Annotated in this window: 50 protein-coding genes and 1 pseudogene (2 of these 51 running past the window's edge); 31 read left to right on the top strand and 20 right to left on the bottom strand. The window is 54.7% G+C overall.

Annotated elements, in window-relative coordinates; all coding sequences use genetic code 11:
- Positions 1–569: the 5' portion of a DNA utilization protein GntX gene (gntX, locus tag EPYR_RS17095; RefSeq protein WP_014539714.1), read on the bottom strand. It extends 115 nt beyond the left edge of the window; only the first 569 of its 684 coding nucleotides appear in the window; the start codon lies at positions 567–569; the stop codon falls past the left edge of the window.
- A 34-nt stretch (positions 570–603) separates the two neighbouring features.
- Between gntX and bioH the strand changes: the two genes are divergently transcribed.
- On the top strand, positions 604–1,380 hold the full coding sequence (bioH, locus tag EPYR_RS17090; protein ID WP_015899115.1) for a pimeloyl-ACP methyl ester esterase BioH: 777 nt from the start codon (positions 604–606) through the stop codon (positions 1,378–1,380).
- Between the two features lie 457 nt (positions 1,381–1,837).
- On the opposite strand, the gene EPYR_RS17085 is transcribed toward bioH, so the two are convergent.
- From EPYR_RS17085 to greB, 4 genes and pseudogenes are all read right to left on the bottom strand, one after another.
- A complete protein-coding gene (locus EPYR_RS17085) occupies positions 1,838–6,667 on the bottom strand; it encodes a hypothetical protein (protein WP_014539712.1) in 4,830 nt (1,609 codons plus the stop codon).
- Positions 6,668–6,857: 190 nt separating this feature from the next.
- A pseudogene (locus EPYR_RS17080) lies at positions 6,858–7,888 on the bottom strand (IS630 family transposase).
- Positions 7,889–8,717: 829 nt separating this feature from the next.
- Complete coding sequence (locus tag EPYR_RS17075) at positions 8,718–11,045, bottom strand: Tex family protein (RefSeq protein ID WP_014539707.1); 2,328 nt, start codon at positions 11,043–11,045, stop codon at positions 8,718–8,720.
- Between the two features lie 124 nt (positions 11,046–11,169).
- Positions 11,170–11,649 (bottom strand): transcription elongation factor GreB, encoded by a 480-nt coding sequence (gene greB / locus EPYR_RS17070; protein ID WP_015899111.1) that lies wholly within the window; start codon positions 11,647–11,649, stop codon positions 11,170–11,172.
- A 289-nt stretch (positions 11,650–11,938) separates the two neighbouring features.
- On the opposite strand from greB, the gene ompR reads away from it, so the two are divergent.
- The gene (gene ompR, locus EPYR_RS17065) at positions 11,939–12,658 is read left to right on the top strand and encodes an osmolarity response regulator transcription factor OmpR (RefSeq protein ID WP_001157751.1); all 720 of its coding nucleotides are present in this window, start codon (positions 11,939–11,941) and stop codon (positions 12,656–12,658) included.
- Positions 12,655–14,004 carry a two-component system sensor histidine kinase EnvZ gene (gene envZ / locus EPYR_RS17060; RefSeq protein ID WP_014542638.1) on the top strand — a complete coding sequence of 450 codons (1,350 nt, stop codon included), beginning with the start codon at positions 12,655–12,657 and terminating at the stop codon, positions 14,002–14,004. Before ompR ends, envZ begins: the two co-directional genes overlap by 4 nt.
- A 45-nt stretch (positions 14,005–14,049) precedes the next feature.
- On the opposite strand, the gene pckA is transcribed toward envZ, so the two are convergent.
- The 4 genes from pckA to EPYR_RS17040 form a co-directional block, all read right to left on the bottom strand.
- The gene (pckA, locus tag EPYR_RS17055) at positions 14,050–15,669 is read right to left on the bottom strand and encodes a phosphoenolpyruvate carboxykinase (ATP) (protein ID WP_014539704.1); all 1,620 of its coding nucleotides are present in this window, start codon (positions 15,667–15,669) and stop codon (positions 14,050–14,052) included.
- A 382-nt stretch (positions 15,670–16,051) separates the two neighbouring features.
- The gene (hslO, locus tag EPYR_RS17050) at positions 16,052–16,930 is read right to left on the bottom strand and encodes an Hsp33 family molecular chaperone HslO (RefSeq protein WP_014539702.1); all 879 of its coding nucleotides are present in this window, start codon (positions 16,928–16,930) and stop codon (positions 16,052–16,054) included.
- A 22-nt stretch (positions 16,931–16,952) separates the two neighbouring features.
- A complete protein-coding gene (hslR, locus tag EPYR_RS17045) occupies positions 16,953–17,354 on the bottom strand; it encodes a ribosome-associated heat shock protein Hsp15 (protein WP_014542637.1) in 402 nt (133 codons plus the stop codon).
- 153 nt (positions 17,355–17,507) lie between these two features.
- Positions 17,508–19,646 carry an IgaA/UmoB family intracellular growth attenuator gene (locus EPYR_RS17040; RefSeq protein ID WP_014539700.1) on the bottom strand — a complete coding sequence of 713 codons (2,139 nt, stop codon included), beginning with the start codon at positions 19,644–19,646 and terminating at the stop codon, positions 17,508–17,510.
- 435 nt (positions 19,647–20,081) lie between these two features.
- Here EPYR_RS17040 and nudE point away from each other — a divergent pair, with 435 nt between their 5' ends.
- Complete coding sequence (gene nudE / locus EPYR_RS17035) at positions 20,082–20,648, top strand: ADP compounds hydrolase NudE (protein ID WP_015899110.1); 567 nt, start codon at positions 20,082–20,084, stop codon at positions 20,646–20,648.
- Positions 20,649–20,764: 116 nt separating this feature from the next.
- Here nudE and mrcA read toward each other — a convergent pair whose 3' ends face one another.
- Complete coding sequence (gene mrcA / locus EPYR_RS17030) at positions 20,765–23,311, bottom strand: peptidoglycan glycosyltransferase/peptidoglycan DD-transpeptidase MrcA (protein WP_014539698.1); 2,547 nt, start codon at positions 23,309–23,311, stop codon at positions 20,765–20,767.
- Positions 23,312–23,426: 115 nt separating this feature from the next.
- Between mrcA and pilM the strand changes: the two genes are divergently transcribed.
- The 12 genes from pilM (at position 23,427) to trpS (ending at position 33,313) form a co-directional block, all read left to right on the top strand.
- Positions 23,427–24,254 carry a type IV pilus biogenesis protein PilM gene (gene pilM / locus EPYR_RS17025; protein WP_014539697.1) on the top strand — a complete coding sequence of 276 codons (828 nt, stop codon included), beginning with the start codon at positions 23,427–23,429 and terminating at the stop codon, positions 24,252–24,254.
- Positions 24,254–24,802: a PilN domain-containing protein gene (locus tag EPYR_RS17020; RefSeq protein ID WP_014539696.1), complete on the top strand. Its 549-nt coding sequence runs from the start codon at positions 24,254–24,256 to the stop codon at positions 24,800–24,802. The genes pilM and EPYR_RS17020 overlap by 1 nt, the downstream gene beginning before the upstream one ends.
- Positions 24,795–25,295, top strand: a complete 501-nt coding sequence (locus tag EPYR_RS17015) for a HofO family protein (RefSeq protein WP_015899109.1) — start codon at positions 24,795–24,797, stop codon at positions 25,293–25,295. Before EPYR_RS17020 ends, EPYR_RS17015 begins: the two co-directional genes overlap by 8 nt.
- Entirely contained in the window at positions 25,285–25,647 is a 363-nt protein-coding gene (locus EPYR_RS17010; RefSeq protein WP_014539694.1) for a HofP DNA utilization family protein, read from the top strand. The genes EPYR_RS17015 and EPYR_RS17010 overlap by 11 nt, the downstream gene beginning before the upstream one ends.
- Positions 25,610–26,854 (top strand): DNA uptake porin HofQ, encoded by a 1,245-nt coding sequence (gene hofQ / locus EPYR_RS17005; protein WP_014539693.1) that lies wholly within the window; start codon positions 25,610–25,612, stop codon positions 26,852–26,854. Before EPYR_RS17010 ends, hofQ begins: the two co-directional genes overlap by 38 nt.
- A gap of 391 nt (positions 26,855–27,245) precedes the next feature.
- Positions 27,246–27,767, top strand: coding sequence for a shikimate kinase AroK (aroK, locus tag EPYR_RS17000; RefSeq protein ID WP_014539692.1), 522 nt, complete (start codon positions 27,246–27,248; stop codon positions 27,765–27,767).
- A 53-nt stretch (positions 27,768–27,820) separates the two neighbouring features.
- Positions 27,821–28,909, top strand: coding sequence for a 3-dehydroquinate synthase (gene aroB, locus EPYR_RS16995; RefSeq protein ID WP_014539691.1), 1,089 nt, complete (start codon positions 27,821–27,823; stop codon positions 28,907–28,909).
- 91 nt (positions 28,910–29,000) lie between these two features.
- On the top strand, positions 29,001–29,966 hold the full coding sequence (locus tag EPYR_RS16990; protein WP_014539690.1) for an SPOR domain-containing protein: 966 nt from the start codon (positions 29,001–29,003) through the stop codon (positions 29,964–29,966).
- Positions 29,967–30,085: 119 nt separating this feature from the next.
- Positions 30,086–30,907 carry an adenine-specific DNA-methyltransferase gene (dam, locus tag EPYR_RS16985; RefSeq protein ID WP_014539689.1) on the top strand — a complete coding sequence of 274 codons (822 nt, stop codon included), beginning with the start codon at positions 30,086–30,088 and terminating at the stop codon, positions 30,905–30,907.
- A gap of 37 nt (positions 30,908–30,944) precedes the next feature.
- Positions 30,945–31,631 (top strand): ribulose-phosphate 3-epimerase, encoded by a 687-nt coding sequence (gene rpe, locus EPYR_RS16980; RefSeq protein ID WP_014542627.1) that lies wholly within the window; start codon positions 30,945–30,947, stop codon positions 31,629–31,631.
- Positions 31,615–32,316, top strand: coding sequence for a phosphoglycolate phosphatase (locus EPYR_RS16975; protein ID WP_015899107.1), 702 nt, complete (start codon positions 31,615–31,617; stop codon positions 32,314–32,316). Before rpe ends, EPYR_RS16975 begins: the two co-directional genes overlap by 17 nt.
- Positions 32,309–33,313 carry a tryptophan--tRNA ligase gene (trpS, locus tag EPYR_RS16970; protein WP_014539686.1) on the top strand — a complete coding sequence of 335 codons (1,005 nt, stop codon included), beginning with the start codon at positions 32,309–32,311 and terminating at the stop codon, positions 33,311–33,313. Before EPYR_RS16975 ends, trpS begins: the two co-directional genes overlap by 8 nt.
- Before the next feature lie 45 nt (positions 33,314–33,358).
- Here the strand turns inward: trpS and EPYR_RS16965 are convergent, their stop codons facing one another.
- Entirely contained in the window at positions 33,359–33,832 is a 474-nt protein-coding gene (locus tag EPYR_RS16965) for a hypothetical protein (protein ID WP_049774205.1), read from the bottom strand.
- A gap of 105 nt (positions 33,833–33,937) precedes the next feature.
- Here EPYR_RS16965 and EPYR_RS16960 point away from each other — a divergent pair, with 105 nt between their 5' ends.
- Positions 33,938–35,215, top strand: a complete 1,278-nt coding sequence (locus EPYR_RS16960) for a cytosine deaminase (RefSeq protein WP_015899105.1) — start codon at positions 33,938–33,940, stop codon at positions 35,213–35,215.
- 412 nt (positions 35,216–35,627) lie between these two features.
- Here the strand turns inward: EPYR_RS16960 and EPYR_RS16955 are convergent, their stop codons facing one another.
- Together EPYR_RS16955 and tsgA are read right to left on the bottom strand one after the other, a co-directional pair.
- Positions 35,628–36,146 (bottom strand): hypothetical protein, encoded by a 519-nt coding sequence (locus tag EPYR_RS16955; RefSeq protein WP_015899104.1) that lies wholly within the window; start codon positions 36,144–36,146, stop codon positions 35,628–35,630.
- Between the two features lie 365 nt (positions 36,147–36,511).
- Positions 36,512–37,693, bottom strand: a complete 1,182-nt coding sequence (gene tsgA / locus EPYR_RS16950) for an MFS transporter TsgA (protein ID WP_014539683.1) — start codon at positions 37,691–37,693, stop codon at positions 36,512–36,514.
- A 275-nt stretch (positions 37,694–37,968) separates the two neighbouring features.
- Here tsgA and ppiA point away from each other — a divergent pair, with 275 nt between their 5' ends.
- From ppiA to argD, 3 genes are all read left to right on the top strand, one after another.
- On the top strand, positions 37,969–38,541 hold the full coding sequence (gene ppiA, locus EPYR_RS16940; protein ID WP_014539681.1) for a peptidylprolyl isomerase A: 573 nt from the start codon (positions 37,969–37,971) through the stop codon (positions 38,539–38,541).
- A gap of 57 nt (positions 38,542–38,598) precedes the next feature.
- The gene (locus tag EPYR_RS16935) at positions 38,599–39,177 is read left to right on the top strand and encodes an aminodeoxychorismate synthase component II (protein WP_014539680.1); all 579 of its coding nucleotides are present in this window, start codon (positions 38,599–38,601) and stop codon (positions 39,175–39,177) included.
- Between the two features lie 86 nt (positions 39,178–39,263).
- Entirely contained in the window at positions 39,264–40,481 is a 1,218-nt protein-coding gene (gene argD / locus EPYR_RS16930) for a bifunctional acetylornithine/succinyldiaminopimelate transaminase (RefSeq protein ID WP_014539679.1), read from the top strand.
- A 45-nt stretch (positions 40,482–40,526) separates the two neighbouring features.
- Here the strand turns inward: argD and EPYR_RS16925 are convergent, their stop codons facing one another.
- Complete coding sequence (locus tag EPYR_RS16925) at positions 40,527–42,605, bottom strand: YccS/YhfK family putative transporter (protein ID WP_015899103.1); 2,079 nt, start codon at positions 42,603–42,605, stop codon at positions 40,527–40,529.
- 60 nt (positions 42,606–42,665) lie between these two features.
- A complete protein-coding gene (gene crp / locus EPYR_RS16920; RefSeq protein WP_014539677.1) occupies positions 42,666–43,298 on the bottom strand; it encodes a cAMP-activated global transcriptional regulator CRP in 633 nt (210 codons plus the stop codon).
- Positions 43,299–43,663: 365 nt separating this feature from the next.
- On the opposite strand from crp, the gene EPYR_RS16915 reads away from it, so the two are divergent.
- Positions 43,664–44,071: an OsmC family protein gene (locus EPYR_RS16915; protein WP_015899102.1), complete on the top strand. Its 408-nt coding sequence runs from the start codon at positions 43,664–43,666 to the stop codon at positions 44,069–44,071.
- Positions 44,072–44,107: 36 nt separating this feature from the next.
- On the opposite strand, the gene EPYR_RS16910 is transcribed toward EPYR_RS16915, so the two are convergent.
- From EPYR_RS16910 to EPYR_RS16900, 3 genes are all read right to left on the bottom strand, one after another.
- Complete coding sequence (locus EPYR_RS16910) at positions 44,108–44,977, bottom strand: phosphoribulokinase (protein ID WP_014542616.1); 870 nt, start codon at positions 44,975–44,977, stop codon at positions 44,108–44,110.
- A gap of 107 nt (positions 44,978–45,084) precedes the next feature.
- Positions 45,085–45,303 (bottom strand): YheU family protein, encoded by a 219-nt coding sequence (locus EPYR_RS16905; RefSeq protein WP_015899101.1) that lies wholly within the window; start codon positions 45,301–45,303, stop codon positions 45,085–45,087.
- A complete protein-coding gene (locus EPYR_RS16900; RefSeq protein ID WP_014539672.1) occupies positions 45,303–46,319 on the bottom strand; it encodes a hydrolase in 1,017 nt (338 codons plus the stop codon). The genes EPYR_RS16905 and EPYR_RS16900 overlap by 1 nt, the downstream gene beginning before the upstream one ends.
- A 61-nt stretch (positions 46,320–46,380) precedes the next feature.
- Here EPYR_RS16900 and EPYR_RS16895 point away from each other — a divergent pair, with 61 nt between their 5' ends.
- The 5 genes from EPYR_RS16895 to tauD all read left to right on the top strand — a co-directional run bounded on the left by EPYR_RS16895 (position 46,381) and on the right by tauD (position 50,602).
- Positions 46,381–46,983, top strand: coding sequence for a LysE family translocator (locus EPYR_RS16895; protein WP_015899100.1), 603 nt, complete (start codon positions 46,381–46,383; stop codon positions 46,981–46,983).
- A 199-nt stretch (positions 46,984–47,182) separates the two neighbouring features.
- Positions 47,183–48,160 carry a taurine ABC transporter substrate-binding protein gene (gene tauA / locus EPYR_RS16890; protein ID WP_014539669.1) on the top strand — a complete coding sequence of 326 codons (978 nt, stop codon included), beginning with the start codon at positions 47,183–47,185 and terminating at the stop codon, positions 48,158–48,160.
- Between the two features lie 14 nt (positions 48,161–48,174).
- A complete protein-coding gene (gene tauB, locus EPYR_RS16885) occupies positions 48,175–48,942 on the top strand; it encodes a taurine ABC transporter ATP-binding subunit (RefSeq protein WP_014539668.1) in 768 nt (255 codons plus the stop codon).
- Complete coding sequence (tauC, locus tag EPYR_RS16880) at positions 48,939–49,766, top strand: taurine ABC transporter permease TauC (RefSeq protein ID WP_014539667.1); 828 nt, start codon at positions 48,939–48,941, stop codon at positions 49,764–49,766. The genes tauB and tauC overlap by 4 nt, the downstream gene beginning before the upstream one ends.
- Positions 49,763–50,602 carry a taurine dioxygenase gene (gene tauD, locus EPYR_RS16875; RefSeq protein WP_014539666.1) on the top strand — a complete coding sequence of 280 codons (840 nt, stop codon included), beginning with the start codon at positions 49,763–49,765 and terminating at the stop codon, positions 50,600–50,602. The genes tauC and tauD overlap by 4 nt, the downstream gene beginning before the upstream one ends.
- A 197-nt stretch (positions 50,603–50,799) precedes the next feature.
- Here tauD and EPYR_RS16870 read toward each other — a convergent pair whose 3' ends face one another.
- A complete protein-coding gene (locus EPYR_RS16870) occupies positions 50,800–52,701 on the bottom strand; it encodes an ABC transporter ATP-binding protein (RefSeq protein WP_014539665.1) in 1,902 nt (633 codons plus the stop codon).
- 126 nt (positions 52,702–52,827) lie between these two features.
- Here EPYR_RS16870 and kefG point away from each other — a divergent pair, with 126 nt between their 5' ends.
- From kefG to slyD, 4 genes are all read left to right on the top strand, one after another.
- The gene (gene kefG, locus EPYR_RS16865; RefSeq protein WP_014539664.1) at positions 52,828–53,379 is read left to right on the top strand and encodes a glutathione-regulated potassium-efflux system ancillary protein KefG; all 552 of its coding nucleotides are present in this window, start codon (positions 52,828–52,830) and stop codon (positions 53,377–53,379) included.
- Entirely contained in the window at positions 53,380–55,185 is a 1,806-nt protein-coding gene (gene kefB, locus EPYR_RS16860; RefSeq protein ID WP_014539663.1) for a glutathione-regulated potassium-efflux system protein KefB, read from the top strand. It begins immediately after the preceding gene.
- A gap of 56 nt (positions 55,186–55,241) precedes the next feature.
- Complete coding sequence (locus EPYR_RS16855) at positions 55,242–55,436, top strand: YheV family putative zinc ribbon protein (RefSeq protein ID WP_014539662.1); 195 nt, start codon at positions 55,242–55,244, stop codon at positions 55,434–55,436.
- A gap of 139 nt (positions 55,437–55,575) precedes the next feature.
- A complete protein-coding gene (slyD, locus tag EPYR_RS16850) occupies positions 55,576–56,118 on the top strand; it encodes a peptidylprolyl isomerase (RefSeq protein WP_014539661.1) in 543 nt (180 codons plus the stop codon).
- A gap of 223 nt (positions 56,119–56,341) precedes the next feature.
- On the opposite strand, the gene EPYR_RS16845 is transcribed toward slyD, so the two are convergent.
- Complete coding sequence (locus tag EPYR_RS16845) at positions 56,342–56,560, bottom strand: protein SlyX (protein WP_015899099.1); 219 nt, start codon at positions 56,558–56,560, stop codon at positions 56,342–56,344.
- Positions 56,561–56,851: 291 nt separating this feature from the next.
- Between EPYR_RS16845 and fkpA the strand changes: the two genes are divergently transcribed.
- Positions 56,852–57,165 carry the start of an FKBP-type peptidyl-prolyl cis-trans isomerase gene (gene fkpA, locus EPYR_RS16840; RefSeq protein ID WP_015899098.1) on the top strand. 529 nt of this gene lie beyond the right edge of the window, so the window shows 314 of its 843 coding nt (coding positions 1–314); its start codon is at positions 56,852–56,854; the stop codon falls past the right edge of the window.

Below are 57,165 nucleotides of genomic sequence, written 5' to 3'. Positions count from 1 at the left end.
ATATGGCATCCGCGCACCGCTGTTTCAAGACGAAAAGCCCCGCGCAAGTTTTTACGCCGCGCCAGCGCACCCAGCCGGTGCTGAATTTTTGCCGCACGTATCCGCGTAATGGCCTGTGGCGAATAGCGGCATGGCACCCAGCGAGCGAGACGCCGTGCGATGTCCTCTAACTGATTATAGCCACGTTGCCACGCCCGGTAATGATGCAGTGGCACCGTGAGTAGCACATCGGGACGTCGCAGCCCGCTTTCACGGCGCTGTTGTAGCCAGCGTAGCAGTAATAACCGTGCCAGCATCACCGCAAGTGCGGTGGCGCGGTAAAACTTCAGTCGGTTAACCAGCTGGCTGAGCGGGGGGTGCCACGCCGATACGGCAATCAGCCGCTGCCACGGCGGCGGACGGCGCAGACAGCGGCCGCATTCATGCCTGCTGCCCCCGGCCGGTAAACCACAGCGCGGGCAGCAGGCGGGCTGCACCAGCAGCTGACGCAGACAGACGCTGCACAGTCCGTGGATGGCGAAAGTCAGCGGCATCGCGCATAGCCAACAGCCTGCAGGTATTGATAGCATAGAGACCTCACTGGATAAAACAGGACTCTACCCCATGACGGGACTTCATTGGGAGACTATTGGGCAAGGCGATCGTCATCTTGTGCTGCTGCACGGATGGGGACTGAATGCGGCGGTTTGGCATTGCATCAGCGAACGACTTGGCGCACATTTTTGTCTGCACCTGGTGGATCTACCCGGCTACGGTCGCAGCCAGGGATACCCGGCGATGACATTAGATGACATGGTGGCCGCCATTTTGCCGCAGGCTCCGGAGCGGGCCATCTGGCTGGGATGGTCGCTGGGTGGCTTGGTGGCCAGCCAGCTGGCTCTCAGCCATCCGCAGCGGGTGAGTGGGCTGATTAGCGTGGCTTCCTCGCCTTGCTTCAGCGCGCAGCCGGGATGGCCGGGGATCAAAGCGGAAACCTTAAGCGGCTTTCAGCAGCAGCTGCGTGAGGATTTCCAGCGCACCGTTGAGCGTTTTCTCGCGCTGCAAACGCTGGGAAGCGACAGCGCCCGGCAGGATGCACGCATGCTGAAAAGCGTGGTGCTGGATCAACCCATGCCGGCGGCAGAGGTGCTCAACGGCGGTCTGGAAATCTTACGTACCGCTGATTTGCGTCAGGCGATGCAGGAACTACAGATGCCGCTGCTGCGCCTGTACGGCGCGCTGGACGGGCTGGTGCCGCGCAGCATCGCCGCGTTGCTGGACGTAAGCTGGCCCACCAGCCGCAGCCATATTATCGCCAGGGCTGCCCACGCGCCGTTTATCTCCCACCCGGAGGCGTTCTCTGAGCAGGTTATCGCGTTTAGCGACAGGCTGCTTGCGTAAATCTGCGCCGTCATCGCAATTGAATCCTCGCTGCTTGCCGCAACGGTAATCGCGGCAGAAGCTACCCTGGCCGGGCTAAGTCATATTGCCCAACTCGTTAACCCTATCCGTCAGCCTATTGCCATGTTGAAAGACGGCTCGTGTGGCGGCATGGTTACAGCGGCACGGGAAAATTGCCGCGTCGTTGGCAGAAAATGCACGCGCGCTTTAAGAGAACAGTTTCGCATGACAGCAGCGCAACGCTAAAGGCCAACAGGTTCAGCACTTCTGCCGCTCACTCGCATCAGGCCATAAAAACGTAACGGGCCGCGCTCAGCTGCGAGCGCTTAACGTTTCTTTATCATCGATCATCCATAATTAGCCAGTCTGCGTTGGGGAGAGTACACCATAAAAAACGGTCAATGACACATTTTAACCTCCAGGCATCACAGGATGCTGGGCCGTATTTTCTTGCGTTCTAATTATTTGGTAAGGAAGGGAAATCGACTAAACTTTGGGGATCAAGGAAAAGGTCATCGACGTTAACCCGGACATTCCGTCCTGATGCATGAACAAACCTCTGAAGAAAGTCAGCTAATGTGTCGGCATTTGCTACCGCCAGGTCAGCTACCTCAACATTGTTCAACAACAGTGCCTGCCTGATACCCAGAGCTTTTGCCTGACCTGTATCTACAGGAGGTCCAAATTTTCGCACAAAATCCGGACCCACGACCATATTTTCCAGAGGATCTGGCTCAAGCTTTCCGGCAATAAAGTTGTTATATTGAGTAGATACATCAACATTTGCTCGTCTACTATCCTCTATGATTGATGTACTTGGGTAAGGAGGATAATACCAAAAATCTCCTGTATTCGCCCCCCCATGTGAACATTCATGCATAAAGATTTTTTCTGCATGAGCCGGGTTCTTGAGGTTAAAAAGAACGTTACTCACATACATCGCTTGGGCATTATGATCAAATGCAGCGGTCGTATGTGGGATTGAAGGACAGCTCATAATAAAGATATGGGTTGGGCTAGTGGCCCAAAAGAATCTGACAGCATTAATCATTTTTGACAGATTTTCTCTCAATGTAATGAGTTGTTGATCGGTGGTTATTGAGATTCTTGTATACATCTTAAAAGCGATTTTCAAATCATAGTAGCTCATATTTTTTATAAGCTTATCAGCAGCTTCGACTGTTCTATAGACATTATCAAGGCAAGTTTGAATTATCTCATAACGAACCGGATTGATAACTTTTAAGATAGATAATCTGGATATCAAAGCAGGGCCCTCAGTTAATCTCACTATCCAACTGTTTATGTTTTTATCAACTTGTTCATAGGGTCTTGAATTACACAGTTCATCAATGCCTCGTTTGATACGCTTTGGGCAGGAGGCAGAGAGAGCCGCTTCTTTAACAGGGTCTCCCCCGGGTGCGGTTTGCTTTTTTACATCCGATGGATGCACCTTTTTCACTGTCTTAATATCAGTTTTATCTTTCCGTTTACGTGGTTTTTTAAAAACTGGTTTTAGCTTCCCCTTTTTAATAGTATAAACCCATTCCAGAGCTTCCTTCGTGTCAGGGTCAACGATCGTATAGAGTTTCTTACGGCCTTCTTTTCGCACATATTGGACTGGAACTTTGATGTTTTCTGCATCCGGGAGATATGCCATATCGCGAGGTAAATTTTTACGAGGTAGCACCGTTTCAATCACACCGGATTTCTTTATTTTATGAAGAATTTCTCTCATATTTTTAATATCTAAAGCGCTCATACCCTTCATAAGTTGTGTAAAAATGGCGCTTAGCCCCGATCCAGAATATTTGGTCGTGAGACTTAACAGTTCGAACCCCGGATCCAGCCCCTGGATGGCAGTTTTACTCAATGAGGCCAGTTCTTTTACTGTCGGTAGGCTAATTTTTTTCACAGCCTCGGTTACGGCCGTTTTTGCCGTATTCCGCGACAGATCCCTCAAGACTAAAACGAACGTTCCGGACTTTATCGCTGCGTACAGGCTTTTGCTAAACTTCCCTCCCAGGCTTATGGCCTCGCCTACAAAAGGCACAAGACCCAGAATATCAAAGAAGCAGGAGACGACATTACTGGGAAATTCGTCAGTGGCGCAATCATAGAAAGGAATAAAGTGTTTAACCACATCCCATGTTTTATCCGCTGATGTTTTTGTGTACCCTTCAGACCATAAATGACGATAAAAATCGTTTTTGTGCTTAGATTTATAATATAACACTACCTTATGCGAAGGCACTCCCTCTTCTTTAAGCGTATTTTCACGATTATTAAAAATCAGGGTATAACTCTCAGAATTCGTGCATGTGAAGTCGTCATATACTAAGATGGAATTATCATTTAATACCTCTATGATCCCTTTTGCCTTAAAGTCAAAAAGGTCATGCTTGATATATTCACCGACTTCTCTGTCAACGCGAACAATTTGATATCCGTTGTTTATTTTTTCAATTACAGCATATATTCGCTCTTCTTTACCGACGACGACTGAGTAAACATCTGTTTTTTTAAGTTCTTTTATTGCCCTTTCCCAATGTTGCTTTATCACTGAATTGATAAGTTGTGGTGATACCTCTTTTATAACGGCACCGTCTGAGTTAATAAAGTTCAGTTCGCTTTCATATAACTCAGCCATTGCCACGGCCAGCAAGTATTCATCCACCGCCGAAAATGTATCTGCCAGCCGCATGGTTTGCGATGCAAATTCACTGGTGACATCAGCTGGCTTACATTTCAAAGGAGTTATACCATTGAGATAGGCTTGCCTGACAGCGTCTTTGCCAGCGTTAATCTCTTTATCAGGTGTAAAATGCTCCAGTGATTGCATTGAGGGACCAATCTCTCCTATGGGATAGTTTGCACTCTTCAGGGATATACGTCCCAATAACCTAAGAATGTCCTCCGGACATTGCTCAGCATATTTATCTGCTATTTTTCCACGGGTTTTCCATTCCTTTATTGCCTGCGTGAATGCGTCGACCTTCGAACGGAAGTCAGCATAAACCGGAGCCGTGTCTTTGAGGTAATCAGCATACACCTTCACTGCCATTACGCGGTTTATATATTGACTACTCTCAGGGCCGGATGCATTTGCCGGTTGGCTTATCGCCCCAAACAGCATGGCGGGCAGGATGAAATATCTCAGATAACTACTAGGTATATCGCCGGAGTCCGCCATCACCCACAGTGCCTTACCGACCATCTGATAATCTTCGGCACTGAGATCGTCCAGCTGCACACCCATATCTTTCAACAACAGCGTGCCGGAAGAGAGCCAGACAAACCCCTCATCCATGGCATTCATGGATTTCAACGCGTCCGTTTTAAGGACATTCCTGAAGGGAACCGTGTTATCCAGCGCATAATTCCAGAATGCTTCAAACTGCCCCTGTTGCCAGTGGGTGAGAGCCTCCACATTGAGCACTTTGGCCGAGCAGAGCGCTTTCAGTTCCAGCATGGCTCTCATGGCGTCGGCGCTAAACTGTTCAGGGTACTTTGAACCTGCCAGCTTTCCTGCAAGCCAGGATTCGACGGGCATGTTCAGCACGTTATCAAACAGCCAGTTCCTCACCACCATCCCGGCCCGGGCAAAGCTGATTTCTTCATTCGAACGACCGCCATAAAAATTCTGTGCCCGCAGGATTATTTTTGCCACCACCTCCAGCCTCTTATCAAACTCGGTCACGCCATATATATCAGCAGGATATGGAGAAAAAAGAGTCATGCCGACTGCCGCGATGATCTCCTCCAGGCGAAGGGTGTGGAACGCTTGGTATTTATCAAGCATGCCTGCTTTTATCATTTTCTTTGCCAGCCGACGGTTAACTTTTTGCTTAACGGTCAAGATATGTTGCCTGTGGGGCAAGGCTTCCGCTGGTAAGGATAAATTATCCTTTTCGTCCGGCGCGGAAAGAACCTTATCAAGCAGCTTTTTCAACCGTTCGCTGGCAAAGTGGGTCAGAGCGATGGCAATACCGGCAACCGTGCCCAGTCCGGCAGCAGTAGCGGCAACAACCATTGTTTTGCTTTTCAGCGCAGTAGTGTAGGTGGTCGTTGCCGCAACAATAGGCACAACGGGAAGCAGGGGGTAAGCACAGGGCCTGGTTGCTGGCGAGCGCGCCACCGTTTCCTGCTCCATAGTATGCTCATGAATATCGTCAGCGCCTTGATGCAAAGGTGCCGGAAACTGTATGGCTTCGCACTGCGTGTTGAAATACGTATAGGTTAATTCCCGCCCGTCCAGCTGTTGACTCGTTTCCGTTTTACGGATTGTGCAATAAAAGATGTCGGACAGCCTGCTCTCTCTCATCAGCTGCTGAATCGCCCAAGCATTTGCTTTCTCAGCCAGGTTGACGACGACTCCAGGCGTCTTCGTCCTCTGGTTTTCCACCGTTGCCTTAGTATAAGCTGCAGCGGTTGCAGTTGAGTTCGATGTTAATCCGGTGATGACCCTTTTCGGTTCGCCACCGGCCAGGGTAAAGCCTTCCGCTTCGCCGGCGTATGAAGTCGTTTCAATGCTGCTGTCCACCTCGAAGGCGGGCAGGCGGGCCGTCTCCTCCGGGAGGATAACTTTTTGCACCATAGCGCCCAGCGCTTTCCAATAATAGCGGGCGCGCAGCAGCAAATTGGCCGTAAAGACAGGTATTCGCAATACAGCACGCTGTGGAGCACCCGGATCGGTTATAAAATAGCTGGTTACTACAGCTGCTACGGCCAGCGCCATATACAGATGATCCTGATGGTCTTCATTCCCGTCCCGGCTGTCACGCAAAAACGATGCACCCGTCCAGTTGATTATCGTCTCTCTGATAAAGGCGGCCAGCTTGGAAATGATATTGATATCTTCCGGAAGGTACCAGGATACCAGAGAAAGGGTTTGCAGCACGAGGCTGTCGATATGCTTTTTATTGATAATAGCGTCACACAGGTCGTTAACGGCCATAAGAATGTTGAAAGGAATACCGGGAAATAATTCTGCAAACAGCTGAGAAAACAGTTCGCTTTGCTTAAAATTGGCAAAAATAATGATGATTTTTTTTGCGCAACGGTAAAGGTCTTCCGAGATGGGAACCCGAGTGTCGGCATATTCCATTGCGGAAATATTTTCATCCGGGAATCTGTCTTTCGCATCAAACCAGAAATCCCCCGTGTATACATAATCAAGAGAGTCGAACCAGATCTCATGTTCTTCGGGGGCCGGTATCGCTGGGGAATTGAGTTTTCCGGTGAATGAACGGGATAAAAATGATAGTGTTGAGGCGAAGTTTGGCATTATTTGCTTCCTGGGTTAAAAATAAGCCTTTAATAATAAAAGTCATCCGGGTTAGCGCTGTTTTTCATTTTAATCAGAGAGTTAGGTAGCCCTGACGAATCCTGGTGGGTGCTTTTAGCACCGGTTTTTTCTACCGCTGTTTATAGCTTTATTATTTATTTCTTCAGCTAAATAACTGATCCTAATACCGCTACACTTTAGCCAGTCCATGTTTTCCACCGGGGAATGGGCTTACCGTTTCCATAAAGTGACGAACCTTTTTCAACAGTTGCCACATTGAACGGCACTGGTGATTTCGGGTTATTGTCTCATGAAGCGCCTGCCACAACCGTTCGACATGATTGACCCACGGCGAGTAAACCGGCTGNTAAATCACCCTGAACTTTGGGTTTGCTTTCAGCCAACGCAACGTTTCACAGCTTTTGTGGATGATGTAGTTATCGACAATAAGCGTAATCGTTTTTGCCCGCCGGTATGTCGCCTTCAGGTGTTTTAACAGTCTGATAAATAAGGATGAACCTTACTGTTTCCACCAACGTAGCGGACTTTACCCGTACCACTGTGCAGCGCACCGGCAAGATAGTACTTTTCATTCTGGCCCGGCGTGACAACGCGCTTTTGCTGCCCGCGTAACTGCCAGTCAGCGCCGATTTTGGGATTGAGGTGGATATCTACTTCATCTTCGTAAAAAACCGGGTGTTCTGTGCTACAACTGGCTAACGCCACATTAATCGCTGCCATTTTTTCTTCCTTATACGGGTCCCTGATATGCAGTGTTGGTGCTGCTCTGCGCCATACCAGTCCGGCTGCAGGTAACCATCGCCGGATAGTTGAAGCATGTAGCGAACAACCGGTGACATCACGGATTTTTATCGCCAGCAGTTCGGTACTCCAGCGNGAACGCTGATAACCAAAATCGCCGGGAGAATGCTTAACAAGCTCACGCAGCAATGCGCAAATATGCTCGAACGGCCAGCGCCTCCCACGTCCTGACGGCAATGACTTCAGTCCTTCAGCGCCAGACAGCGTGAACCAGTTAATCCAGCGACCAATCGACGAACGGGCACAGCAGAGCGTTCTGGCAACATGACTGACGGTGTCACCACGATGCAGCATCAGCATGGCGGTGAGCCGCCGGGCGTGGTTTTTGTCCTTTGTTTTATGGATCGTTTTCTGCATGAAGCGTCGTTCAGTTCTGGGTATTGGTGCTATGATCGGCATTGCTCAGTCCGGNTGGTGATTTGAGATATTCAGCGATTGATCAGATCGCATAATCCGGACTGAGTTCCCCATAAGTGATCTACTATTCCGAACAGTTATTTAGCAGAATTCCGTTGAATAACGAATATAAAGGTAGTAAGGAGTTAATCAATAACATAAATAGCGCTCCTTCTTTATTGTGAGGTTTTTTATAAAAAATCCCGATCCTCAAATAAAAAACAAGGTGTAATTCACAAAACTTATTAATTAAAATATCTTTATTAGTGAAGGGGTGTTTGCACTTCATCGGCTAAAAAAGCGCAATAGCGCATCACCCAACAGGTTACGTGTTAATTAAACTGAATTATTGTCAGGCTTGGCTTTTAATCGCCTTAAAGAATCTTTCTCTGATATGAAAATAACTTTATTCCCCTGCAGGGGTAGCAAGAGCAGAAATATTTTTCTGCTTTTTTTATTCTGATGGCGTCACTATGACGCAGGAATTATTATTCTTCATCAGGGCTGTTCGTGGATCGACGGGTAAGCGCGTTGTGAGAGAGGGAAAAGGCCGGATACCTGCACCCCTTCTTCCATCCAGGCCGCGTTCTGGTGAGTCATATTATGCTGATAGCGTCTTCCTGTTCAGCACTGGCGGCATTAGTCTGGGTAGTCAATGACGATACGCTTTGCTCCCTGTGGTCAGGATGACCGCAGGAGAACATCCGGAGGTGTAGATGCAGATGACAAAATCATAACCTGGTCATACCGGCAGGGCTGGAGAGTAAAGTCGCGATGACTGGTACAGAGGCATGGGTGAAAAAGGGCGGGCCGACAGGCTCGCCCGGTGAGATTAGCTTTTCTTACCAAAGGCGGCCGCCAGCGCGTCGCCCATTGCGCTGTTTCCCGCACCTTGAGCGGCCGGGCGCTTGTTAACGGCTTTGGCCGGCCGGGAACGCGCGTTAGCCGAGCTATTAGCCCCGCCGCGACGGGCGTTGGTTTCACCAGGCTGCTCGTCAAGGCGCATGGTCAGGGCAATGCGTTTACGTTGCAGGTCGACTTCCAGCACCTTTACTTTGACGACATCTCCCGCTTTCACCACCTTGTGCGGGTCATCGACAAATTTATCGGCCAGCGAGGAGATGTGCACCAGGCCGTCCTGATGCACGCCGATATCAACGAAAGCACCGAAGTTGGTGACGTTGGTCACCGATCCTTCCAGCACCATGCCCGGCAGCAGGTCGTTCATGGTGTCGATGCCGTCAGCAAACTGCGCGGTTTTAAACTCAGGGCGCGGGTCGCGACCCGGTTTTTCCAGCTCTTTGATAATGTCGCTGACGGTCGGCACGCCGAAGCGCTCGTCGGTGAAATCCACGGCTTTCAGGTCGCGTAACGCAGCGGGGTTACCCATCAGCTCATTCAGCGCCTGCTCGGTAGCGGCCAGAATGCGTTCAACCACCGGATAGGCTTCCGGGTGCACCGTTGAGGTGTCCAGCGGGTTATCGCCCTGGCTGATACGCAGGAAGCCGGCACACTGCTCAAAGGCTTTCGGCCCGAGGCGGCCGACCTTCAGCAGCTGCTGGCGGTTCTGGAAACGGCCATTCTCATCGCGCCAGCGAACAATGTTCTGGGCGATCATTTTGCTTAAGCCCGCCACGCGGGTCAGCAGCGGCACCGAGGCGGTGTTGAGATCGACGCCGACCCCGTTAACGCAGTCTTCCACTACCGCATCGAGCTTTTTCGCCAGCTGGCTTTGGCTGACATCATGCTGATACTGGCCAACGCCAATCGATTTCGGGTCGATCTTTACCAGCTCGGAGAGCGGATCCTGCAAGCGACGGGCGATGGACACCGCGCCACGTAGCGACACGTCGAGGTCAGGGAACTCCAGCGCGGCCAGCTCGGAAGCGGAATAGACCGATGCGCCCGCCTCACTGACGATCACCTTTTGCCCCTGCACCTGTGGGAACTGTTTCTGCACGTCGAGATAGAAACGTTCGGTCTCGCGTGAGGCGGTGCCGTTGCCGATGGCCACCAGTTCAACATGATGTCGGGTGCACAGCGCAGCCACAGCAGCAGCCGCTTTCGCTGTCTGGCCGGTATGCGGATAAATGGTATCGGTGGCCACCAGTTTGCCGGTTGCGTCCACCACCGCGACTTTCACCCCGGTACGCAGACCCGGATCGAGACCCATGGTGGCACGCATCCCGGCCGGAGCCGCCATCAGCAGGTCGTGCAGGTTGCGGGCAAAGACGTTAATCGCTTCATCTTCCGCACGTTCGCGCACGCTGCCCATCAGCTCGGTTTCAAGATGCAGCAGCACCTTGATGCGCCAGGTCCAGCTCACTACCGCCTTGCGCCAGCTATCCGCCGGGGCATTGTTCAGACGCAGGTTGAGGTGTTCGCTGACGATCTGTTCACCGTGGCTTTCACGCGGCGGCTCCTCGAACTGCGGGTCGGCATTCAGCGCCAGCTGGAGGATGCCTTCGTTACGGCCACGGAACATCGCCAGCGCGCGGTGAGAAGGCACCGTTGACAACGCTTCGTGATGGTCAAAGTAGTCGCGGAATTTTGCCCCTTCCTCTTCTTTCCCTTCAACGACCCGGGAGACCAGATGGGCGTTTTTCCACAGATAGTCGCGCACTTTAGCCAGCAGGCCGGCATCTTCTGCGAAGCGCTCCATCAGAATATAGCGCGCCCCGTCGAGGGCAGATTTACTGTCGGCAACGCCTTTATCCGCGTTGATATACTCTGCTGCCAGCTGTTCCGGCTGGTTCTCCGGCTGTTGCCACAGCGTTTCCGCCAGCGGTTGCAGGCCGGCCTCGATGGCAATCTGTCCACGCGTACGGCGCTTCTGTTTGTACGGCAGATAGAGGTCTTCCAGTTCGGTTTTACTCAGCGTGGCATTGATGGCGGCGGCCAGATCGTCGGTCAGTTTGCCCTGATCGGCAATCGATTTCAGAATCGACTGGCGGCGATCGGACAGTTCGCGCAGATAACTCAGGCGGGTTTCAAGCTGGCGCAGCTGGGTATCATCTAACCCCCCGGTCACTTCCTTACGATAACGTGCGATAAACGGCACGGTATTTCCTTCGTCCAGCAGGCGAACAGCGGCTTCAACCTGTTCTTCCCGGGCCTGCAACTCATTTGCAATCAGGCGACTTAGCGAATCTTTCATCATGGTTGGATACTTTATGGCTTAAGAAATTGGCACCAGTTATACGGATTGCCGCCGCATAATGCCAGACGCCCTTTATCTTTCAGGCGGCGCGTTGGCAGACGATAGGGCAGGCTGTTCTACAAAATCAGATCTCTGTCACATAGCTGATGTCGTTGATGTACCACAGCGCTTCACCCGCCGGGGTAAATACGGTGGCGGCATCGCCGACCTCTTTTTTCAGCAGCGCGCGCGCCATCGGCGAGTCGATAGAGATATAGTCGTTACGGCCAAAAATCTCATCGTAGCCGACAATGCGAAAACGTTTGATGTCGCCGTCATCGTTTTCTACTTCGACCCAGGCACCGAAGAACACTTTGCCATCCTGCTGTGGTGAGTAGTCGACAATACGCAGCTGTTCGAGACACTTGGTCAGATAGCGCACCCGGCGATCGATCTCACGCAGGCGCTTTTTGTTGTACTGATAGTCAGCATTTTCACTGCGGTCACCGAGGCTGGCCGCCCAGGTCACCTTTTTGGTCACTTCCGGGCGTTCTTCGCGCCAGAGGAAATCCAGTTCCTGCTTGAGCAGATTATAGCCTTCGCGAGTAATCAGTTTGGTTTTCATCGTCAGCCATCTTTTATCTTGTTTTGACGCTATTGTGTTGCGTTGGATGCAGGGATGCAAATTCGCCTTGCGTAATGGTGCCACGACGTTACTGTTTGTTTGTCATGAGAAATCACCTCGTTGAAGCGGGTACGTCAATGCAGATTACCGTCGTCAGGTGTAAGATAAGTTGCTGTTTAATATGCTTTGTAACAATTTCAACTACAATATAAAACATAATTGACTGTTACATTCAGGCATCTTTTTTGAAAATACAGACTCAGGCAATAGCGCCTTTGGGAGTAGCACAATGCAAGAAAACTACAAAATTCTGGTGGTCGATGATGACATGCGTCTGCGCGCACTGCTGGAACGGTATTTGACCGAACAGGGCTTTCAGGTGCGCAGCGTGGCTAACGCAGAGCAGATGGATCGCCTGTTGACGCGCGAATCCTTCCACCTGATGGTGCTGGACCTGATGCTGCCTGGCGAAGATGGCCTGTCCATTTGCCGCCGTCTGCGCAGCCAGAGCAACCCGATGCCGATCATTATGGTGACGGCGAAGGGGGAAGAGGTTGACCGTATTGTCGGGCTGGAAATCGGCGCGGATGACTACATCCCTAAACCGTTTAACCCGCGTGAGCTGCTGGCCCGTATCCGCGCCGTGCTGCGCCGTCAGGCCAATGAACTGCCTGGCGCGCCTTCACAGGAAGAGGCAGTGATCGCTTTTGGCAAATTCAAACTGAACCTCGGTACGCGTGAGATGTTCCGGGAAGATGAGCCAATGCCACTGACCAGCGGTGAGTTTGCGGTGCTGAAAGCGCTGGTAAGCCACCCGCGTGAACCGCTGTCGCGCGACAAGCTGATGAATCTGGCGCGCGGTCGGGAGTACAGCGCGATGGAGCGTTCCATTGATGTGCAAATCTCCCGTCTGCGCCGCATGGTGGAAGAAGATCCTGCTCATCCCCGCTATATTCAGACCGTATGGGGTCTGGGTTACGTCTTTGTCCCGGACGGCAGCAAAGCATGAGGCGACTCCGCTTCTCTCCCCGTAGTTCCTTTGCCCGTACGCTGTTGCTGATCGTTACCTTGCTGTTTGTCAGCCTGGTAACGACCTACCTGGTGGTACTGAACTTTGCGATTTTGCCAAGTTTGCAGCAGTTCAATAAAGTACTGGCCTATGAAGTGCGGATGCTGATGACCGACCGGCTGCAGCTGGAAGATGGCACCCAGCTGGAGGTGCCGCCGGCATTCCGTCGTGAAATCTACCGCGAGTTAGGTATTTCGCTGTATACCAATGCGGCGGCGGATGAGAGCGGACTGCGCTGGGCGCAGCATTATGAATTCCTTAGCCAGCAGATGGGGCAGCAGCTCGGCGGCCCGACCGATGTGCGCGTTGAAGTGAATAAGAGCTCGCCGGTGGTCTGGCTGAAAACCTGGCTGTCGCCGGACATCTGGGTACGCGTGCCGCTGACCGAAATCCATCAGGGCGACTTCTCCCCGCTGTTCCGCTACACGCTGGCGATTATGCTGCTGGCAATAGGCGGGGCCTGGCTGTTTATCCGTATTCAGAACCGCCCGCTGGTGGAGCTTGAACATGCGGCACTGCAGGTGGGGAAAGGGAATATCCCGCCGCCGCTGCGGGAATACGGGGCCTCCGAGGTGCGTTCAGTGACGCGCGCGTTTAATCAGATGGCGGCAGGGGTAAAGCAGCTGGCCGATGACCGAACCCTGCTGATGGCCGGGGTGAGTCACGATCTACGTACCCCGCTGACGCGCATTCGCCTGGCGACCGAAATGATGGCGGAGCAGGATGGTTATCTGGCGGAGTCGATTAATAAAGACATCGAAGAGTGCAATGCGATTATCGAGCAGTTTATCGACTATCTGCGTACCGGGCAGGAGATGCAGTTCGAGCGTGCCGACCTGAATAGCGTGCTGGGCGAGGTCGTGGCGGCAGAGAGCGGTTACGAGCGTGAGATTGAAAATGCGGTGCTGCCCGGCGAGCTGATGCTGGACATTAATCCGCTGGCGATTAAACGGGCGATTGCGAATATGGTGGTGAATGCCGCGCGTTATGGCAATGGCTGGATCAAAGTCAGTTCCGGCAGCGAGCTACAGCGCGCCTGGTTCCAGGTTGAGGATGACGGGCCAGGCATTGAACCCGATCAGTTAAAGCATCTGTTCCAGCCGTTTGTGCGCGGCGACAGCGCCCGCAGTACCAGCGGTACCGGTCTTGGGCTGGCGATTGTACAGCGCATTATCGATGCGCATTACGGAACGCTGGAGATAGGAAAAAGTGACAAGGGCGGGTTACGCATTCGTGCATACCTGCCGCTGCCGCCAGCCAGCTTGCCGGCAGGGCCGGAAGCATAAGAAGCGGGTCGGCCTGCCAGGCCGACCCGCATGTCGTCAAATCCTTCAGAGCTTCGGCCCTGCCTGCACCAGGGCTTCACCGGCTGGGGTATCGGTAAACTTATCAAAGTTGTTGATAAAACGTTGTGCCAGTGAGCGCGCTTTCTCTTCCCACGCCGCTTCACTGGCGTAGCTGTTACGCGGGTCAAGCAGCTGGCTGTCTACGCCAGGCAATGATTCCGGCATTTCCAGATTGAAAATGGGCAGCGTGGCGGTTTGCGCATTGGCAATTTCACCGCTGAGAATGGCATTAATAATTGCACGGGTATCCTTCAGCGAAATACGTTTTCCACTACCGTTCCAGCCGGTATTGACCAGCCAGGCTTCTGCCCCGGCTGCCTGCATACGCTTCACCAGCACTTCCGCATACTGTGTTGGGTGCAGCGTCAGGAATGCGGCACCAAAGCAGGCGGAAAAGGTTGGCGTAGGTTCGGTCACGCCGCGCTCGGTACCGGCCAGCTTGGCGGTAAAACCAGACAGGAAGTGGTACTGGGTTTGATCGGCGGTCAGGCGCGACACCGGCGGCAGTACGCCAAACGCATCGGCGGTCAGGAAGATCACCTTTTTTGCATGACCCGCTTTGGACACCGGTTTGACGATGTTATCAATATGGTAAATCGGATAGGAAACGCGGGTATTCTCGGTCTTACTACCGTCATCGTAATCCACTGAGCCATCGCTGCGTACCACCACGTTTTCCAGCAGCGCATCGCGCCGGATGGCGTGATAGATCTCGGGTTCTGCCTCTGGCGACAGCTTAATGGTCTTGGCGTAACAGCCACCTTCGAAGTTAAACACGCCGTCATCATCCCAGCCGTGCTCATCGTCGCCGATCAGCTGACGCTGTGGGTCGGTGGACAGCGTGGTTTTACCGGTGCCGGAAAGGCCAAAGAAGACCGCGACATCGCCATCGGCACCGACGTTAGCCGAACAGTGCATAGAAGCGATGCCCTTTAGCGGCAGCAGATAATTCATGATGGCGAACAGCCCTTTCTTCATCTCGCCACCGTACCAGGTGCCGCCAATCAGCTGCATTTTCTCGGTCAGGTTAAAGGCGACAAAGTTTTCCGAGTGCAGCCCCTGTGACTGCCAGTCGGGATTGGTGCATTTCGCCCCGTTGATCACCACGAAGTCGGGAACGAAACCGGCCAGGCTTTCCGCGTCCGGGCGGATAAACATGTTTTTCACAAAGTGAGCCTGCCAGGCCACTTCGGTAATGAAGCGTACGCACAGACGGCTGTCCGGATTCGCGCCACACCAGGCATCGACAACAAACAGGCGCTTGCCGGATAGCTGGCGCGTGACCCGTGTTTTAAGCGACTGCCAGGTCTCCTGCGTCAGCGGCTGGTTATCATTTTTGCCTTTACCCTGATCGCTCCACCACAGCGTGTCGCGGGTGGTTTCATCACGAACCAGGTATTTATCCTTTGGCGAGCGACCGGTAAAAATGCCGGTATCAACCGCAACAGCGCCCGACTCCGTGACAATCCCACGCTCATAACCGGTTAAACCGGGCAGAGTTTCTTCCTTAAACAGCATGTCATAATCAGGGTTATAAACGACTTCAACCGTATCAGTGATGCCATAAGCGACGAGTTCCTGCGGGGTTAGCCCGTTAGTGCGCATGTTACTGCTCCTTTCTAGGATTTTTGTATTGCATATCAATGATAGAGGTACTTCAAATGACTTGCCGTGCTAACCCACAGATACTGCACGGGTTGCTACGATCGCGCGCAGTGTATACATCGGTCAGCTTACAGAGAAAGGGGCAAACGGAAGAAATGAGAGCCAGCGCGTGATTCACTGAAAGACCTGGTCATCGTTTACATTTTTGCCGCTAATTAAGCAGGGCAAATCAGGCATAAATGGCACGGTTATGTGGGGCTGCTGCCGGGCAATACGCCAGATTTGGCTGTATTTTCAGGCGTTTTTTTGCAGCCAGAACCAAGTGGTGGCCGGGTGTATGAGGGGATATTTGAACCGGCCGGAGGATTTCCGGCCGTGTCGATTAATGGACTTGCCGATCGTCTGCCGCTGAATCATTGCGCATAGCGGCAATATCGACAGCATCGTAGACATAATTATTGCCGCAGTAGTCGCAGTGCATATCGATATGACCATCTTCCTGCAACATTCGATCGACTTCCTCCGCAGGCAGCGTGTGCAGCACATCGCCACAGCGCTGACGTGAACAGCTACATTTGAAGCTAACGACCTGGGGATCAAACAGCGTGACTTCTTCCTGGTGGTAAAGACGCCACAGGACATCATGAGCCGGCAGGCCAAGCAGCTCTTTGCTTTTAATGGTTTCGGTTAACGTAGCCAGATGATTAAAATCATCCAGGCTGGCGTCCTGAGCCGGCAATACCTGGAGCAGAATACCGCCCGCCCCCGATCCCTCTTCGGTCGCGCCGGTACGGATAAACAGGCGGGTGGGCAGCTGTTCTGAGCGCATAAAGTAATCTTCCAGGCAGGCTGCAAGCGTCTCACCTTCCAGACCCACCACGCCCTGATAGCGTTCACCTTCTTTAGGTGCAATGGTGATCACCAGATAGCCGTTGCCCACCATTTCCTTCAGGCTGCTGCCATCGGCAATTTCACCCTGCATCCGTGCCACGCCGCGCATTTCCTGCTGGTTGTTGCCGTTGATCACCGCCATATTCAGCGGACCATCACCCTGCAGCTGAACCGTAATGTCACCATCAAATTTCAGAGTGGCAGTCAGCAGGCTGGTGGCGACCAGCAGTTCACCGAGGATCTGTTGCACCGGCTGCGGATAATCGTGGCCGTGCACGATCTCATTCCAGGTCCGGGATACGGTGACCAGTTCGCCACGTACGGCGTGGTTTTCAAACAGGTAACGGTGCATCTGGTCTTGCTGGGACATAGGGTTTCTCTCTGATATGGCGTTATTCGTCGCCAGAATGTTTAAATTTCATCAGGTCACGACGCTCTTTTTTGTCAGGGCGTCGGTCAGGATGGGGCATACTGAGCGCATTCATTTTGCGCGCCAGAGCCACCTTTTCCCGCTTAGCAATACTTTCGGCCGTCTCGCTGTACAGCAGCTGAGCTTCTGAGGCCGGGCCACGTTTATCACTGACGGCGGCAACGATCACGGTACGTTCGTCGTTGCCCTGGCGTAGCGTTAAGGTGGCCGCAATTTCCACCAGTTTACTGGGTTTACTGCGTTGGCCGTTATAATGCACCTTGCCGCCTTCAATCATTTGACGCGCAGCAGCACGGGTTTTGTAAAAGCGGGCGGCCCAGAGCCATTTATCGAGTCGCACCCCTTCACCGGTTTTCTCTTTCATCACATCAATTCCTTTGGGAATAGCTCTATGTATGGGTGACGCGCCATAAATCAAGGCAGCCGGCGGCGGATAACTCACGCGCCAGCTAATCAGGTTTTTTCGGGTAGGTGAGCCGCGACCATCTGCTTTAAAAATAGCACAGATGTGGCTTATTCAGAACCGGGGACGAACGGGCTTGATATCGCCTAAGGTGTGGTTAAAACACTTTTCATAGTACTGGTGGATTTCCATCAGGCGTAGGCGATTGCGATGGATGCGATGCAGCGCCAGCCCGCTATTGATGGCCAGGCTCAGACAAAGAGCCAGCAGTAACAGACTGCTGCCCAGATAGCGCCATAGCGTCATCTCGTCTGGCACACCGTGCAGGGCAATATGGCGCGTGCCGTTGGCATCGGTACTGATACTGGTAATGATACCGCTGGCGTTAAACGGCGTTTGCAGCAGCATGTCTGCCAGCCGCTGTAGTTCAGGCCACTGCTGTGGTGCATTGAGATCGAACAGGGGCGACGGCGGGGGTGAGTAATTAACCAGCTGTTGGCCTTCGTCATTGATAATCAGGAATCCGCCCGGAGGGGGACTGTTCAGCGCCTCTGCTGCCCGGCGCGTTTCGCGATAGAAGAAGGATGATGTCGCCGTATTAACCAGATTTTCCAGCGCTTCTGAACTCACCGGGCGCAGCAATACGTTCATACCATTCAGCTCGCCGGAATTGGCGCTGCGTACCAGCGTTTGCCAGTCTTTCGCGTTACTGAGATTCACCAGCGCATTCTTCAGTCGCATGCAATCCTGTTCCTGGCTGCACAGCTGCTGGGTTTTTAACACGATGTCTGAGAAATCATCGAGCAGGATCATGCCCGATTTCTGGATCGCCGTTGCCAGGTGCGGGTTCAGTTTCGGATCGGTACTGGTTTGGGGATGCAGCTGCAGTCTGGTGGTGTCCAGCAGTGCGCTGGCCTTATCGATAACATCCGATTGCGGTAGCGGCAGCGGCTCGGCTTCATTCCAGTACATGGCTGAGCAGTCGAACGGCATAAATGCGTAACTACGGTTGCCCTGGTAGTTGCTGGGAATGGAGCACATGCCGGTGCCGTGGACTGTCAGTCTGTCGCCGACGTGCAGAGCGGTGTTGGCTAATTTGCTAACCTGGGTGACTTCCAGGCTGTCGGCACCTTTGATCCAGGCCATGCTCAACTTGAGGGGCATACAGAGCGGGACCAGTGTTATCAGCAGTACCAGCACCAGCAGGGAGGCGGCGGCCAGCACCACATTTTTGCGCCAGCGTTGAATGGGGAAATGACGCGCCTCGTCATGCAGTGACAGAAATCGCCCCTGCCGCACCACCTGGTGGTTAAGATAGATATCGATTTCGGTCGTTTTTCCAAGATCCCGGGCGATATAATTCTGCCAGTGCGAGGGGTAGTTCAAGTCGATGGCACCCAGGGAAATATTACTGGCCTGGCCTTGATTGGATTCGCCAAATAATCCCCAGCGCTTTGGCGCACCGCGCAAACAATGGATTTCACGCAAATTTTTCTCTGTCGGGCGGCGATAAAGCAACCCGCTACCGACGGCGATGATGGCGATCGCTGCCAGCATCAGCCACGGCATCATAACCAGTGGGGCAATAAGGCTGATAAACAGCACTAACAGCCCGACAGCGATGACCAACGCTGGGCGAGTCCCGTCCGGGCGGCTCAGTGCATACTCTTCAACACTTTCTTTGCGCACGCTGATCGGCTCAACGTTTTCTCCTTCTTCCTTACGGATAGAGGCATTCTGCCCGGGAGCCGGAACCCGCGATGGCATAGTCGGAGACTCCAGAGGATATTGAGTCAGCGAGTGCCCGTTTAGCGAAATGACCAGCGGAATAGTTTGCGTTTTGATCAGCTCAACGTGGTTTTCTTCCGCGATGTGCTGCTCCCAAAGCGGCGGTAGATGAACTTCTACCGTATCAAGATAGTAGCGCCATTTGTGAGGTTCATCCGTGGATAGCCCATAGCGGGTAATCGCCCGGGTGACAGGATAAACATGCTGGCTTTGAGCGATCGGTATCAGCGGGGCGGGGGCGCGGCTGGCACCGCTGAGTGGCATGGCGTGACTGTGAATCGCCTGTTGTTTGACGTACTGCTCAACCGCCGAACGCTCTTCTGCGCTCAGTTTACGGTGGGGGGGGCTGACAAATGGCAGTGGTTTCGCCAACGGCGGACGGTAGCGCATCGCGTACCAAAAGAAACAACCTGCCGTAATCAGGCAGGCCAGCATCACAGCCAATATGATGACTATTGTGCTCATGCTTCCCTCATTTCTGCCACGATGCTCCCGTCATAGGTTCCGCGTGAGACTATGGTCATATTTTAGCCTGGCGCAGCTCGCTTCAATAGCATTGGCAAACAACTGTGTGTTGAAAATAGCACTAAAAATCATAAAATTAGAATAGATAAATTAGGGTGGCCGGAATAGATGTTACCAAGCATTTGGCTGACAATGTATCGGCGTATTCCTATTTATAAATCCGAATATTGACATTTTTCAAAACATTTTCCTCATATTTACAATGATTTGTTCTAAATGACTAAAATGATTCATGCGATAATTGGATTTGAGCGCAGGCTACAGCACAATGAACAACATGCTGTGTCCGCAGCGCTGCGTGACGCGACCTGACGCGGTCATCCCTGATGTTGTTAGGGAATGACGTTAACTTTTCGGCTTTTCGCTGGAGCCATTATGACCGGACAATTAAAGAAACCTGACATCCTCCATGTTGAGACCGTGGCGCGATCGAAACTGTTTACCATTGAAGCGGTCGATCTGGCGTTCAGCAACGGTGCGCGCCGCGTGTATGAGCGTATGCGCTCTTCGGGTCGTGAGGCGGTGATGATTGTTCCTATTGTAGACGACAATCTGATCCTGATTCAGGAGTATGCCGTCGGGCTGGAAAACTATGAACTGGGCTTTCCAAAAGGTCTGATCGATCCCGGTGAAACACCTTTTGCTGCGGCAAATCGCGAATTGAAAGAAGAGGTGGGTTTCGGTGCGCGTCAGTTACAGACGCTGGGCAAACTCACCATGGCGCCGTCTTATTTCTCCAGCCAGATGAATATTGTGGTGGCGGAAGACCTTTACCCGGAGCAGCTGGAAGGGGATGAGCCGGAGCCACTGCCGCAACGGCGCTGGCCGCTGAACGACCTGCTGGCGCTGCTGGAAGAACCTGATTTTCGCGAAGCGCGCAACGTCAGCGCGCTATTTCTGGTGCGCGAATGGCTGGTCAGACAGGGGCGTCTGAGCTACTGAATAATTTTGCTCCCCCAGATGATGACCGCCTTTTCCCGGCATTCCCTGTTGGCGGTTGCAGGCTAAGCCAGCGGCCTTTACGCGTCTGTCCGCACGTAGGGGCCGCTACCGAGTGACTAGAACAGCTCGTGGCTCTCGCCGTTATCCAGCAGCGTGGTACCGACATCATGCACCGAATACTCTGTCGGCTGGGTGCCGTTGATAAAGTATTCATCACGCGTGTTGCCGCCGCCGTTGGCCAGCTTACCGGTGCCGCGATCTATTTTGACCGTTACTATTCCCTCTGGTGGCGTCAGCGGCTGAAGCGGTACGCCATCCAGCGCTGACTTCATATAATCATCCCACGCGGGCTGAGCACTTTTAGCACCGCCCTCGTAGCCAGAGATCTGATCTTTGATGGCACCGGATGCCGTGGTGCGCCCCAGGTCACGACGATGGTCGTCGAAGCCGATCCACACGGATGTCGCCACTCCTGGTCCGTAACCGGAGAACCAGGCATCTTTCGAGCTGTTCGTGGTGCCGGTTTTACCACCAATATCATTGCGCTTCAGGTCACGCCCGGCACGCCAGCCGGTTCCCATCCAGCCAGGTTCACCAAAGATGTTGGAGTTCAATGCGCTTTTGATCAGGAAAGACAGCGGCGTGTTGATAACGTGTGGCGCATACTGTTGCGCACCGTCCTGCTGCTCCGGCACCTGTGCCAGCTGGGGCTGTGGCATCGCCGCGTTATGACCTTCCTGAGATACCGCCACGCTTTCAATGCTGTCTTCACTCAGGGCGACGGCTTTTTGCGTTTCCCCGTAGACAACCGGCAAATTGCACTCCGGGCAGGCTACTTTCGGCCGGGCCTCGAACAGCTTATTTCCCATCTCATCTTCGATACGGGCAATAAACCATGGATCGACCAGAAAGCCGCCATTCGCCATCACCGAGTAGCCGCGCACCATCTGTAATGGCGTAAAGGAAGCAGAACCCAGCGCCAGTGATTCGGTATGCACAATATTCTGTGCCGGGAAGCCGAAGCGTTGCAGATATTCGGCAGCGTAGTCGACGCCCATCGCCCGCATCGCACGCACCATTACCACGTTTTTCGACTCACCCAGCCCCTGCCGCAGGCGGATGGGGCCGGAATAAGTATTCGGAGAGTTTTTCGGCCGCCAGTCAGCACCGGCTCCGGCATCCCAACGGGAAATCGGCATATCGTTAAGAATGGAGGCAAGCGTCAGGCCGCGATCCATGGCGGCGGTGTACAGGAACGGTTTAATATTCGAGCCGACCTGACGCAACGACTGCGTTGCACGGTTAAATTTGCTCAGGTTGAAGTCAAAACCGCCGACCAGGGCGCGCACCGCACCATTATGTGGATCGAGCGAAACCAGCGAGGAATTGACGTCAGGCACCTGTGCCAGCTGCCAGTCGTTATCGACTTTACGTAGCCAGATCTGCTGGCCGGGCTGTAATACCTGGCTGACAGAGCGCGGCGTAGCACCTTGTAAGGTGTCTGACTTGTACGGGCGCGCCCAGCGCACGCTGGCAAGATTTAACGTCACGTTGCTGCCGTCGCGCATCGTCGCATCGGCTTCATCGTTGTGACTGGCAGTGACCACGGCTGGGAACAGCGGGCCGTAAACCGGCAGGGATTTCAGGACGTTGAGGATTTGGGCGTGATCCCAGGCCAGCTCGCCCGTTTTCCACAGCAGGCCACCCGGCCCGCGATAGCCGTGACGCATATCATAGGCAATCACGTTGTCCTGCACCGCAGCCTGCCCGGCCAGTTGTAGCTTGCGCGTCACGGTGGTGTAGACCTTGTAGCCATCGGTATAGGCATTTTCGCCGTAACGCTTGATCATCTCCTGGCGCACCATCTCGGTCAGCCACGGCGCTGAGAAAGCGATTTCAGGCGCGTGGTAGTTGGCAACCAGCGGTGTAATACGTGCTTCATTGTACTGCGCCTGGGTGATGTACTGCTGGTTGAGCATACGTGCCAGTACCGTATTACGGCGCGCTACCGCACGGTCGTGCGAATACAGCGGGTTAAACGTTGAAGGTGCTTTTGGCAGGCCGGCGATCATCGCTATTTCACTGAGCGAAAGCTGGTCAACATTCTTGCCGAAGTAAACCTGGGCTGCGGCTCCCACGCCGTATGCGCGATAGCCGAGATAGATCTTATTCAGATACAGTTCAAGGATCTCATCCTTGCTCATCGTCTGCTCAATACGAACGGCGAGAAAGGCTTCCTTGATCTTACGCATCAGCGTGCGTTCAGGGCTAAGGAAAAAGTTACGTGCCAGCTGTTGAGTAATGGTACTGGCACCCTGCGAGGCATGGCCGGATGTCAGCGCAATGCTGGCGGCACGGAAAATGCCAATCGGGTCGACGCCGTGGTGCTCGTAGAAACGGCTGTCTTCCGTCGCGATAAAGGCTTTCACCATCTGCGGCGGGATCTCTTGCAGGGTCAGCGGAATACGGCGCTTTTCACCGTACTGCGCGATAAGCTCGTTATCGGCACTGTAGACCTGCATTGGCGTTTGCAAACGCACATCTTTCAGCGTAGCGACATCAGGTAGCTGCGGCTCTATGTATTTGTACAGACCATAAATCGAGGCGGCTCCCAGCAAGATGCAACACACTGCAAGGATCAATAAATACTTTACGAACTTCACCTGAAATTTCCCATATAAAGTCGATTGAGCAGTTTATAAACAATCGGGCGGTAGTATAAAGGCAAGCCACTACCTTGAATACGTCCTTTTAACTGACGATAAGGAGATCGCGTCAATGGCTTTTGAGACATGGCAAGTCGGGCTGGATATCCAAAACGGGCAACTCTGCGCCCTTGGCATCCAGCGCCGTCGAAACGGCTGGCAGCTGCGTCACTGGTGGCAACATGCGTTGCCGCAAGATACGTTAAGAAATGGTCTGGTGCAACGTCCGGACGCCTTAGTCCCATTATTAAAACTCTGGCGTAAGCAGCTGCCCTCCCGGATCTCATTACGGGTGGGCTTCCCGCCACAGCTGGTGATGCAGCGCCAGCTGGCCAGGCCGACGGCAGCGCTGCGTGAACCGGACCGCAGCCATTACATTATCGCTGCCGCCCGGCGATTTTTTCCCATGGCTCCCGAGGAGCTGGCCTTAGACTACCGCACAGGAGGTGATGCAAACGGTTCACTGTACCTGACGGCGGCTCGTCAGGAAGCGCTACAAAGCTGGCTGGGCTGCCTGCAGCAGGTTTCGTTAACGCCAGATGTGCTGGAGTTAACCCCGGCAGCCTTGTTTGCACTGGCCCGTTCACTTGGCGTGGATGCGTCAGCGGCGCTGGTACATCGGTTGAGCGATCACTGGTTATGGTATGCCCCGCAGCAACACGATCGGCCATGGGGTTGGTGCCCGTATGCCGAAGCAGAGGATTTCCACCAGCTGCGGCAGCGCTTTCTGGGCAACAGCAGCACCATCTGGTACAGCTCCGCACTGACGGAAGCTCTGCCAGCGGGGGCCAGTGCGCTGTCCCCGCTGGCCGCTCTGCGCTGCTATCAGCCGCCGTTGCCCGCCTACGATGGGGCTTTTGCCCTCGCCACCGGCCTGGCGCTGCGTCCGGAGGACTGCTGATGGTGTGGGTAAATTTGTTGCCCTGGCGGCGGGCACAGCTGCAAAAACGCTGGCGCGTCTGGCGGCTGGTGGTGGTGGGCATGCTGCTAGTGCTGACTGCCGGTTTTTGCCACGGGCAGTGGCAGCGCGCGCTTAACCAGCGGTGCGCCATAACGTTGACGCTGTGGAGCGTGGCGCTGAAGGGCGCTGTTGACCTGGGCGCTCAGATGCAGGACGCCCGGCAGCACACCACCCGCTTGCAGCGCCAGCTGGAAAAACGGCGGTCTCATCAACAACAGATGGTCATGTGGCTTAATTTTGCCCGTACGCTGGGGCAATATTTCCCTAAAGATGCCTGGCTGGACACATTGCGAAAATCCCGCCTGAATCTGGAGTTGCGGGGGGCAGGTCGCAGTATCAGTGCGCTACACCAGCTGCGTGAGGGGCTAAGCGCCAGCCCGCTGTTCAGCGATGTCACGCTGGGGCAGATTGAGCGCGTCAAACTGGGCGAAATGAAATTCATTATGCAGGCCCGGCTGGCAGTGCCAGGTGTCACAACCGATGAATAATCGTTGGCTGACGGCGTGGCTACAGCTGGAGCCGGGTTGGTTACGTCTGGCCAGCGTCAGTGCGGTGACCCTGCTGCTGCTGCTGCTTTTGTGGTACAGCTGGCTGCGCCCGGCACAGCGCGATCAGCAGCAGTTGGAACAGCAGCTGCGCCAGCACATCCTTGACCATCAACATCAGCTGCGATTGCTGGCGGCGTTACCGGCGCTGGCCGTTTCTCAACGGCGGCTGGACTGCTTACAACAACAGTTGTTGCCTGTCGCCGGTATGCGCTTTTCTCTGCCCGTTTTGCTCAATACCAGTGGTGCAGAACTGGAACACTGGCACCCGGCCACTGAAGGCGGGGAACTGGCTGCCACCCTGCAATGGGCTCAGTTTGCCGGGCTGCTGAACTATCTCTCTGCGCTTGAGCCAGCACCGGCTTTGCCTGCTTTCAGCCTGACGCGTGAGCAGGCAAAGCTGCGTCTGGTGATGGAGCTGACGGATGAACGCTAAACTTGCCTGCGCATTATTGTTGCTGCTGATGTTCAACAGTCGAGCGCGTGACCCGTTTTTCCCACCGCAGAGCCACCTTTGCCAGCCCTTAACCCCCGCTGATAGCGGCTGGCGCCTGCTGGGCGTGATTGGACGATCGGACTATTATCACGCCTGGCTCGCCGCCTCCGGGGGAAAAACGCTGCGGCGTAAAACCGGCGATCTGCTGCCCGGTACGCCGTGGCGGGTAACCCGCATTGATGCACATGGCACCACCCTCACCCCTATTCAGGATTGCCAGCCAGCGCAAAGGTTGGTGTTAAAAGGACGACATAATGCTCAGAATTCTTGGTCTGTGGATGGCATTAATTAGCCCATTGGCCGCCGTGCAGCCGCCGCTAACCCTTGCTTTTGACGACGCGCCAGTGGCCCAGGTGTTGCAGGCGCTGGCAGACTATCAGCAGCTTAATTTGATGGTGGCACCCGGTGTAGAAGGTCATCTCTCGCTGCGGCTAAAAGATGTTCCCTGGCGGCAGGCTCTGCAGCTGGTGATTAAGACCGGCAAGCTAACTATGGAGCAGCAGGGTAATGTGCTGATGGTATTTCCGGAAGGCTGGCAGCAGGAGCAGCAGCGGAAAGCAGCGATTCGGCGTGAAGAACAGGAGCAAATGTTGCCGCTCTTCGACCGAATACTGACCCTGGTCCATGCGGACGCGGCTTCGGTCAATACCAGCTTGCAGCGCGAGCGAGCAAGATTAATGTCGGCGCGTGGCAGTATTACCCTCGACAGCCGTACCAACAGCCTTTTGCTGCGCGATACCGAGAAAGCCCTGGCGCAGACCGAGCACTGGGTGCACCAGCTGGACGTGCCGCTGGAGCAGATTGAGCTGGCGGCACAGATTGTCACCATCAGTGAAGAAAGCCTGCGGGAGCTTGGAGTGACCTGGGGTATGAGTGGCGAAGCGCAGGTGGCCGATGCGCTGCGTACCAGTCAGCTGCGCGTGGATCTCGCTACCGGGCGCCCGGCGGGCGTGGTCGGATTTACCCTGGCAAAACTGGACGGCCGCCTGCTGGATCTTGAACTGAGCGCTCTCGAAAGTGAACATCAGGCCGATATTATCGCCAGCCCGCGTCTTTTTACCTCACATCAGCAGACGGCCAGTATTAAGCAGGGTACTGAAATTCCTTACGAAGTATCAACCGGTAACAGCGGTTCCACCACCATGGAGTTTAAAGAGGCAATGCTGGCAATGGAAGTGACTCCGGTCGTGCAGGCTAACGGACGGATTTTACTGAAGCTGCATATTTCTCAAAATGTACCGGGACGTAATATGCGTAGTGGAGAAAATGAGGTACTGACTATTGATAAGCAGGAAATTGATACACAGGTGATGCTGAAGGACGGTCAGACGCTGGCGCTGGGGGGGATATTTCAACAGCAGAGCGCAACAGGAAGTCGCAAGGTTCCCTGGCTGGGGGATATCCCGCTGCTGGGTACGCTGTTTCGCCACGACGTTCGCCAGCAAAAAAGACGTGAACTGGTGATCTTCATCACCCCCCGACTGATTCGTGGTGATTGATACTTTTTTGTGGCAAATGATAGATCACGCATGTTTTTTCCTAAATTGGTCACGGTTGGGTTTGACGCAAGGACGGAATTAGCTTACAAGGTTTAGCGATTTTGAATAACGGGCCAGGTGCCCACGGCAGCGAATGCTATCTAACCGTTTTTTATCGTGCGCAACCGGCGTAGCCGATGCAACCTCATCCGGCTGATAAATGAAGCGGACTGAAACGCGCCAAATTATTGTGCGCAATGGGCAAGGTAATTTAATCGGTTGCCAAAACACCTTCAGTGTTGAGATAATTTTCCGTCTGATTCTCGCGCTATCGCTCATGAGGTTTCAGTTCATGTCCTGTCTGTTTTGAGGCGGGGTATCATTAACGAATTGTCTTAGTAATACCGAAAAAATGGCAGAGAAACGCAATATCTTTCTGGTTGGGCCTATGGGTGCCGGCAAAAGCACTATTGGGCGTCAGTTAGCTCAACAACTCAATATGGAATTTTTCGATTCCGATCAAGAAATCGAGCGACGTACCGGGGCGGATGTGGGCTGGGTTTTTGACGTCGAAGGCGAAGAAGGCTTCCGCGATCGCGAAGAAAAAATCATCAATGAACTGACTGAAAAACAGGGCATTGTGTTGGCGACAGGTGGTGGTTCCGTCAAGTCGCGTGAAACGCGCAATCGTCTCTCCGCCCGTGGCGTAGTTGTCTATCTTGAAACGACTATCGAAAAGCAACTGGCGCGTACGCAGCGCGACAAAAAACGTCCACTATTGCAGGTGGAATCCCCACCGCGAGAAGTGTTGGAAGCATTAGCCGATGAACGCAATCCTTTCTATGAAGAGATTGCTGATGTGACTATCCGCACGGACGATCAAAGTGCGAAGGTCGTGGCTAATCAGATTATCAATATGTTGGAAAAGAGCTGAGTAAAGCTCCGATCGCCCACCCGTGGGTGCAGCAGAAAAGGTGATACAGCGTCATGGAGAGGATTACCGTAACTCTTGGGGAACGCAGTTACCCTATTACCATCGCCGCCGGGTTGTTCTCAGATCCGGCTTCTTTTTGGCCGCTTAAAGCGGGCGAACAGGTCATGCTGGTAACCAACCAGACGCTGGCTCCCCTCTATCTCGAAACGCTGCGTACCCGCCTGGAAGACGCGGGCGTGGTCGTCGACCAGGTGATCCTGCCGGACGGTGAGCAGTACAAGACTCTGTCGGTCATGGACCAGGTATTTAGCGCCCTGCTGGCGAAGCCTCACGGTCGTGATACCACGCTTGTGGCATTGGGGGGGGGTGTTATTGGTGATTTAACCGGTTTTGCCGCCGCCAGCTATCAGCGCGGCGTACGGTTTATTCAGGTGCCGACTACGCTGTTGTCGCAGGTGGACTCGTCCGTTGGCGGTAAAACGGCGGTGAATCATCCGCTGGGCAAGAATATGATTGGGGCGTTTTATCAGCCTGCTGCGGTGGTCGTCGATCTCAATTGCCTCAATACCCTGTCCGGGCGCGAGCTTTCATCCGGGCTGGCTGAAGTGATTAAGTACGGCATTATTCTCGACGGCGAGTTTTTCAACTGGCTGGAACAGAACCTCGATGCATTACTGGCGCTGGATGGCGCGGCGCTGGCCTGGTGCATTCGCCGTTGCTGTGAATTAAAAGCCGAAGTGGTCGCGGCCGACGAGCACGAACATGGCATGCGCGCCTTGCTGAACCTTGGTCATACCTACGGCCATGCTATCGAAGCGCATATGGGCTACGGTAACTGGTTACACGGTGAAGCGGTTGCCGTGGGTATGGTGATGGCAGCCCGTACCGCCGAGCGCCTTGGACAGTTCAGCCAACAAGATACCGATCGTATTATCGCGCTGTTGCGGCGTGCCGGTTTACCGGTAGAGGGGCCGGAAAGTATGGCAGCGGAAGATTACCTGCCACATATGATGCGCGATAAAAAAGTGCTGGCTGGCGAACTGCGGCTGGTGCTTCCGCTGGCAATCGGCAGAGCCGAAGTGCGCAAAGGTGTCGCGCATGATATGGTTCTGGCATCGATTCGGGATTGCCAAAAGCCGTAAAACTTTTCTTAGCCCGGTATCCCGGCTGAGACTGATATATGCGCCGTTCACAGTGTTGAGACGGCATTGCCGCTCTATGGGAGGAGGTTAAATGGACGAGTTTAAACCGGAAGACGAGTTAAAACCTGACACCAGCGACCGCCGCCCCACGCGGTCGCGTAAAACGGCTGCTGCGCCAAAAATGCCGGTCTCGCGTCAGCACATGATGATGGGTATGGGTATTCTGGTTCTGCTGCTGCTCGTGCTGGGCATCGGGTCGGCGCTGAAATCCCCGAATAATGGCCACAGCCAGGGGGCGCAACAGCCGCAAACGCCTGCTGGCAGTAGCGGTGAGAAAAGTATTGATCTTGCTGGTAGCTCATCAATGAGCGGGCAGTCCGGTCAGCCTGCATCGGCTGAAAACAGCCCGGCGGGTGCAACGCAGAATGTGGCGCTTCCCCCCATATCTCCCACGCCAACTCAGGCTCAGCCAGCACAGACTCCATTTGGCCAACAGCGTGTTGAACTGCAGGGCGACCTGAACAGCGCCCTGGAAGAGAGGCAGGGCCAGGTCAATGCTGCGGCACAGGCCTTGCAGGGCAACGACACTTCACTGCCAACGGCTGCGGCGACGGTCGCAGCGGTGACCGAAAAACCGCGTCCGGTACCCGGCAACGCCACCGTGCGTATTACGCCGTCGCCGCATAAAACTGCCGCCGCACATCAATCCACAGCGAGTAAACCGGCGGTTAAAGAGAGCAAACCTGCTGCGCCAGCTCGCAAAAGCACCCCTTCAGACAGCCATCGCGGCAGTTCACCGGGCGGTAATTTTACCCTGCAGCTGAGCAGTGCTTCACACGCTGATTCCCTGAATGCCTGGGCCAAAAAGCAAAATCTGTCCGGGTATCACGTCTACAAGACCACGCGTAATGGCCAGCCGTGGTATGTACTGGTGAGCGGTTCTTATGCTACCTCTGCAGAGGCGAAACGTGCTGTCGCTACGCTTCCTGCCGAAGTACGCGCCCAGAATCCGTGGGTAAAACCGGTGAGCCAGGTCAAAAATGAAGCGGGTAAGTAAAATTCTGCCGGGGTAACCCGGCATTTCCTGAAGTGTGTGTGCCTCAGGCATGCAGCATTTAAAGCGCAGATATGCTGTCGGTTTAACCACAGCCTGAAGAGTAAGTAATTAACGACGGCATGAAAAAAAATCGCGCTTTTTTGAAGTGGGCTGGTGGTAAGTACCCTTTACTTGACGACATCCGTAGCCACCTCCCGGAAGGGGATTGTCTGATCGAACCGTTTGTGGGTGCCGGATCGGTATTCCTGAACACGCAATATTCACGTTATATTCTGGCTGACATCAATAGCGACCTGATCAATCTTTACAATATCGTTAAAGAGCGTACCGATGAGTTCGTCCTTGATGCAAGTTTACTTTTCACCCCGGAAAGTAACAATGCCGACGTCTACTATGCCCGGCGTAAGGAATTTAACCAGTGCAGCGATGCTTATCGTCGTGCGCTGCTGTTTTTATATCTTAATCGCCACTGCTACAACGGTTTGTGTCGCTATAACCTGAGCGGTGAGTTTAACGTTCCGTTTGGCCGCTATCGCAGACCTTATTTCCCGCAGGATGAGTTGTACTGGTTTGCGGAACGCGCGCAATATGCGACCTTTGTCTGTGAATCGTACGATGTTACGTTAGGGAAAGCGCGTCAGGGGTCAGTGGTTTACTGCGATCCCCCTTATGCGCCGCTGTCTGCAACCGCTAATTTCACCGCTTACCATACCAACAGTTTCAGTATGCGCGAGCAGCAGCACCTTGCTGAACTGGCTACCCGGCTGGCACAGGAAAGCAGCATTACCGTGTTGATCTCAAACCACGACACGCCGCTGACCCGTCAATGGTATCAGGCGGCGACGAAGCTGCAGGAAATCAAAGTACGTCGGTCGATCAGCCGAAGTGGCAATAGTCGTAGTAAGGTCAATGAACTACTGGCGCTGTATACGGGCCGGTGACGAAAGCCTGCAAGCAGGCATAACCAGGGAGAAACGGATGAAACAGTTTTTAATTGCCCCATCAATTCTTTCCGCAGATTTTGCCCGCCTGGGTGAAGATACCGCCAAAGCACTGGCTGCAGGCGGTGATGTGGTGCATTTCGATGTGATGGATAATCATTACGTTCCCAATCTCACCATGGGCCCGATGGTGCTAAAAGCTCTGCGCGATTACGGTGTGACCGCTCCAATCGATGTCCATCTGATGGTGAAGCCGGTCGACCGCCTGGTGCCTGATTTTGCCAAAGCCGGTGCCAGCTATATCACTTTTCATCCCGAAGCTTCTGAACATGTTGACCGCACGCTGCAGCTGATCAGGGAGCACGGCTGTAAAGCGGGCCTGGTGTTGAACCCGGCAACGCCGCTCAGCATCCTCGACTACGTCATGGATAAGCTGGACGTGATTCTGATTATGTCGGTCAACCCAGGCTTTGGTGGCCAATCCTTTATCCCCGGCACGCTGAACAAGCTGCGTCAGGTGCGTAAGCTGATTGACCAGAGCGGCTATGACATTCGGCTGGAAGTGGATGGCGGCGTGAAGGTTGACAACATTGGTGAGATTGCTGCTGCAGGCGCAGATATGTTTGTTGCCGGTTCAGCGATCTTCGGTCATCCGGACTACAAGAAAGTCATTGATGATATGCGCACTGAACTGGAGAAATCCCGGCATGGGGCATTTCACTGATTATCGTGCGCTGGCTTTTGATCTTGACGGCACGCTGACAGACAGCGCACCAGGGCTGGCCAGCGCCGTCGACGCGGCGCTAACGGAATTGAGCCTGCCAGCCGCTGGCGTTGCGCGCGTGTCGACCTGGATTGGTAACGGTGCAGATATTCTAATTGAGCGCGCCCTGAGCTGGGCGCTGGGCCATGCTCCGCAGGCCGATTTACTGCGTGACGGCCGCCTGCTGCTGGATAAACATTACGCGCGCAGCGTGGACGGCGGCAGCCTGCTGTACCCGGAAGTGAAACAGACGCTTGCCTCGCTGGATGAGCATTCCGTGCCTATGGCTCTGGTCACCAACAAACCCACACCTTTTGTCGCTCCGCTGCTGCGATCGCTGGGTATTGCTGGCTATTTTTCACTGATTATCGGTGGTGATGATGTGGTGGCGCAGAAGCCGCACCCGGCTCCGCTGTTTCTGGTGCTTGGTAAACTGGGCCTGCTGCCGGGCGAGTTAGTGTTTGTCGGTGATTCGCGTAATGATATTCTGGCGGCGCAGGCGGCGGGATGTCCCTGTATCGGCATGACCTACGGCTATAACTACGGCGAGTCCATCATCACCAGCCAGCCGGATCTCACGCTCGATCATTTTAACGATTTGTTGCCCGCACTCGGGCTGTCATTATCAGGACGGAAACATGAGTAAACCCATCGTATTTAGCGGCGCACAGCCTTCAGGTGAACTGACCATTGGCAACTATATGGGTGCGCTGCGTCAGTGGGTACAGATGCAGGATGACTATCACTGCATTTACTGCATTGTCGATCTACACGCCATCACCGTGCGCCAGGATCCGGTGGCGCTGCGTAAGGCGACGCTGGATACGCTGGCGCTTTACCTGGCATGCGGTATCGACCCACAGAAAAGCACCATTTTTGTTCAGTCGCACGTACCTGAACATGCCCAGCTTGGCTGGATCCTTAACTGTTACACCTATTTCGGTGAACTGAGCCGCATGACTCAGTTCAAAGACAAGTCGGCGCGCTATGAAGAAAACATCAACGCCGGTCTGTTTGACTATCCGGTGCTGATGGCGGCGGATATCCTGCTCTACCAGACCACCCAGGTGCCGGTAGGTGAAGATCAGAAACAGCATCTGGAACTGAGCCGTGATGTGGCTTCACGCTTTAACGCGCTGTATGGCGAGATCTTCAAAGTGCCAGAGCCGTTTATTCCGAAATCCGGTGCGCGCGTGATGTCGCTGCTGGAGCCGACCAAAAAAATGTCCAAGTCCGATGATAACCGCAATAACGTTATCGGCCTGCTGGAAGATCCGAAGTCGGTGGTGAAAAAAATTAAACGTGCGATGACCGACGGCGATGAGCCACCGGTGGTGCGCTACGATGTCAAAGAGAAACCCGGCATTGCCAACCTGCTGGATATCTTGTCGGGCGTGACCGGAACGCCGATAGCCGCACTGGAACAGCAGTTCGCGGGTCAGATGTATGGACATCTGAAAGGCGCAGTAGCAGAGGCGGTTTCCGGCATGTTGAGCGAGCTTCAGGAGCGTTATCACCGTTACCGTAACGATGAAGCTTTCCTTGAGCAGGTGATGCGCGAAGGTGCGCAGAAAGCCCGCGCTCAGGCGCAGGAAACGCTGAAGAAGGTTTACCAGGCTATCGGCTTCGTCGCCCAGCCATAATGGCTTTGCGCGGCGGACCGGAAACAAGGTCTGCCGCTTTGGTTGCTATGATTGTGTCATCACCTTCTTGAGTGACAGGATCGCTCCGTCATACCAGTACAGCGTCATCTTGCCTTTCTGTGGCGGTGTGACGACCGCTCCTGGCCCCCAGGGTTCTGCACCGCACAGCACATTAAACCCTCCTGTAACCTGATAGCCCTGTTCGGGATCGTTGTTCCCGGCCGCAGTCAGCGTAGGCTTTTGCTGGCAGTTATCGATAGTCGGATCGATCGGTCGCTGCGGCGTGCCTTTATTCCACACGATGTTATTAGCTGAAAATGTGACTTCTGCGCCCATATACTGCGGATCGTTATCCACTACTGCCTGCACCGGGCTGTCAACCACCTTGACGGCTTCAACCTGCCAGATGCCCTGCAAGCTGCTATAGTCGGGCGTTGCAGCCAGCAGCGGCTGGCTAACCAGCAGGCTGGCGAGTATTAATTTTATCATGGTTTCTTCCTTGCGGTCAGTGAGTTGCATCAGAGTGGGAGCATGAAGGCGCTCAGTCTGTTTATCATCCGGCATTGGCTCCCGCGATCAAGGCCACGATCAACAGAGCATCTTATTTATAACGTAGGGGGTTGTATGCAGCCAGAATTAAAATGGATCAATCAGCTCCGTCTGCCCGGGCGTGATGGACTTTGGCAGATTGAGATCCATCAAGGCAAAATCGCGCAAATCGCGCCGCAGCCGCACCTTTGCGCGGCGGGTAGCGCGCTGGATGCCGAAGGCGGGCTGGCAATACCTCCATTCATTGAGCCTCATATTCACCTCGATACCACCCAGACCGCCGGTGAACCGGCCTGGAACCAGTCGGGTACGCTGTTTGAAGGGATAGAACGCTGGGCAGAACGCAAGGCGCTGTTAAGCCATGACGACGTCAAGCGGCGCGCAAAGCAGACGTTAAAGTGGCAGATTGCCAATGGTATTCAGCATGTGCGCACCCATATTGATGTTTCTGACCCAACGCTGACCGCGCTGAAAGCCATGATCGAGGTGAAACAGGAGATGGCTCCCTGGGTGGATATCCAGCTGGTGGCATTCCCGCAGGAGGGCATTCTCTCCTATCCAGATGGCGAAGCCTTGCTGGAACAGGCGTTATTGCTGGGGGCTGATGTGGTCGGGGCCATCCCGCATTTTGAGTTTACCCGCGAATATGGCGTTGAGTCGCTGCACAAAACTTTTGCGCTGGCGCAGAAGTATCAACGTATGGTGGACGTACACTGCGACGAGATCGACGATGAACAGTCACGCTTTGTCGAAACCGTGGCCGCGCTGGCGCATCGTGAAAAGATGGGCGCGCGCGTCACCGCCAGCCACACGACGGCGATGCACTCCTACAACGGAGCCTACACTTCGCGCCTGTTTCGCCTGCTGAAGCTGTCCGGTATTAACTTTGTCGCTAACCCTCTGGTGAATATCCATCTGCAGGGGCGTTTTGACAGCTATCCGAAACGCCGTGGAATAACCCGGGTGAAAGAGATGCTGGCAGCGGATATCAACGTCTGCTTTGGTCATGACGATGTATTCGACCCCTGGTATCCGCTCGGCACCGCCAATATGTTGCAGGTGCTGCATATGGGGCTGCACGTCTGCCAGCTAATGGGTTATCAGCAGCTGGATGCCGGGATCAATCTGATCACCACCCACAGCGCCAGAACCTTGCAGCTAACCGATTACGGTATTCAGGTCGGCAACAGCGCCAGTCTGGTGATCCTGCCCGCTGAAAGCGGGTTCGATGCCTTGCGCCGTCAGGTGCCGGTGCGTTATTCCCTTCGCCACGGGCGGGTGATAGCGGAAACGCAACCAGCGGTCAGCCAGATTCATCTGGACAGCAGTGAACCGGTTGATTTCATGCGCTGAGTGGATGGGTGAGGCAGATAAAAAGGCGGCAGTGGCATTTGCCTGGCTCAGCGCATGTGCAGCAAGCGGATGTTATGGCTAATTCATCGGCACTGGAATCACCAGTCGCTGGGACTCTCATCATAGATTTTTCGCACAGCGAACTTAAAGATATAATAACCGGGGACTAGCCCAATAATTGAAACGGCCGCAAGGTAGTATTTGTCTTCACTGCAAGAGAAAAATAAAAACCATCCCATATAAATTAATGATAGCCCACATACGCCAATACCAACCCCCTGGATTATTCGTGACAATCCGGCCAGTAATACTCTCTTCATATATCAATTCTCTCAAAAAAATAACAGCATGTTTGATGGAATTTGTTGTGATCTGTAAAGGATAAGGCGACGGCATCTTCAAAGGGTCTGGTTTATTCGGCAACCATAAAGTAAAGGAGATCCAGATCGCCCATGCGCCTTAACATATTGTAGGCAGAGGGGTTACGTGTCATTAAGTTTCTGGATACATACACAGAACGAGACATTGCAGCCCCCACGGAAAGGAGACTTCCTATGGCCATACCTGATGCTAATCTGGGGATGAGTTTAGAAGAGAGAATATAGCCCATGTTAGCAGCAGCCAATTGGTTGAAAGCCATTTTACCCAAGAAATGTCCCCCAGCTTTGGTAGACAACTCCTTTACTTTTTGAAAATTGACTCGCTGGATAAAGTTGTCGACAAAAAGACGTATTACCTTTTCAAGGTTCTGTCTTGAGGCCATACCACTCTTTATCATTTTGATCATTCTTTCTTTGTCATAAGAATGTATCGTTCTATTTTCGGTATCTAAAAAATCCCGACCCAGATAGCAAAAGTCCACGGGTAGATTTACAAAACCGCCAAGAAATGCACGAAATAAATTGCTATCAATGTGAATGGCATCAGCCATTTAATTCGCCAGCTTTTTGGCACTTATCATATAATATTTCCTTGGTAAAAAAATCTTCTTAGACGCGGGAAACATTATAAGGCAATGGTTCTACAACTAACATAAAACTATCTGTTTATATGTACATGAATGCAGCCTTGCATTGACAGTGCGTTTCCCCTTTTAGCTGATAGCGGGTTGGAAGAAATGTTTACCGGGCAAAATACCGATAAGCGTGACGTTTTGCATACTGACTGCTTCTAAAATAGACCCCCCGTCAGCGTACTCCTCACAGAGAGGGGGTACCATCTCGTCAAGCCGCCCTGTCAGGCGGCTCACGCCCGGTTCTTTCTGCCGGTTGGCATCAGTTCAGAACGGTTTTTCCGTCAATGCGTATCCATATGTCCGTGCTGCTTGTGCTTGCTGACGAAGCCCAGCAGCAGGCACATCAGGAACACCACGGCATACAGGCCGTTGGTGGTAGCCAGCGCCGCGTGGATGCCGGCTTTATCGACGATGGGGCCGGTGACCACAAAGGTCAACATGGTGCCGATGGTGCCGCAGGTCAGGATAAAGTTCACCAGTTTCGGTGAAGAGACCTTAGTTTGCAGGGAACCGAGGGTAATGATAGTGGTGTAAATGGCGCTGGAAAAGAAGCCCAGGCTCATCATAATCCATTTCAGCATGGACGCATCGGTGGTGTTGATAAACCAGTACATCAGCAGGGTTGAGATCAGCGCCAGCACGGTGACAATACGCTGTGGATCGAAGAAGCGCAGAATGGCGCTGAACGCCCACATCCCAACCATATAAGCGGTCCAGAAATGACCGACAACGCTACCGGCCTCGGTAATGTTCAGGCCCATATTTTTGGTCGCGTACTGCGGCACCCAGCCGATAAAGCCCAGCTGGCCGAGGATATAGCACAAAGCCGCCACGGCGAGCAGCGCCACGCCCATGCCCCATTTCTCTTTCGCTACCGGCCCCTGGACGGCTTTTTTGCCCAACTGCGGGAATTCAAAGCACAGCGCCAGAATGAAAATCGCCACATAGATAACCCCGATACAGGCGTACACCCAGTACCACGGCAGCGATCTTGCCAGAATAGCGGCGGCAATAATTGGGAACAGGGTTCCGGCCATGCTGAAAAACGAGTCGGTAAACAGCAGGCGTGAACCGCGTTGACGTCCTTCATACAGGTGAGTAATGAGGAAAGTACCGATCGACATGGTAATGCCGCTGACTACCCCCAGTACAAACATACACAGGGAGAATACGCCGAGGCTGTGACTGTTCATCAGGCCGAGTATCGCCAGCACCATCAGCACAAAGCCGAAAATGATCTGGCGCTTGAGCGGCACGATTTCCATCAGCCAGGCGTTGAGAAACACCGCCAGCAGAATACCGGCATTGAGAAAGGTAAAAGTATTGCTCATCTGAGCAACGGGCAGCTGGAAGTAAGCCGCTATATTCTCCAGAACCATACCGGTAACGATAACCACTGCACCGGTCAACGCGTAGGAGAAGAAGCTGATCCAGGTAAGCCCAATGCGATCGCGATTTGTCATAGTGGAAACCTGTTGAGAAAGAAGTTTTGCAGGCGGAATGCCTGTGGGGGACCGGGGAAGTTTAACGATAATAGTGATCTGCTTAAATCTTTACTGAAATATTTTTTTTCATATTTCATCCATAACGTGATTAAGGTCACTGTTTTCCCGGCGAAGATAACGTTTGCTTTTATCGTACCGCTGGTAAATAACGGTAAAGCGCTGGCGCGTTGGTGAGTGCCTCTTTACAATCATTATTGATTCTATGATTTGTTGCCCTCAGTAAGGATTTTTTCATGTTGAAACGCACTTTGACCGCAGTGGCGACAGTTCTCGCCCTGTCTTCGATCTCTGTCTCCGCTCTTGCCGCTAAGGGAGATGCGCATGTGCTGCTGACCACTTCAGCGGGCAATATTGAACTGGAACTGAATAACCAGAAAGCACCGGTTTCGGTGAAAAACTTTGTGGATTATGTCAACAACGGCTTCTACAACAACACAATTTTCCATCGTGTGATCCCCGGCTTTATGTTGCAGGGTGGCGGTTTCACTGCCGATATGCAGCAGAAGCAGCCAGGTGCGCCGATCAAAAATGAGGCAGATAACGGGCTGCTGAACAAACGCGGCACCCTCTCCATGGCGCGTACCGCAGAGAAGGACAGCGCCACCAGCCAGTTCTTTATCAACGTGGCGGACAATGCCTTCCTCGATCACGGCCAGCGTGATTTTGGCTATGCGGTATTTGGTAAAGTGGTGAAGGGTATGGACGTAGCGGACAAAATTGCCCAGGTCCAGACTAAAACCTTCGGTCCTTACCAGAATGTCCCGGTGACGCCGGTTGTTATTCTGTCGGCGAAAGTGCTGCCATAATTAACTGACTGCTTTCTCTGACCCGGGCCGCCCTGGCCCGGGCGTAACGGACCGATCATGCTGCTGCTTATCGATAACTACGACTCCTTCACCTGGAATCTCTACCAATATTTTTCCGAGCTGGGCGCTGAAGTATGCGTGCGGCGCAACGACGAGATTACCCTGGCGGGTATCGCCGAGCTGGCCCCCGACCAGCTGGTGATTTCCCCCGGCCCCTGTACCCCGAACGAAGCGGGGATCTCGGTGGATGCCATCCGTCATTTTGCTGGCCAGTTGCCGATCCTCGGTGTTTGCCTTGGGCATCAGGCCATTGCCCAGGCATTTGGCGCGCGTGTTGAACGGGCACGAAGGGTGATGCACGGTAAAACCTCGGCGATTGAGCATAACGATGCTGGCGTATTTGCCGGCCTCAACCATCCGTTGACGGTCACGCGCTATCACTCGCTGATCGTGGCGGCAGACAGCCTGCCTGCTGCATTTGAACTCACCGCCTGGACGCTGCGTGATGACGGCCAGCCGGACGAAATTATGGGTTTTCGTCACCGTACGCTGGCGCTGGAAGGGGTGCAGTTCCATCCGGAAAGCATTCTGAGCGAGCAGGGGCATCAGCTGCTGGCTAATTTTCTTAAACGCTGATTAATGTTTGCCTTTTTCTGACTTTTTATGCATATTTTATGACTATATTTTCATGTGTATGAAAAGACTAAACGGTGAGGTAATGAATGGCGGCGGAAAAGAAAGCGGTAACGCGGGCGACGTTTGATCAGGTGATTTTGCCTGTTTATGCACCAGCACAGTTTGTGCCGGTCAAAGGCCAGGGTAGCCGTATCTGGGACCAGCAGGGTAAAGAGTATATCGATTTCTCCGGTGGGATTGCGGTTACCGCGCTGGGCCACTGCCATCCGGCGCTGGTGGAGGCATTAAAAACCCAGGGCGAAACCCTGTGGCACACCAGCAACGTTTTCACCAACGAGCCAGCCTTGCGCCTGGCGAGTAAACTGATCGATGCCACCTTTGCCGAGCGCGTGTTCTTTGCCAACTCCGGCGCGGAAGCCAACGAAGCGGCTTTCAAGCTGGCGCGTTACTACGCTTCACAGCGCCACAGCCCGTATAAAAGCAAAATTATTGCCTTCCATAATGCGTTTCACGGCCGCACGCTGTTTACCGTTTCCGTCGGCGGGCAGCCAAAATACTCCGACGGCTTTGGACCAAAACCGGCTGATATTGTCCATGTGCCCTTTAACGATCTGGCAGCGGTCAAAGCGGTTATCGACGATCATACCTGTGCGATTGTCGTCGAGCCGATCCAGGGAGAGGGCGGCGTGGTGCCGGCTACCGAGGAATTTATGCAGGGGCTGCGTCAGCTGTGTGATGAACATCATGCGCTGCTGGTGCTGGACGAAGTACAGAGCGGCATGGGCCGTAGCGGCAAGCTGTTTGCCTGTGAGCACTACGGCGTGAGCCCGGATATCCTCACCACGGCTAAGGCTCTGGGTGGCGGCTTCCCGGTCAGCGCGATGCTGACCACCAACGACATTGCTTCAGTGATGGCACCAGGCGTGCACGGCACCACCTACGGCGGCAACCCGCTGGCCTGTGCGGTGGCTGAAGCGGCGCTGGACATCATCAATACGCCGGAAGTGCTCGACGGCGTGGCCGCGCGGCGGCAGCTGTTTGTTGATGCGCTACAGGCGCTAAATGCTAAGCGCGATCTGTTCAGCGATATCCGTGGCAAAGGGCTGCTGATTGGCGCAGCGCTGAAGCCACAGTACGCTGATAAAGCCCGCGAAATCCTTAACGTGGCGGCGGCCGAAGGGGTGATGGTGCTGGTAGCCGGTAGCGGCGTGATGCGCTTCGCGCCATCGCTGGTGATAGAGCCTGCCGATATCGCCGAAGGCATGGTGCGCTTTGCTGCGGCCGTTGATAAAGTACTGGGCTGAGCGACGGTGCGCTAACCGTGCGGCGACCGCTTATTCGGGTTGCCGCTATGACGATTTCCCCAAGCGACGTGACAGCCAGTGGCCATGATGTGGGCGCTGGCTCCAGGCCAGTGATGAAATGGTGTGCATGGTGTTAAGGTGGTCGAGAATACGCTCGATGTGACCTTCCAGCAGGGTCACCGGGCCATGCTGGAAATTGTCCGGTGCCTCCAGCACATTGCTTTTTGAACCCGGCCCGTCATATTCCAGCCGCTGCTGGCAACGTTGCAGGGCTATCTCGCAGGACTGAAGATAGCGCTCCGCCAGCGAGGCGGTGAGCATGGTATGTTCCCGCGCCATAATCGTCATCGCATTAATATGTTCAACGATCAGCTGGCTGTGGGTAACCCACAGTTTCATATCGGCCAAATAGCGGGAATTGAAGCCAGGCTCCTGCATCGCCTGATTCAGGGAGTTATACAGCGCGTTATGCGCCTGATTGACTTTAATACGCTGGTTCGCCAGCTTGCTGACATCCTGTTCATTGCCTAACAACATCTGCAACGCTTCCTGAAAGGCCTCCAGCGCATCGTTTGCGTTCTGGCGCAGCAGCCCGCTCTGCCACTGCGGCCACAGCCAGATGTTGCCGCCAAAGGCAATCAGGCAGCCCATCAACGTATCGAGCAGGCGCGGCAATAAGAAGCTCTCCCCGTTCAGCGACAAAAGCTGGAGAGAATAAACCGCCGTTACCGTAAAGCCCACCGTCGCCCAACCGTAGAACTTGCGTAAAATCAGGTAACTGACCAGGGTGATGGCCAGCATCACCAGTAATGTCATTGACTCAGGAGCATGCAGGCGCAGGGCCAGTGCGGCAACCGCCAGCCCGGCCAGGGTGCCGAGCGCCCGGTGCTGGATGCGCACCCGGGTGGCACTGTAGCCGTTCAGGCTGACAAACATCATGGTCATCAGTATCCAGTACGGCTTCGGCATAGCCAAAAACAGCGCCAGCGTACTGGCAAAGGTCAACATCACCGCATAGCGTGCGGCGGTGCGCAAAGCGGTAGATTTAAGCGAAAGGTAGCTTTTCAGCGCCGGCAGCAGCGGCAGGCGGCGCTGACGGTCGGCCATCAAATCGCGGCGGTAAAGCGGGCGTTGAGTGCGCAGCACGCGCGCAATACGGCTGAAATGGTAGTAGCAAAAATGACCGACCGGATTATCCGGATGCTGATGGACTACCTTCTCCAGCGCTTCCAGCGGCTGCTCCATCTCAAAACGTTTGGGGAAGCGGTGATACAGGATATCGTCAGCCAGCTCGCGCAGACGGGCGGCGATACGCTGCGCATTCCAGCGGATCACCGCCTCGGCGTGGCTCAGGCGCACCAGTTTTTGCACGTCTTCCGGCTGATGCAGGCTGACGGCGATGTGCTCCTGCAGGTCAAGCGCCACCTGGAAAGCGCGCGTCAAAGGCTGGTAGTGCTGGTTGCGGTTGGCTGCCAGCATATGAATTTGCTGGTAACAGGTAGTGATGAGGTCGACGGCCTTTTGCTGGCGGGCAAACAGCGGCGGCATGGCGGTTGAGGGATCGTTCAACTGATTTAAATGGCGATACTTTGCCTCGCAGTAGTCAGCCAGCTCGCGATATAGCAGGCTGAGCGTTTCGCGCATCGGCTGCTCTTTCCACAGCCAGAACCAGAACCAGTTAAATACGCCGTACCAGATGGTGCCCAGGATATACAGTAACGGAGGCTGCCACATCGGCACTTTCCCCGCGAGGCTAAGGGTGAAGATGGCGGCAATCAGCGAGGCGGGCATCAGGCGGGCATGCAGCGGGCCGATCTCGCCGGTAACCCCCAGCAGCATCGCCATCAGCAGCAGGATCAGCGGCAGCGGGATCCCCTGGGCGCCGGCATACTGGATAATAAAACTGCTGCCGGCGAACAGGCCTCCGCCCACCATCAGGCGTTTAAAGAAGTGTTTATGCGGCGTATCCAGCCCGGCATTGTTGCAGCAGGCGGGAACCAGTGAGAACAGCAGACCTTTCTGTAAATCTCCCAGCAGCCAGCCAAGTGCAACCGGCAAACACAGCACCAGCGTTTGCCGCAGTGCGTAGTTAACTTCAGGTTGATAAATGATTCTGCGCCACATCAGCCGCACCAAATAGAAAAAGGCGCGACAGAGGCTGGCGCGCCGTGGGTTCAGGGGCGATTAACGCGTGCCGTAAACGACGATGGTTTTACCGTGTGCGGAGATCAGGTTTTGATCTTCCAGCATTTTCAGTATACGACCGACCGTTTCGCGCGAGCAGCCAACAATCTGGCCGATCTCCTGACGGGTGATTTTGATCTGCATCCCGTCCGGGTGCGTCATTGCATCGGGCTGTTTTGCCAGGTTCAGCAGCGTCTGGGCAATGCGTCCGGTCACATCAAGGAAAGCTAAATTACCCACTTTTTCCGAGGTGACCTGCAGGCGACGCGCCATCTGCGAAGACAGGCGCATCAGGATGTCAGGATTGACCTGGATCAGCTGACGGAATTTTTTGTAAGAGATTTCAGCCACTTCACAGGCTACTTTGGCACGTACCCAGGCACTGCGTTCCTGGCCCTCTTCAAAGAGGCCCAGCTCGCCGATAAAATCCCCCTGGTTGAGATAAGAGAGGATCATCTCTTTCCCTTCTTCATCCTTGATTAATACCGCTACTGAACCTTTAACGATGTAGTAAAGGGTTTCCGCCTTCTCACCCTGATGGATCAGCGTGCTTTTGGATGGATATTTGTGAATATGGCAATGGGACAGGAACCATTCGAGAGTAGGGTCTGTTTGCGGTTTGCCGAGAACCATTCGCTGTTATCCTCTGTTGTCATCTGGCCTGAATACATCCGGTTTACCACGCAGCAAGTGCCACGATCCCCTTGCTGCCGCACGTAAATATTGGGGATATACGGGGGGCTGAATCCCTGCCAGGCGTTGACATAGTCAAGCGTTCCGATAGGAAAAGACACGGGTCGCTCCGGGGCAAGCCGTATGCTGTCGTTTCGTTTTCACCAACATCATGATGCAGATGAAATTTACAGCCTCGTTTGTAGCACAGCTTGGGATGGCTGTCTTCTGTTGTCTCGCTTCAGCATAGTCAGAAAAAGAGAGCGTTGCCGTTTAAGTGACTGCGGCGTACTCTGCTGTAACTAAATGAATTGGAGGATGTTGTTATGCAGGCACGGGTTAAATGGGTTGAAGGGATGACGTTTTTGGGAGAATCCTCATCCGGCCATCAGGTGCTGATGGATGGTAATTCGGGCGATAAAGCACCAAGCCCGATGGAAATGGTGCTGATGGCCGTCGGCGGCTGCAGCGCCATAGACGTGGTTTCGATTTTGCAAAAGGGCCGCCACAGCGTGGCTGACTGCGAAGTAAAACTGACCTCAGAACGCCGCGAAGAGGCACCGCGTATCTTCACCCACATCAACCTGCACTTTATGGTCAGCGGAACCGCGCTGGCGGATAACGCGGTAGCGCGTGCGGTCGATCTCTCTGCGGAAAAATACTGCTCGGTGGCGATCATGTTGGGCAAGGGGGTGAAGATAAGTCACAGTTATGAAGTTATCGCACTGGCCTGATCCAGCCCCTTCGCTTAGCGGTGAAAGGAAAGAACGTCAGCCGATTTTCTTTCCTTCAATCAACCGCTTGACCAGCGGCCCCATAATCAGCTCCATCGCCAGCCCCATTTTGCCGCCCGGCACCACCAGGGTTTTGATATGTGAGATAAACGAACCCTGCAACATGGACAGCAGGTAAGGGAAATCGATATCTTCCAGCCCCTGAAAGTGGACAACCACGAAACTCTCATCCAAAGAAGGGATGCCACGGGCGGCAAACGGGTTGGAGGTATCCACGGTCGGAACGCGCTGGAAGTTAATATGGGTGCGTGAAAACTGCGGGGTAATAAAGTTGATGTAATCCTCCATGGATCGCACCACGGAATCCATCACCGCTTCGCGCGAGTGGCCGCGTTCGCTGGTATCGCGCACCAGTTTCTGGATCCACTCAAGGTTGACAATGGGCACCACGCCAACCAGCAGATCCACCTTGTCCGCCACGTTATGCTGCGGGGTGACAACGCCGCCGTGCAACCCCTCATAAAACAGCACGTCGGTCGGTTCCGCCAGCGGCTGCCACGGCGTGAAGGTGCCTGGCACCTGATTCCAGGGTACGGCTTCATCATAAGTATGCAGATACTTACGCGACTTTCCTTTACCGCTGCGACCATATTCGCTAAATGTGCGCTCCAGCAGTCCGAAATCATTTGCTTCCGGGCCAAAATAGCTAACGTGTTTACCCATATCGCGCGCTTTGCGGATTGCCATATCCATCTCCGGGCGGGTAAAGCGGTGAAAGCTGTCTCCTTCTACTTCCGCAGCATGCAGATCCAGCTGCTGGAAAATCTTCCTGAATGCCAGGCTGGTGGTGGTGGTTCCTGCCCCGCTGGAGCCGGTAACGGCGATAACCGGATGTTTAATCGACATGGCGAACAACTCCCTGAAAAAACGGGTGGGGCTGCATTGGTAACATGATTTGTCGATCTGTGTCACCCATGCAGCAGGTACAGCGATAAAATACAGGCAAAATGCGCTTAGCCGTGAAACTGGCCGCGCGGCATAATGTTGACCGACTCGTGCAGTTCAGACCACACCAGCACCACCTCGCCGCTGCTCAGCTGACGGCGAACATCGGCGACTTTCTGTTCCAGCGATCGCTCATGTTCGCCATAATCGGTGCCTTCGCGCAGCACAAAGGATTCAATCAGGTTATCAAGCGTTGCAGAATCGAGTTCTTTCCAGGGAATAATCATCAGTTGTCCAGCCAGGTGGTAAGCCATTGCGGAATGCGTTGCTCCAGCCACATTTGTGGGCTGCGCAGCGTTCCGCCTACAAAACCGACGTGCCCGCCATGCTGCGTCAGCTGATATTCAACGTTTGACGGCAGCAGGGCAGGATCGGGGATCACGTCAGCGGTCATAAAAGGGTCATCCTGTGCGTGAATGATCAGCAGCGGCTTACGCACACCGGGCAGCAGCGGCATGGCGCTGCTACGGCGGTAGTAGTCGCTGGCATCAATAAAGCCATGAGCGCGGGCGGTTATCGCATTATCGAAATCGCGCAGATGGCGCATGGATTCGAGCTGTGCCAGGTCGACGGGCAGCGCGCCTGGCCAGGCGCGCAGTTTACGCCGGGCATTCTGTTTCAGCAGGTTGAGCAGATAACGCTGATAAACGCGGGAAAAGCCCTGTTCCAGCCGCAGGCTACAGGGTTCCAGCATCAGCGGAGCGGAAACTGCCACCCCGGCGTCGAGCAGGCAGTTATCCCCCTGCTTGCCCATCAGGCAGGCCAGCATATTACCGCCCAGCGAGATGCCCACGGCAGCGGTAGGCCCCTGGCCCCATTCAGCGTGCAGCCACTGTAAAAAGTAGCTGGCATCATCGGTTTCGCCAGAGTGATAGATGCGGTTCAGGCGGTTGGGGACGCCGCTACAGCCGCGAAAGTGCATCACCACGCCCAGCCAGCCACGCGCTTTCCACGCCTGCAACAGGCCGTGCGCATAGGGGCTGTGAAAGCTGCCTTCCAGACCGTGGAACAGCACCACGCGCGGCTTATGGCGCGCCCGGGCCGGGTTTTCGCTCCAGGCCAGGTCAACAAAATCACCGTCCGGCAGCGTCAGCCGCTGCCAGTGCGGTTTTAGCGTCACCCGGCGGCGCACCAGGCGCGGCAGAAGGGTTTGCAGATGCGCATTGCTGGCACCCACCATCGGGCGAAATGGGTTTTCAGCCGGGCGATCAAAAATCATCGGGTCAGAGCTTGTCGGATCCATAACGTGCTGTTAGCTTCATCAGGTTGTTTATTATTTCCGGGGGGTGAGGAGCACCCGTTCTATGGAACTGAGTCTGTTTTTATCCATGTCAGGTTTTCTCTGGGTCGCTGCCATTACGCCCGGTCCTAATAATATGTTACTCACCGCCTCCGGCGCGAATTTTGGTTTCTTTCGCTCTCTGAGTTTACTGATTGGCATCATGATCGGCATGCAGGTCATGCTGCTGATGGTGGCGTTTGGCGTTGGCGGACTGATACTGCTTTATCCTTCCCTGCATCTGTTTCTCAAGGTGGCGGGCAGCGTTTATCTGCTGTGGCTGGCATGGAAAATTGGCAGCGCCGAATATGAAAAGCTGGATACCGACAAGACTCCGGCCGCGCGGATGCCGTTCTGGCAGGGTGGCCTGCTACAGCTCATCAATCCTAAGGCGTGGCTGATGGCGCTGGGGGCGGTGGCCAGCTTCAGCCTGGCGGGTGAAGCTTTTCGCGCCTCGGTGGTGGCGATCAGTATCGGCATGGCGCTGGTCAATGTGCTGTCCGGGCTTATCTGGTTAGGATTTGGTACGCTGATTGGCCGTATTCTGCGCAGTCGCCGCGCCTGGACGCTGTTTAATGTGTTTATGGGGTTACTGACCGCAGCTTGCGTCCTGTTGATTTGGCGCTAACGGCCCAATGGCATGCCTGAACATCAACCTGAAGCGCAAATGGAGCCTGATGCTGCTGATTGCCCTATTCCGGCAATCGAATGCGCAAATAGTACTAAGTAAATTTCGTTATAAAGAATAATTTTTAATTACTTTATCAGGACAGACACGCCCGGTTACAAAGGAGGCATACAGCCATTACCATTGAGCGGGACGTGCTATGACAGGTAAATTTGCGGTTTCAATTCTGGCGGCGGCACTGTCGCTAACGGCACCCGGCGCACAGGCGGTGAATGTCACCATCGCTTACCAGACTTCAGCGGAGCCAGCGAAAGTCGCACAGGCTGATGGCACCTTTGCCAAAGAGAGCGGGGCAAAAGTCGACTGGCGCAAATTCGACAGCGGTTCCGGCGTGGTGCGTGCGCTGGCTTCCGGCGATGTGCAGATTGGCAATATCGGCTCCAGCCCGCTGGCCGTGGCCGCAAGCCAGCAGGTGCCGATTGAGGTGTTCCTGCTGGCATCACAGCTGGGTAGCTCCGAAGCGCTGGTAGTAAAAAAAGAGATTAACCATCCGCAAGACCTGGTCGGTAAACGTATCGCCGTTCCCTTTATCTCCACCACCCATTACAGCCTGCTGGCAGCACTCAAACACTGGGGCATCAAGCCCGAACAGGTGCAAATCATCAATCTGCAACCCGCCGCCATTACCGCTGCCTGGCAGCGCGGCGATATTGATGGTGCTTACGTCTGGGCGCCATCCGTTAACCAGCTGGAGAAACAGGGAAAGGTGCTGACTGACTCATCCCGGGTGGCCAAATGGGGCGCGCCAACGCTTGACGTGTGGGTAGTGCGCAAGGATTTTGCCGAAAAACACCCTGAGGTGGTGACCGCTTTCGCCCGCAGCGCGCTGGCCGCGCAAAAAACCTATCTGGATAATCCGCAACAGTGGCTGAAGCAGGATGACTCTCTCCGCAAGCTGTCGCGTCTGAGCGGCGTTCCTGTGGCACAAGTTCCCGGACTGGTACAGGGGAATACCTATCTTAGCGCCGGGCAGCAGGTTGACCAGCTTAATGGCCCAGTTAATCGGGCGATAATCGACACCGCTAAATTTCTGAAAGAGCAGGGAAAAGTACCGCAAAACGCCAGCGACTACAGCCGCTTTGTCACTGACCGTTTCGTCAAACCGTTGGCACAGTAACAGGAGCGCCGCCGATGCTGTCTGTCTCTCATCTTCGCGCCAGCTATGCAGGACGGCTGGCATTACAGGATATCAACCTGACGATCGACAATGGTGAGCTGGTGGTGGTTCTCGGCCCGTCTGGCTGTGGCAAAACCACGCTGCTCAATCTGATCGCCGGATTTATCCCCGCTGACGGCGGCAGTATGACGCTGGACGGGCAGCCGGTCAGCGGGCCGGGTGCCGATCGCGGTGTGGTCTTTCAGCATGAGGGGCTGCTGCCGTGGCGCAACGTGCTGGATAACGTTGCTTTTGGCCTGCAGCTGGCCGGGGTAGAGAAAAACGCCCGTCGCGCCGTGGCGCAGCGCATGCTGAAAAAAGTGGGGCTGGAAGGGGCGGGGCGGCGTTTTATCTGGCAGCTTTCCGGCGGTATGCGCCAGCGTGTGGGCATTGCCAGAGCGCTGGCGGCAGACCCGCGCCTGCTGCTGCTGGATGAACCCTTCGGCGCGCTGGACGCGTTTACCCGCGAACAAATGCAGGAGCTGTTATTACGGCTGTGGCGTGACAGCGGCAAACAGATCCTGCTGATCACCCATGATATTGAAGAAGCGGTATTTCTCGCCAGCGAGCTGATCCTGCTGTCGCCGGGGCCGGGGCGCATCGTGGAGCGGCTGGTGCTAGACTTTGGTCGCCGCTATGCGGCCGGAGAAGCCTGCCGGTCGATTAAGTCCGACCCGGCATTTATTGAACGGCGTGAATATGTCCTCAGCCGGGTGTTTCAGCAGCGCGAGGTGTTCGCATGAGTTCACTGGTCAATGAGAAAACGGCGCAGCGTAAAGGGCCGCTGCGCTGGCCGCTGCGGCGTCGGCTGACCATCAGCCTGGCGACCCTGCTGGTGCTGCTGATCGTCTGGTGGGCGGTGACCCGGCTCCAGCTGATAGCCCCGCTGTTTCTGCCAGCGCCGCAGCAGGTGTGGCACCAGCTGATGGCCATCGCCGGCCCGACCGGCTTTATGGATGCCACGCTGTGGCAGCATCTCGCCGCCAGCCTGACGCGCATTGTGATTGCCCTGCTGGCGGCGGTGGTCATTGGCGTGCCGGTCGGCATCTTAATGGGGCTGAACGATACGCTGCGCGGCATCCTCGACCCGCTGATTGAGCTGTACCGCCCGGTGCCGCCGCTGGCCTATCTGCCGCTGATGGTTATCTGGTTCGGCATTGGCGAAACTTCAAAAATATTACTGATTTATCTGGCAATTTTCGCACCGGTGGCGATGTCGGCACTCGCCGGAGTAAAAAACGCTCAACAGGTGCGGCTGCGAGCCGCCCGTTCGCTGGGTGCCAGCCGCTGGCAGGTACTGTGGTTTGTGGTACTGCCCGGTGCGCTGCCGGAGATCCTCACCGGAGTGCGTATTGGGCTGGGCGTTGGCTGGTCAACCCTGGTGGCCGCCGAACTGATCGCCGCTACCCGTGGCCTGGGTTTTATGGTGCAGTCGGCCGGAGAGTTTCTGGCGACCGACGTGGTGCTGGCCGGTATCACGGTCATCGCCCTGATTGCTTTCGCGCTTGAGCTGGCGCTGCGTGCCTTACAGCATCGCTTAACCCCCTGGCATGGAGAACAACAATGAACGAACGAATCCGCATTCAGACGCTGGGACCGCATATCGGCGCGCTGGTCAGTGATATCAACCTGAGCCGACCGCTGAGTGACGCACAGTTTGAACAGCTCTATCACGCACTGATCCGCCATCAGGTGCTGTTTCTGCGCGATCAGCCGCTGACGCCGCCGCAGCAGCGCCAGCTGGCAGCACGCTTTGGCGATCTGCATATCCATCCGGTTTATCCTCATGCGCCCGACGTGGAAGAGATTATCGTGCTGGACACCCATGACGATAACCCGCCGGATAACGACAACTGGCACACCGACGTTACCTTTATCGAAACGCCACCGGCATGCGCCATCCTCGCCGCGAAGCAGCTGCCTGCCAGCGGGGGAGATACGCTGTGGGCCAGCGGGATTGCCGCCTGGAACGCATTATCGGCACCGATACAGGAGCTGCTGGAGGGGTTGCAGGCCGAACATGACTTAAGAAAATCGTTCCAGGAGTACGCATATCGCAGCAGCGCAGAGGAGCATCAGCGCTGGCAGCAGGCCGTGGCAAAGAACCCGCCGGTACAGCATCCGGTCATTCGCACCCATCCGGTCAGTGGCAAAAAGGCGCTGTTCGTCAACGAAGGCTTTACTACGCGCATTGTCGGGCTGCACGATAAAGAGAGCGATGCGCTGCTGAACTTCCTCTTTGCCCATATCAATAAACCCGATTTTCAGGTGCGCTGGCGCTGGCAGCAGGATGATGTAGCCATCTGGGATAATCGGGTCACCCAGCATTACGCCAATGCGGATTATCTGCCGCAGCGCCGTATTATGCACCGGGCGACGATCCTGGGCGATAAACCTTTTTAAACTAAAATGTCCGTGGCGGGCTGCGACGGCGTTGCACGTTGCCTTGCGATGCTCACGTACTGATGTATGCTGCGCTCGTTCATCGCCTTGCGCCTTGTCTCGCTCCACCACGATCATTTTATCCGTGGTGTGGCGGGCCGCGACAGCCTTGCCGCAGAGGAGTGCCAGCACGACAGGTAAGCCGTGCTGGCCCGGCATCAGGAAGCCAGCATGGTTTCCAGCTGCTCCTGGGCTTCCAGCCACGCCATCTCGCACTCCTCCAGCGCTGATTTTGCCGTTGCCTGATGTTGTAGCGCTGCGGTGAGATCGGCTTTACTCGCCTGCTCGTAAATCGCGCTGTCTGACAGTTTATCCTCCGCATGCGCCAGCTGCGCATGATGCTTTTCCATCAGCTTTTCCAGTTTCTCAAGCTGCTTGCGCAACGGCTGCGTCTGGGTGCGCAGCTCGGCTTCACGCCGCTTTTGATCCTTACGTGCCTGGGCGCTGTTGATGCTGTCCGCCTTCGGCGCGGCGTCGGCGGCGCTCTGCCGTTGCAGGTCGCTCAGCCACTGCTGATAATCTTCCAGGTCGCCGGCAAAGGGTTCAACCTTACCATCATGCACCAGGTAGAGCTCGTCAGTGGTGGAACGCAGCAGGTGACGGTCGTGCGACACCACCACCAGCGCCCCTTCAAAGTCGATGAGCGCTTCGGTTAGCGCCTGGCGCATATCCAGGTCAAGGTGGTTGGTGGGTTCATCCAGCAGCAGCAGGTTGGGGCGCTGCCAGACGATCAGCGCCAGCACCAGCCGCGCTTTTTCACCGCCGGAGAAACGCCGCGTCTCTTCGCTTACCTTGTCGCCCTGGAAGCCAAAGCCGCCGAGGTAATCGCGCAGCTGCTGCTCCAGCACTTTCGGCGCCAGCCGCACCAGGTGTTGTATTGGCGACTCATCGGCGCGCAGAAATTCCAGCTGATGCTGCGCGAAGTAGCCGAGCTTAATGCCCTTCGCCAAGCCAATGTCTCCCTGCAAAGGCGCAAGTTCGCCCGCCAGCAGTTTAATCAGCGTCGATTTACCGGCACCGTTGCGCCCCAGCAGGCCAATGCGCGATCCCGGAACCAGGTTCAGCTTGATGGAGTTGAGGATTTTACGCTCGCCGTAACCGGCACTGACTTTTTCCATCTTCAGCAGCGGGTTCGGCAGGCTCTCCGGCTCCCGGAAGCTAAAGGTAAAGGGATTATCAACGTGCGCCGGGGCGATCTGTTCCATGCGCTCCAGCATTTTAATCCGGCTTTGTGCCTGTTTGGCCTTGGTGGCTTTGGCTTTAAAGCGGTCAATAAAACTTTGCAGGTGCGCCACTTTTTGCTGCTGATGCTCGAACATGGACTGCTGCTGCGACAGTTTGGTGGCGCGCTGAATTTCAAACGAGCTGTAGTTGCCGGTGTACTCGAAAATGGACTGCTGCTCGATGTGCAAAATCTTGTCCACCACCGGATCGAGAAAGTCACGGTCGTGCGAAATCAGGATCAGCGTGCCGCTGTAGCTTTTCAGCCAGCGCTCCAGCCAGATCACCGCATCCAGATCAAGGTGGTTGGTCGGTTCGTCGAGCAATAGCAGGTCAGATCGGCAGATAAGGGCCTGTGCCAGGTTCAGACGCATGCGCCAGCCGCCGGAAAAATCGCTCACCGGGCGCTGTAGCTGTTGCTGGCTGAAGCCCAGACCGTCGAGCAGGCTGGCCGCGCGTGACTGGATGGTCCACGCCTGAACCGCATCAAGCTTGCCATGCAGCGTGGCGATAGCGTGGCCATCGTTAATCTCATTGGCATGGGCTACTTCAGATTCCAGCTGACGGAATTCGCGGTCGCCATCGATAACATACTCAATAGCTGGCATGTCCAGCGCCGGGGTTTCCTGATTGACCCACGCCAGCGACCAGTTTCCCGGATAGCTGAAGCTGCCTGCATCGGCGCTTATCTCGTTCTTAAGCAGCGCCAGCAGGGTGGATTTGCCGCAGCCGTTTTTACCCACCAGACCGACTTTCTGGCCGAGGTTAATCGTCGCCGTGGCGTTGTCGAGCAGGACGCGGACACCGCGACGAATTTGTAACGAGGAGAATACAATCATAAGCGCCGTCAGTTGAGAGTATGTTAAATTAAGCCATCACAATCAGTTTTACGGAATCCATTGTTCCGGTGCGTCAAGCATGTTAGCGGAAATAATCCGCCATGACGACGATTTGGAGGGGAATGAATGTCGCAGCCGCCTAAAGTCCTGCTGTTGTATGCCCATCCGGAGTCTCAGGATTCGATTGCCAATCGCGTTTTGCTACAGCCGGCACGCCATGCTCAACATGTGACGGTGCATGACCTGTACGCACACTATCCGGATTTTTTTATCGATATTCGCCATGAGCAGCAGCTGCTGCGTGAACATCAAATTATCGTGTTTCAACATCCACTTTATACCTACAGTTGTCCCGCGTTGCTCAAAGAGTGGCTGGACCGCGTGCTGTCGCGGGGCTTCGCCAGCGGACCGGGCGGTAACGAGCTGGAAGGAAAATACTGGCGCAGCGTGATCACCACCGGAGAACCGGAAGCGGCTTACCATCAGGAAGGGCTGAACCGTTATCCGATGTCGGAGATTATGCGGCCTTTTGAGCTGACGGCGCAGATGTGCCGTATGCACTGGATGACACCAATGATTATATACTGGGCGCGGCGTCAGAGCGCTGAAACGATGAAAAATTATGCCCGTGCCTATGGCGACTGGTTGGCAAATCCGTTACCACATGGGGGCGTTTAGATGGAAGGACAAAGCCTCCTCACTGCGGGCATTCTGTATCTTTTCGCGGCGGTGATCGCGGTGCCGATTGCCGCTCGCCTCGGCATTGGGGCGGTATTGGGCTATCTGCTGGCGGGTATCGTCATCGGCCCCTGGGGCTTAGGGTTTATCAGCGACGTGCAGGAGATCCTGCACTTTTCCGAGCTGGGCGTGGTGTTCCTGATGTTTATCATCGGCCTGGAGCTGAAGCCTTCGAAGCTGTGGGAGCTGCGGCGTTCGATTTTCGGTGTGGGTGCCGCCCAGGTGCTGCTCAGCGCTGCCGTGCTGGGCGGGTTGTTATGGCTGACTGATTTTTCCTGGCAGGCGGCGATCATTGGCGGGATTGGCCTGGCGATGTCCTCGACGGCGATGGCCCTGCAGCTGATGCGCGACAAGGCGATGAACCGTAATGAGTCCGGCCAGCTGGGCTTCTCGGTGCTGCTGTTCCAGGATCTGGCGGTGATCCCGGCGCTGGCGCTGGTGCCGCTGCTGGCGGGCAGCGACAGCGGGCATATCGACTGGATGAAACTGGGCATGAAGGTGCTGGCGTTCGCCGGCATGCTGGTTGGTGGCCGTTATCTGCTGCGGCCGATTTTCCGTTTCATCGCCGCTTCCGGCGTGCGCGAAGTGTTTACCGCCGCCGCGCTGCTGCTGGTCTTAGGCTCCGCGCTGTTTATGGACGCTCTCGGGCTGTCTATGGCGCTGGGCACCTTTATCGCCGGTATTTTGCTGGCGGAAAGTGAATATCGCCACGAGCTGGAAGTTGCCATCGACCCGTTTAAAGGCTTGCTGCTCGGGCTGTTCTTCATTTCGGTTGGTATGGCGCTGAATCTTGGCGTGCTCTATACCCATATTATTGAAATACTGATTGGCGTGGTGCTGCTGGTGGCGGTGAAAACCGCCGTGCTGTATCTGTTAGCGCGTATTTACGGCTTACGCAGCTCGGAACGCCTGCAATTTTCCGGCGTGCTCAGTCAGGGGGGGGAATTCGCCTTCGTGCTGTTCTCGGCGGCATCTTCTGCCAGCTTGTTTAGCGGCGACCAGATGCCGCTGCTGCTGGTCACGGTTACGCTGTCGATGATGACCACGCCGCTACTGATGAAGGGCGTGGACAACATCCTTAAACACCGCTTCAACGAGGTGGATGACAGCCAGGAAAAGCCGTTTGTTGAAGACGACAAGCCGCAGGTGATCGTGGTCGGATTTGGTCGTTTCGGCCAGGTGGTGGCCCGCCTGCTGATGGCCAATGAAAGGCGCATTACGGTGCTGGAGCGTGATATCAGTGCGGTCAGCCTGATGCGCAGATACGGTTATAAGGTTTATTACGGCGATGCGACGCAGCTGGAATTATTGCGCGCGGCGGGGGCAGAAACCGCCCAGTCGCTGGTGATCGCCTGTAACGGCCCGGAAGATGCGATGAGCATCGTCCACCTGTGCCAGCAGCATTTCCCACATCTGCAAATTCTGGCGCGCGCCCGTGGCCGCGTAGAGGCACACGAACTGTTACAGGCAGGCGTAACCCAGTTCTCACGCGAAACCTTTAGCAGCGCTCTTGAGCTGGGGCGCAAAACGTTAATGTCGCTGGGCATGCATCCCCATCAGGCGTTCCGCGCCCAGCAGCATTTCCGTCGTCTGGATATGCGTATGCTGCGTGAGCTGATGCCAAATCATGGCGACAGCCAGCAAATTTCGCGCGTCAAAGAGGCGCGCCGCGAGCTGGAGGATATCTTCCAGGCAGAACTGCGTCACGAGAAGCGCCAGTTTGACGGCTGGGATGAGGCTGATTAATTCACTACACGGACGGCAGCGTGTGTCACTCGCCCGAGCCGTAATCTGGAACCATTATGCGTAAACGTTTTATCGCTGGCGCTGTCTGTCCGCAGTGCCAGGCAAAAGATACCCTCGCCCTGTGGCGGGAAAATAATGTCGATGTGGTCGAGTGCGTTAAGTGCGGTCACCAGATGAGAGAAGCCGATAAACAGGCGCGTGAGCAGGTGCGCAGCCATGAGCAGGTGATTGGCATTTTTCATCCTGAGTAGCGTTAAAACGCAGCTTTTTTTACGCTGTAGCGTACAGATGTGTTGAAATTCGCTACAATCGGTGCCACTTAGAGCCTGTAGGCTGACTTAATACAGCCAATAAATTCAGTGCTCAAGCTCTCAACGGTTAGGAGTAATCATGAAAGTAGCAAAAGACCTCGTGGTCAGCCTGGCATACCAGGTGCGTACAGAAGACGGTATGTTGGTTGATGAGTCTCCGGTCAGTGCACCGCTCGACTACCTGCACGGTCATGGTTCCCTGATTTCCGGGCTGGAAAAAGCGCTGGAAGATCATGCGGTCGGCGACAAATTTGATGTGAATATCGCTGCAAACGACGCCTACGGCCCTTACGATGACAACTTGGTTCAGCGTGTACCTAAAGACGTCTTTATGGGCGTCGACGAACTGCAGGTTGGCATGCGCTTCCTGGCCGAGACCGATCAGGGGCCGGTGCCGGTTGAAATTACTGAAGTGGAAGATGAGCACGTTGTGGTTGATGGTAACCACATGCTGGCAGGACAAAACCTGAACTTCAACGTGGAAGTGATGGGCATCCGTGAAGCTACCGAAGAAGAGCTGGCCCACGGCCATGTTCACGGCGAGAACGACCATCACCACGATCACGATCATGAGCACGGACAGGGTGGTTGTGGTACTGGCGGGTGCGGTTGCAGCCACTGATATCTTGCTAAAGATAGATAAGGCCACCTCCGGGTGGCCTTAGATTGCTGACAAAGTCCTGGTCGTAAGACCAGGACTTTGATCTAATCAGGGCAGTGCAATTAACGACTGACTGCCATGTTAAAACCACCCACACCACAGCAAGAGCGGTTTGCAAGAGTTACGAGGTCTGATGAAGGTATACAGATGCAGTGCCTGCTGGCGACCCGGCACAGATACTGTGTCAGTAATGCGGTGGTGGAGTCTCTTCCGACTGGGAAGCGATCATCGACGGCGCGGCGGCTTTCAACTTATCGGTCAGCAGACGCATCTGTTCGCGCAGACGTGCCATGTCCAGTTCATGTTGTACTATCGTCAGATTCAGCTCCTCAATAGTGTGTTCCTGAAAGGCCAGTTTGCTCTCCAGCATCTCCAGCCTTTCTTCCCACTGCGTATGTTGCATTTTGTTTCCTCTTGTTACTGCCCGTTCAGCGCCAAACGGTGTGATTTGTCTGATTCTAGCGGTAAATGGCAGGCGAAAGTAGGTGATATGATTTAGATTTATCGGCAGAGGTTGAAAAAGCGTATGGCTGGCACCATCCATGGTGGTGAAACTTTCGGGACCTATCGCGGTCGGAGGTTAACCTGGCGTTTTTATAGCGAGATTGTTTTGTCATCTCGCACCTGTTTATATTATCGGCCGCAGGTCTGCACACGATTTCCGGGGTGAGACGCTTCGGTTTTGGAGAAATGGATGAAATCACTGTTTAAAGTCACATTGTTAGCTACCACGATGGCCGTTGCGCTTAATGCTCCGCTGGCAATGGCTGCAGAAGCCACCGCTCCGGCACAGTCTGCAGCAGCACCGCAGCAGGCTCCGAAAAATGCCGCATTTAAAGATGATAATCAGCAATCTGCTTACGCTCTGGGTGCATCTCTGGGGCGCTATATGGAGAACTCCCTGAAGGAACAGGAGAAACTGGGAATTACTCTGGATAAATCTCAGCTTATTGTTGGTGTTCAGGATGCGTTTGCTGGCAAAAGCAAGCTTTCTGACAAGGAAGTTGA

Origin of the sequence: Erwinia pyrifoliae DSM 12163, from assembly GCF_000026985.1 — a bacterium.
GTDB lineage: Bacteria > Pseudomonadota > Gammaproteobacteria > Enterobacterales > Enterobacteriaceae > Erwinia > Erwinia pyrifoliae.
This window is presented reverse-complemented; position numbering and strand designations above follow the sequence as displayed.

What these genes read in the sequence shown, in the direction of transcription:
- bioH (WP_015899115.1), top strand. Translation starts at nt 604, where the DNA reads ATGACGGGACTTCATTGGGAGACTATTGGGCAAGGCGATCGTCATCTT.
- EPYR_RS17085 (WP_014539712.1), bottom strand. Translation starts at nt 6,667, where the DNA reads ATGCCAAACTTCGCCTCAACACTATCATTTTTATCCCGTTCATTCACC.
- EPYR_RS17075 (WP_014539707.1), bottom strand. Translation starts at nt 11,045, where the DNA reads ATGATGAAAGATTCGCTAAGTCGCCTGATTGCAAATGAGTTGCAGGCC.
- greB (WP_015899111.1), bottom strand. Translation starts at nt 11,649, where the DNA reads ATGAAAACCAAACTGATTACTCGCGAAGGCTATAATCTGCTCAAGCAG.
- ompR (WP_001157751.1), top strand. Translation starts at nt 11,939, where the DNA reads ATGCAAGAAAACTACAAAATTCTGGTGGTCGATGATGACATGCGTCTG.
- envZ (WP_014542638.1), top strand. Translation starts at nt 12,655, where the DNA reads ATGAGGCGACTCCGCTTCTCTCCCCGTAGTTCCTTTGCCCGTACGCTG.
- pckA (WP_014539704.1), bottom strand. Translation starts at nt 15,669, where the DNA reads ATGCGCACTAACGGGCTAACCCCGCAGGAACTCGTCGCTTATGGCATC.
- hslO (WP_014539702.1), bottom strand. Translation starts at nt 16,930, where the DNA reads ATGTCCCAGCAAGACCAGATGCACCGTTACCTGTTTGAAAACCACGCC.
- hslR (WP_014542637.1), bottom strand. Translation starts at nt 17,354, where the DNA reads ATGAAAGAGAAAACCGGTGAAGGGGTGCGACTCGATAAATGGCTCTGG.
- EPYR_RS17040 (WP_014539700.1), bottom strand. Translation starts at nt 19,646, where the DNA reads ATGAGCACAATAGTCATCATATTGGCTGTGATGCTGGCCTGCCTGATT.
- nudE (WP_015899110.1), top strand. Translation starts at nt 20,082, where the DNA reads ATGACCGGACAATTAAAGAAACCTGACATCCTCCATGTTGAGACCGTG.
- pilM (WP_014539697.1), top strand. Translation starts at nt 23,427, where the DNA reads ATGGCTTTTGAGACATGGCAAGTCGGGCTGGATATCCAAAACGGGCAA.
- EPYR_RS17020 (WP_014539696.1), top strand. Translation starts at nt 24,254, where the DNA reads ATGGTGTGGGTAAATTTGTTGCCCTGGCGGCGGGCACAGCTGCAAAAA.
- EPYR_RS17015 (WP_015899109.1), top strand. Translation starts at nt 24,795, where the DNA reads ATGAATAATCGTTGGCTGACGGCGTGGCTACAGCTGGAGCCGGGTTGG.
- EPYR_RS17010 (WP_014539694.1), top strand. Translation starts at nt 25,285, where the DNA reads ATGAACGCTAAACTTGCCTGCGCATTATTGTTGCTGCTGATGTTCAAC.
- hofQ (WP_014539693.1), top strand. Translation starts at nt 25,610, where the DNA reads ATGCTCAGAATTCTTGGTCTGTGGATGGCATTAATTAGCCCATTGGCC.
- aroK (WP_014539692.1), top strand. Translation starts at nt 27,246, where the DNA reads ATGGCAGAGAAACGCAATATCTTTCTGGTTGGGCCTATGGGTGCCGGC.
- aroB (WP_014539691.1), top strand. Translation starts at nt 27,821, where the DNA reads ATGGAGAGGATTACCGTAACTCTTGGGGAACGCAGTTACCCTATTACC.
- EPYR_RS16990 (WP_014539690.1), top strand. Translation starts at nt 29,001, where the DNA reads ATGGACGAGTTTAAACCGGAAGACGAGTTAAAACCTGACACCAGCGAC.
- dam (WP_014539689.1), top strand. Translation starts at nt 30,086, where the DNA reads ATGAAAAAAAATCGCGCTTTTTTGAAGTGGGCTGGTGGTAAGTACCCT.
- rpe (WP_014542627.1), top strand. Translation starts at nt 30,945, where the DNA reads ATGAAACAGTTTTTAATTGCCCCATCAATTCTTTCCGCAGATTTTGCC.
- EPYR_RS16975 (WP_015899107.1), top strand. Translation starts at nt 31,615, where the DNA reads ATGGGGCATTTCACTGATTATCGTGCGCTGGCTTTTGATCTTGACGGC.
- trpS (WP_014539686.1), top strand. Translation starts at nt 32,309, where the DNA reads ATGAGTAAACCCATCGTATTTAGCGGCGCACAGCCTTCAGGTGAACTG.
- EPYR_RS16965 (WP_049774205.1), bottom strand. Translation starts at nt 33,832, where the DNA reads ATGCAACTCACTGACCGCAAGGAAGAAACCATGATAAAATTAATACTC.
- EPYR_RS16960 (WP_015899105.1), top strand. Translation starts at nt 33,938, where the DNA reads ATGCAGCCAGAATTAAAATGGATCAATCAGCTCCGTCTGCCCGGGCGT.
- EPYR_RS16955 (WP_015899104.1), bottom strand. Translation starts at nt 36,146, where the DNA reads ATGGCTGATGCCATTCACATTGATAGCAATTTATTTCGTGCATTTCTT.
- tsgA (WP_014539683.1), bottom strand. Translation starts at nt 37,693, where the DNA reads ATGACAAATCGCGATCGCATTGGGCTTACCTGGATCAGCTTCTTCTCC.
- ppiA (WP_014539681.1), top strand. Translation starts at nt 37,969, where the DNA reads ATGTTGAAACGCACTTTGACCGCAGTGGCGACAGTTCTCGCCCTGTCT.
- EPYR_RS16935 (WP_014539680.1), top strand. Translation starts at nt 38,599, where the DNA reads ATGCTGCTGCTTATCGATAACTACGACTCCTTCACCTGGAATCTCTAC.
- argD (WP_014539679.1), top strand. Translation starts at nt 39,264, where the DNA reads ATGGCGGCGGAAAAGAAAGCGGTAACGCGGGCGACGTTTGATCAGGTG.
- EPYR_RS16925 (WP_015899103.1), bottom strand. Translation starts at nt 42,605, where the DNA reads ATGTGGCGCAGAATCATTTATCAACCTGAAGTTAACTACGCACTGCGG.
- crp (WP_014539677.1), bottom strand. Translation starts at nt 43,298, where the DNA reads ATGGTTCTCGGCAAACCGCAAACAGACCCTACTCTCGAATGGTTCCTG.
- EPYR_RS16915 (WP_015899102.1), top strand. Translation starts at nt 43,664, where the DNA reads ATGCAGGCACGGGTTAAATGGGTTGAAGGGATGACGTTTTTGGGAGAA.
- EPYR_RS16910 (WP_014542616.1), bottom strand. Translation starts at nt 44,977, where the DNA reads ATGTCGATTAAACATCCGGTTATCGCCGTTACCGGCTCCAGCGGGGCA.
- EPYR_RS16905 (WP_015899101.1), bottom strand. Translation starts at nt 45,303, where the DNA reads ATGATTATTCCCTGGAAAGAACTCGATTCTGCAACGCTTGATAACCTG.
- EPYR_RS16900 (WP_014539672.1), bottom strand. Translation starts at nt 46,319, where the DNA reads ATGGATCCGACAAGCTCTGACCCGATGATTTTTGATCGCCCGGCTGAA.
- EPYR_RS16895 (WP_015899100.1), top strand. Translation starts at nt 46,381, where the DNA reads ATGGAACTGAGTCTGTTTTTATCCATGTCAGGTTTTCTCTGGGTCGCT.
- tauA (WP_014539669.1), top strand. Translation starts at nt 47,183, where the DNA reads ATGACAGGTAAATTTGCGGTTTCAATTCTGGCGGCGGCACTGTCGCTA.
- tauB (WP_014539668.1), top strand. Translation starts at nt 48,175, where the DNA reads ATGCTGTCTGTCTCTCATCTTCGCGCCAGCTATGCAGGACGGCTGGCA.
- tauC (WP_014539667.1), top strand. Translation starts at nt 48,939, where the DNA reads ATGAGTTCACTGGTCAATGAGAAAACGGCGCAGCGTAAAGGGCCGCTG.
- tauD (WP_014539666.1), top strand. Translation starts at nt 49,763, where the DNA reads ATGAACGAACGAATCCGCATTCAGACGCTGGGACCGCATATCGGCGCG.
- EPYR_RS16870 (WP_014539665.1), bottom strand. Translation starts at nt 52,701, where the DNA reads ATGATTGTATTCTCCTCGTTACAAATTCGTCGCGGTGTCCGCGTCCTG.
- kefG (WP_014539664.1), top strand. Translation starts at nt 52,828, where the DNA reads ATGTCGCAGCCGCCTAAAGTCCTGCTGTTGTATGCCCATCCGGAGTCT.
- kefB (WP_014539663.1), top strand. Translation starts at nt 53,380, where the DNA reads ATGGAAGGACAAAGCCTCCTCACTGCGGGCATTCTGTATCTTTTCGCG.
- EPYR_RS16855 (WP_014539662.1), top strand. Translation starts at nt 55,242, where the DNA reads ATGCGTAAACGTTTTATCGCTGGCGCTGTCTGTCCGCAGTGCCAGGCA.
- slyD (WP_014539661.1), top strand. Translation starts at nt 55,576, where the DNA reads ATGAAAGTAGCAAAAGACCTCGTGGTCAGCCTGGCATACCAGGTGCGT.
- EPYR_RS16845 (WP_015899099.1), bottom strand. Translation starts at nt 56,560, where the DNA reads ATGCAACATACGCAGTGGGAAGAAAGGCTGGAGATGCTGGAGAGCAAA.